This is a genomic window from Bacillus taeanensis (genome assembly GCF_003318295.1).
GTDB lineage: Bacteria > Bacillota > Bacilli > Bacillales > UBA6769 > Maribacillus > Maribacillus taeanensis.
On the sequence record NZ_QOCW01000030.1, the window covers coordinates 1 to 55,683 of the forward strand.

General features: G+C 39.5%; 71 protein-coding genes, 2 rRNA genes and 2 other annotated features (1 of these 75 only partly in view). All 73 genes read left to right on the top strand.

The window, feature by feature from the left end; genetic code table 11:
- Window positions 1-183 (top strand): 23S ribosomal RNA (locus DS031_RS20175); the annotation flags it as partial.
- A gap of 122 nt (window positions 184-305) precedes the next feature.
- Window positions 306-422, top strand: a 5S ribosomal RNA gene (gene rrf, locus DS031_RS20180).
- Between the two features lie 211 nt (window positions 423-633).
- Window positions 634-1,098 carry a CtsR family transcriptional regulator gene (locus DS031_RS20185; protein ID WP_113808004.1) on the top strand — a complete coding sequence of 155 codons (465 nt, stop codon included), beginning with the start codon at window positions 634-636 and terminating at the stop codon, window positions 1,096-1,098.
- 63 nt (window positions 1,099-1,161) lie between these two features.
- Window positions 1,162-1,695 carry a protein-arginine kinase activator protein McsA gene (gene mcsA / locus DS031_RS20190; protein ID WP_113808005.1) on the top strand — a complete coding sequence of 178 codons (534 nt, stop codon included), beginning with the start codon at window positions 1,162-1,164 and terminating at the stop codon, window positions 1,693-1,695.
- 2 nt (window positions 1,696-1,697) lie between these two features.
- On the top strand, window positions 1,698-2,762 hold the full coding sequence (mcsB, locus tag DS031_RS20195) for a protein-arginine kinase McsB (protein WP_113808006.1): 1,065 nt from the start codon (window positions 1,698-1,700) through the stop codon (window positions 2,760-2,762).
- A gap of 31 nt (window positions 2,763-2,793) precedes the next feature.
- Window positions 2,794-5,232, top strand: a complete 2,439-nt coding sequence (gene clpC / locus DS031_RS20200; RefSeq protein ID WP_113808007.1) for an ATP-dependent protease ATP-binding subunit ClpC — start codon at window positions 2,794-2,796, stop codon at window positions 5,230-5,232.
- Between the two features lie 99 nt (window positions 5,233-5,331).
- Window positions 5,332-6,708 (top strand): DNA repair protein RadA, encoded by a 1,377-nt coding sequence (radA, locus tag DS031_RS20205; RefSeq protein WP_113808008.1) that lies wholly within the window; start codon window positions 5,332-5,334, stop codon window positions 6,706-6,708.
- A 6-nt stretch (window positions 6,709-6,714) separates the two neighbouring features.
- Window positions 6,715-7,788: a DNA integrity scanning diadenylate cyclase DisA gene (gene disA, locus DS031_RS20210; protein WP_113808009.1), complete on the top strand. Its 1,074-nt coding sequence runs from the start codon at window positions 6,715-6,717 to the stop codon at window positions 7,786-7,788.
- Window positions 7,789-7,916: 128 nt separating this feature from the next.
- Window positions 7,917-9,011: a PIN/TRAM domain-containing protein gene (locus DS031_RS20215; RefSeq protein WP_113808010.1), complete on the top strand. Its 1,095-nt coding sequence runs from the start codon at window positions 7,917-7,919 to the stop codon at window positions 9,009-9,011.
- Window positions 9,012-9,106: 95 nt separating this feature from the next.
- Complete coding sequence (gene ispD / locus DS031_RS20220; protein ID WP_113808011.1) at window positions 9,107-9,796, top strand: 2-C-methyl-D-erythritol 4-phosphate cytidylyltransferase; 690 nt, start codon at window positions 9,107-9,109, stop codon at window positions 9,794-9,796.
- Window positions 9,797-9,798: 2 nt separating this feature from the next.
- Window positions 9,799-10,275 carry a 2-C-methyl-D-erythritol 2,4-cyclodiphosphate synthase gene (ispF, locus tag DS031_RS20225; protein WP_113808012.1) on the top strand — a complete coding sequence of 159 codons (477 nt, stop codon included), beginning with the start codon at window positions 9,799-9,801 and terminating at the stop codon, window positions 10,273-10,275.
- A gap of 140 nt (window positions 10,276-10,415) precedes the next feature.
- Entirely contained in the window at window positions 10,416-11,870 is a 1,455-nt protein-coding gene (gene gltX, locus DS031_RS20230; protein ID WP_113808013.1) for a glutamate--tRNA ligase, read from the top strand.
- A gap of 22 nt (window positions 11,871-11,892) precedes the next feature.
- Window positions 11,893-12,124 (top strand) — a binding site (T-box leader).
- A gap of 122 nt (window positions 12,125-12,246) precedes the next feature.
- Window positions 12,247-12,924, top strand: a complete 678-nt coding sequence (gene cysE, locus DS031_RS20235; RefSeq protein WP_113808014.1) for a serine O-acetyltransferase — start codon at window positions 12,247-12,249, stop codon at window positions 12,922-12,924.
- Window positions 12,914-14,317, top strand: a complete 1,404-nt coding sequence (gene cysS, locus DS031_RS20240; RefSeq protein WP_113808015.1) for a cysteine--tRNA ligase — start codon at window positions 12,914-12,916, stop codon at window positions 14,315-14,317. The genes cysE and cysS overlap by 11 nt, the downstream gene beginning before the upstream one ends.
- Before the next feature lie 3 nt (window positions 14,318-14,320).
- Window positions 14,321-14,740 (top strand): Mini-ribonuclease 3, encoded by a 420-nt coding sequence (locus DS031_RS20245; RefSeq protein ID WP_113808016.1) that lies wholly within the window; start codon window positions 14,321-14,323, stop codon window positions 14,738-14,740.
- Window positions 14,737-15,483: a 23S rRNA (guanosine(2251)-2'-O)-methyltransferase RlmB gene (gene rlmB, locus DS031_RS20250; RefSeq protein ID WP_113808017.1), complete on the top strand. Its 747-nt coding sequence runs from the start codon at window positions 14,737-14,739 to the stop codon at window positions 15,481-15,483. Before DS031_RS20245 ends, rlmB begins: the two co-directional genes overlap by 4 nt.
- A gap of 4 nt (window positions 15,484-15,487) precedes the next feature.
- The gene (locus DS031_RS20255) at window positions 15,488-16,000 is read left to right on the top strand and encodes an NYN domain-containing protein (RefSeq protein ID WP_113808018.1); all 513 of its coding nucleotides are present in this window, start codon (window positions 15,488-15,490) and stop codon (window positions 15,998-16,000) included.
- 66 nt (window positions 16,001-16,066) lie between these two features.
- Window positions 16,067-16,720 (top strand): RNA polymerase sporulation sigma factor SigH, encoded by a 654-nt coding sequence (gene sigH, locus DS031_RS20260; RefSeq protein WP_281269149.1) that lies wholly within the window; start codon window positions 16,067-16,069, stop codon window positions 16,718-16,720.
- A 264-nt stretch (window positions 16,721-16,984) separates the two neighbouring features.
- Window positions 16,985-17,134, top strand: coding sequence for a 50S ribosomal protein L33 (gene rpmG / locus DS031_RS20265; RefSeq protein WP_113808019.1), 150 nt, complete (start codon window positions 16,985-16,987; stop codon window positions 17,132-17,134).
- A gap of 46 nt (window positions 17,135-17,180) precedes the next feature.
- Window positions 17,181-17,375, top strand: a complete 195-nt coding sequence (gene secE, locus DS031_RS20270) for a preprotein translocase subunit SecE (protein WP_113808020.1) — start codon at window positions 17,181-17,183, stop codon at window positions 17,373-17,375.
- Window positions 17,376-17,456: 81 nt separating this feature from the next.
- Complete coding sequence (nusG, locus tag DS031_RS20275; RefSeq protein ID WP_113808021.1) at window positions 17,457-17,990, top strand: transcription termination/antitermination protein NusG; 534 nt, start codon at window positions 17,457-17,459, stop codon at window positions 17,988-17,990.
- A 161-nt stretch (window positions 17,991-18,151) separates the two neighbouring features.
- Window positions 18,152-18,577: a 50S ribosomal protein L11 gene (gene rplK, locus DS031_RS20280; RefSeq protein ID WP_142675805.1), complete on the top strand. Its 426-nt coding sequence runs from the start codon at window positions 18,152-18,154 to the stop codon at window positions 18,575-18,577.
- Between the two features lie 114 nt (window positions 18,578-18,691).
- Window positions 18,692-19,387, top strand: a complete 696-nt coding sequence (gene rplA, locus DS031_RS20285) for a 50S ribosomal protein L1 (RefSeq protein ID WP_113808023.1) — start codon at window positions 18,692-18,694, stop codon at window positions 19,385-19,387.
- Window positions 19,388-19,434: 47 nt separating this feature from the next.
- Window positions 19,435-19,603, top strand: a sequence feature (ribosomal protein L10 leader region).
- A gap of 33 nt (window positions 19,604-19,636) precedes the next feature.
- Window positions 19,637-20,137, top strand: coding sequence for a 50S ribosomal protein L10 (rplJ, locus tag DS031_RS20290; protein ID WP_113808024.1), 501 nt, complete (start codon window positions 19,637-19,639; stop codon window positions 20,135-20,137).
- Between the two features lie 82 nt (window positions 20,138-20,219).
- Window positions 20,220-20,585, top strand: a complete 366-nt coding sequence (gene rplL, locus DS031_RS20295) for a 50S ribosomal protein L7/L12 (RefSeq protein ID WP_113808025.1) — start codon at window positions 20,220-20,222, stop codon at window positions 20,583-20,585.
- 197 nt (window positions 20,586-20,782) lie between these two features.
- Window positions 20,783-21,385 (top strand): class I SAM-dependent methyltransferase, encoded by a 603-nt coding sequence (locus DS031_RS20300; RefSeq protein ID WP_113808026.1) that lies wholly within the window; start codon window positions 20,783-20,785, stop codon window positions 21,383-21,385.
- Window positions 21,386-21,695: 310 nt separating this feature from the next.
- Entirely contained in the window at window positions 21,696-25,238 is a 3,543-nt protein-coding gene (rpoB, locus tag DS031_RS20305) for a DNA-directed RNA polymerase subunit beta (protein ID WP_113808027.1), read from the top strand.
- Window positions 25,239-25,273: 35 nt separating this feature from the next.
- Window positions 25,274-28,900: a DNA-directed RNA polymerase subunit beta' gene (gene rpoC, locus DS031_RS20310; protein WP_113808028.1), complete on the top strand. Its 3,627-nt coding sequence runs from the start codon at window positions 25,274-25,276 to the stop codon at window positions 28,898-28,900.
- Between the two features lie 79 nt (window positions 28,901-28,979).
- Window positions 28,980-29,228, top strand: a complete 249-nt coding sequence (locus tag DS031_RS20315; protein ID WP_113808029.1) for a 50S ribosomal protein L7ae-like protein — start codon at window positions 28,980-28,982, stop codon at window positions 29,226-29,228.
- A gap of 113 nt (window positions 29,229-29,341) precedes the next feature.
- Window positions 29,342-29,764: a 30S ribosomal protein S12 gene (gene rpsL, locus DS031_RS20320; RefSeq protein ID WP_113808030.1), complete on the top strand. Its 423-nt coding sequence runs from the start codon at window positions 29,342-29,344 to the stop codon at window positions 29,762-29,764.
- Between the two features lie 47 nt (window positions 29,765-29,811).
- Window positions 29,812-30,282, top strand: a complete 471-nt coding sequence (rpsG, locus tag DS031_RS20325; protein WP_113808031.1) for a 30S ribosomal protein S7 — start codon at window positions 29,812-29,814, stop codon at window positions 30,280-30,282.
- A 47-nt stretch (window positions 30,283-30,329) separates the two neighbouring features.
- Window positions 30,330-32,408, top strand: coding sequence for an elongation factor G (gene fusA, locus DS031_RS20330; protein ID WP_113808032.1), 2,079 nt, complete (start codon window positions 30,330-30,332; stop codon window positions 32,406-32,408).
- A gap of 126 nt (window positions 32,409-32,534) precedes the next feature.
- Window positions 32,535-33,725: an elongation factor Tu gene (tuf, locus tag DS031_RS20335; RefSeq protein ID WP_113808033.1), complete on the top strand. Its 1,191-nt coding sequence runs from the start codon at window positions 32,535-32,537 to the stop codon at window positions 33,723-33,725.
- Window positions 33,726-34,036: 311 nt separating this feature from the next.
- Window positions 34,037-34,345 (top strand): 30S ribosomal protein S10, encoded by a 309-nt coding sequence (gene rpsJ, locus DS031_RS20340; RefSeq protein ID WP_113808034.1) that lies wholly within the window; start codon window positions 34,037-34,039, stop codon window positions 34,343-34,345.
- A 57-nt stretch (window positions 34,346-34,402) separates the two neighbouring features.
- Complete coding sequence (rplC, locus tag DS031_RS20345) at window positions 34,403-35,041, top strand: 50S ribosomal protein L3 (protein ID WP_113808035.1); 639 nt, start codon at window positions 34,403-34,405, stop codon at window positions 35,039-35,041.
- A 16-nt stretch (window positions 35,042-35,057) separates the two neighbouring features.
- The gene (rplD, locus tag DS031_RS20350; protein WP_113808036.1) at window positions 35,058-35,681 is read left to right on the top strand and encodes a 50S ribosomal protein L4; all 624 of its coding nucleotides are present in this window, start codon (window positions 35,058-35,060) and stop codon (window positions 35,679-35,681) included.
- Window positions 35,681-35,971, top strand: coding sequence for a 50S ribosomal protein L23 (gene rplW / locus DS031_RS20355; protein WP_113808037.1), 291 nt, complete (start codon window positions 35,681-35,683; stop codon window positions 35,969-35,971). The genes rplD and rplW overlap by 1 nt, the downstream gene beginning before the upstream one ends.
- A 31-nt stretch (window positions 35,972-36,002) precedes the next feature.
- Window positions 36,003-36,833 carry a 50S ribosomal protein L2 gene (rplB, locus tag DS031_RS20360; RefSeq protein ID WP_113808038.1) on the top strand — a complete coding sequence of 277 codons (831 nt, stop codon included), beginning with the start codon at window positions 36,003-36,005 and terminating at the stop codon, window positions 36,831-36,833.
- Between the two features lie 57 nt (window positions 36,834-36,890).
- Window positions 36,891-37,169 carry a 30S ribosomal protein S19 gene (rpsS, locus tag DS031_RS20365; protein WP_113808039.1) on the top strand — a complete coding sequence of 93 codons (279 nt, stop codon included), beginning with the start codon at window positions 36,891-36,893 and terminating at the stop codon, window positions 37,167-37,169.
- Between the two features lie 19 nt (window positions 37,170-37,188).
- Window positions 37,189-37,530: a 50S ribosomal protein L22 gene (rplV, locus tag DS031_RS20370; RefSeq protein WP_113808040.1), complete on the top strand. Its 342-nt coding sequence runs from the start codon at window positions 37,189-37,191 to the stop codon at window positions 37,528-37,530.
- 3 nt (window positions 37,531-37,533) lie between these two features.
- Window positions 37,534-38,193 carry a 30S ribosomal protein S3 gene (rpsC, locus tag DS031_RS20375; protein WP_113808041.1) on the top strand — a complete coding sequence of 220 codons (660 nt, stop codon included), beginning with the start codon at window positions 37,534-37,536 and terminating at the stop codon, window positions 38,191-38,193.
- A 2-nt stretch (window positions 38,194-38,195) separates the two neighbouring features.
- Window positions 38,196-38,630 (top strand): 50S ribosomal protein L16, encoded by a 435-nt coding sequence (rplP, locus tag DS031_RS20380; protein ID WP_113808042.1) that lies wholly within the window; start codon window positions 38,196-38,198, stop codon window positions 38,628-38,630.
- The gene (rpmC, locus tag DS031_RS20385; protein WP_113808043.1) at window positions 38,620-38,823 is read left to right on the top strand and encodes a 50S ribosomal protein L29; all 204 of its coding nucleotides are present in this window, start codon (window positions 38,620-38,622) and stop codon (window positions 38,821-38,823) included. Before rplP ends, rpmC begins: the two co-directional genes overlap by 11 nt.
- A gap of 20 nt (window positions 38,824-38,843) precedes the next feature.
- Window positions 38,844-39,107, top strand: coding sequence for a 30S ribosomal protein S17 (rpsQ, locus tag DS031_RS20390; RefSeq protein WP_113808044.1), 264 nt, complete (start codon window positions 38,844-38,846; stop codon window positions 39,105-39,107).
- A 42-nt stretch (window positions 39,108-39,149) separates the two neighbouring features.
- Window positions 39,150-39,518 (top strand): 50S ribosomal protein L14, encoded by a 369-nt coding sequence (rplN, locus tag DS031_RS20395; RefSeq protein WP_113808045.1) that lies wholly within the window; start codon window positions 39,150-39,152, stop codon window positions 39,516-39,518.
- A 42-nt stretch (window positions 39,519-39,560) separates the two neighbouring features.
- Window positions 39,561-39,872: a 50S ribosomal protein L24 gene (gene rplX / locus DS031_RS20400; RefSeq protein ID WP_113808046.1), complete on the top strand. Its 312-nt coding sequence runs from the start codon at window positions 39,561-39,563 to the stop codon at window positions 39,870-39,872.
- Window positions 39,873-39,898: 26 nt separating this feature from the next.
- Window positions 39,899-40,438, top strand: a complete 540-nt coding sequence (rplE, locus tag DS031_RS20405; protein WP_113808047.1) for a 50S ribosomal protein L5 — start codon at window positions 39,899-39,901, stop codon at window positions 40,436-40,438.
- Between the two features lie 28 nt (window positions 40,439-40,466).
- A complete protein-coding gene (locus DS031_RS20410) occupies window positions 40,467-40,652 on the top strand; it encodes a type Z 30S ribosomal protein S14 (protein WP_113808048.1) in 186 nt (61 codons plus the stop codon).
- Between the two features lie 29 nt (window positions 40,653-40,681).
- Window positions 40,682-41,080: a 30S ribosomal protein S8 gene (gene rpsH / locus DS031_RS20415; protein ID WP_113808049.1), complete on the top strand. Its 399-nt coding sequence runs from the start codon at window positions 40,682-40,684 to the stop codon at window positions 41,078-41,080.
- Between the two features lie 28 nt (window positions 41,081-41,108).
- Window positions 41,109-41,645, top strand: a complete 537-nt coding sequence (rplF, locus tag DS031_RS20420) for a 50S ribosomal protein L6 (RefSeq protein ID WP_113808050.1) — start codon at window positions 41,109-41,111, stop codon at window positions 41,643-41,645.
- A 32-nt stretch (window positions 41,646-41,677) separates the two neighbouring features.
- Complete coding sequence (gene rplR / locus DS031_RS20425; RefSeq protein ID WP_113808051.1) at window positions 41,678-42,040, top strand: 50S ribosomal protein L18; 363 nt, start codon at window positions 41,678-41,680, stop codon at window positions 42,038-42,040.
- Window positions 42,041-42,060: 20 nt separating this feature from the next.
- Window positions 42,061-42,561: a 30S ribosomal protein S5 gene (gene rpsE, locus DS031_RS20430; RefSeq protein ID WP_113808052.1), complete on the top strand. Its 501-nt coding sequence runs from the start codon at window positions 42,061-42,063 to the stop codon at window positions 42,559-42,561.
- A gap of 13 nt (window positions 42,562-42,574) precedes the next feature.
- The gene (gene rpmD / locus DS031_RS20435; protein WP_113808053.1) at window positions 42,575-42,763 is read left to right on the top strand and encodes a 50S ribosomal protein L30; all 189 of its coding nucleotides are present in this window, start codon (window positions 42,575-42,577) and stop codon (window positions 42,761-42,763) included.
- Between the two features lie 32 nt (window positions 42,764-42,795).
- Complete coding sequence (rplO, locus tag DS031_RS20440; protein ID WP_113808054.1) at window positions 42,796-43,236, top strand: 50S ribosomal protein L15; 441 nt, start codon at window positions 42,796-42,798, stop codon at window positions 43,234-43,236.
- Entirely contained in the window at window positions 43,236-44,525 is a 1,290-nt protein-coding gene (secY, locus tag DS031_RS20445; RefSeq protein WP_113808055.1) for a preprotein translocase subunit SecY, read from the top strand. The genes rplO and secY overlap by 1 nt, the downstream gene beginning before the upstream one ends.
- Before the next feature lie 94 nt (window positions 44,526-44,619).
- Window positions 44,620-45,273, top strand: coding sequence for an adenylate kinase (locus DS031_RS20450; protein ID WP_113808056.1), 654 nt, complete (start codon window positions 44,620-44,622; stop codon window positions 45,271-45,273).
- Entirely contained in the window at window positions 45,270-46,016 is a 747-nt protein-coding gene (gene map / locus DS031_RS20455; RefSeq protein WP_113808057.1) for a type I methionyl aminopeptidase, read from the top strand. The genes DS031_RS20450 and map overlap by 4 nt, the downstream gene beginning before the upstream one ends.
- 16 nt (window positions 46,017-46,032) lie before the next feature.
- Entirely contained in the window at window positions 46,033-46,353 is a 321-nt protein-coding gene (locus tag DS031_RS20460) for a KOW domain-containing RNA-binding protein (protein ID WP_113808058.1), read from the top strand.
- Window positions 46,346-46,564, top strand: a complete 219-nt coding sequence (gene infA / locus DS031_RS20465; RefSeq protein ID WP_113808059.1) for a translation initiation factor IF-1 — start codon at window positions 46,346-46,348, stop codon at window positions 46,562-46,564. The genes DS031_RS20460 and infA overlap by 8 nt, the downstream gene beginning before the upstream one ends.
- A gap of 37 nt (window positions 46,565-46,601) precedes the next feature.
- Entirely contained in the window at window positions 46,602-46,715 is a 114-nt protein-coding gene (rpmJ, locus tag DS031_RS20470) for a 50S ribosomal protein L36 (RefSeq protein WP_003156543.1), read from the top strand.
- Between the two features lie 19 nt (window positions 46,716-46,734).
- The gene (gene rpsM, locus DS031_RS20475; protein WP_113808060.1) at window positions 46,735-47,100 is read left to right on the top strand and encodes a 30S ribosomal protein S13; all 366 of its coding nucleotides are present in this window, start codon (window positions 46,735-46,737) and stop codon (window positions 47,098-47,100) included.
- 14 nt (window positions 47,101-47,114) lie between these two features.
- Entirely contained in the window at window positions 47,115-47,510 is a 396-nt protein-coding gene (rpsK, locus tag DS031_RS20480) for a 30S ribosomal protein S11 (RefSeq protein ID WP_113808061.1), read from the top strand.
- Between the two features lie 226 nt (window positions 47,511-47,736).
- A complete protein-coding gene (locus DS031_RS20485; RefSeq protein ID WP_113808062.1) occupies window positions 47,737-48,681 on the top strand; it encodes a DNA-directed RNA polymerase subunit alpha in 945 nt (314 codons plus the stop codon).
- Between the two features lie 37 nt (window positions 48,682-48,718).
- Window positions 48,719-49,081: a 50S ribosomal protein L17 gene (rplQ, locus tag DS031_RS20490; RefSeq protein ID WP_113808063.1), complete on the top strand. Its 363-nt coding sequence runs from the start codon at window positions 48,719-48,721 to the stop codon at window positions 49,079-49,081.
- 321 nt (window positions 49,082-49,402) lie between these two features.
- On the top strand, window positions 49,403-50,242 hold the full coding sequence (locus tag DS031_RS20495) for an energy-coupling factor ABC transporter ATP-binding protein (protein ID WP_113808064.1): 840 nt from the start codon (window positions 49,403-49,405) through the stop codon (window positions 50,240-50,242).
- Entirely contained in the window at window positions 50,218-51,096 is an 879-nt protein-coding gene (locus DS031_RS20500) for an energy-coupling factor ABC transporter ATP-binding protein (protein WP_113808065.1), read from the top strand. Before DS031_RS20495 ends, DS031_RS20500 begins: the two co-directional genes overlap by 25 nt.
- Window positions 51,093-51,890, top strand: coding sequence for an energy-coupling factor transporter transmembrane component T family protein (locus DS031_RS20505; protein WP_113808066.1), 798 nt, complete (start codon window positions 51,093-51,095; stop codon window positions 51,888-51,890). Before DS031_RS20500 ends, DS031_RS20505 begins: the two co-directional genes overlap by 4 nt.
- 14 nt (window positions 51,891-51,904) lie before the next feature.
- Window positions 51,905-52,645 (top strand): tRNA pseudouridine(38-40) synthase TruA, encoded by a 741-nt coding sequence (gene truA, locus DS031_RS20510; protein WP_113808067.1) that lies wholly within the window; start codon window positions 51,905-51,907, stop codon window positions 52,643-52,645.
- A gap of 156 nt (window positions 52,646-52,801) precedes the next feature.
- A complete protein-coding gene (gene rplM, locus DS031_RS20515) occupies window positions 52,802-53,239 on the top strand; it encodes a 50S ribosomal protein L13 (protein WP_113808068.1) in 438 nt (145 codons plus the stop codon).
- A gap of 20 nt (window positions 53,240-53,259) precedes the next feature.
- Window positions 53,260-53,652, top strand: coding sequence for a 30S ribosomal protein S9 (rpsI, locus tag DS031_RS20520; protein ID WP_113808069.1), 393 nt, complete (start codon window positions 53,260-53,262; stop codon window positions 53,650-53,652).
- Window positions 53,653-53,811: 159 nt separating this feature from the next.
- Window positions 53,812-54,249, top strand: a complete 438-nt coding sequence (locus tag DS031_RS20525; RefSeq protein WP_113808070.1) for a DUF2521 family protein — start codon at window positions 53,812-53,814, stop codon at window positions 54,247-54,249.
- A gap of 97 nt (window positions 54,250-54,346) precedes the next feature.
- On the top strand, window positions 54,347-55,063 hold the full coding sequence (gene cwlD, locus DS031_RS20530; RefSeq protein WP_113808071.1) for an N-acetylmuramoyl-L-alanine amidase CwlD: 717 nt from the start codon (window positions 54,347-54,349) through the stop codon (window positions 55,061-55,063).
- Window positions 55,064-55,143: 80 nt separating this feature from the next.
- On the top strand, window positions 55,144-55,683 hold the 5' portion of the coding sequence (locus DS031_RS20535; RefSeq protein WP_113808072.1) for an Mrp/NBP35 family ATP-binding protein. The gene runs 513 nt beyond the window's last position; the window shows 540 of its 1,053 coding nt (coding positions 1-540); it begins with the start codon at window positions 55,144-55,146; its stop codon lies off the right edge, out of view.

A 55,683-nucleotide genomic window follows, 5' to 3' on the forward strand; every position in this document is an offset into this window, starting at 1 on the left:
GGTAGCTATGTGTGGAAGGGATAAGTGCTGAAAGCATCTAAGCATGAAGCCCCCCTCAAGATGAGATTTCCCATAGCGTCAAGCTAGTAAGATCCCTCAAAGATGATGAGGTTGATAGGTCTGGGGTGGAAGCGTGGCAACACGTGGAGCTGACAGATACTAATCGATCGAGGGCTTAACCTAAAAAACATTGGAACTTCGATTAAAAGCGTCACGTCCTGTGACAACATCGAAGCTAGCACATCCTTGTGCGTCGGAAGTCGTTGTTATCTAGTTTTGAGAGAATAACTCATAAAAATCACATGTCTAGTGGCGATAGCGAAGAGGTCACACCCGTTCCCATGCCGAACACGGAAGTTAAGCTCTTCAGCGCCGATGGTAGTTGGGGGCTCTCCCCCTGTGAGAGTAGGACGCTGCTGGGCAACAAAAAACCTTCGAAGAATTTTCTTCGAAGGTTTTTTGTTTTGGTTAATTAAACTAGCAAATATCAATTAATAGTATGTTTATAGATAAGATGGCAACAATAAAAGATGTTTGTTTTATTTTTAGAGGTGCTTATAGTTGCATTCTTAACTCACCATAGTATAATAATATTAAGTCAAATATAGTCAAAGTCAGAAAGGTGGAGGGTGAATGCGAAATATATCGGATATTATTGAAGAGTATTTAAAAAAAACCTTATCCACTAGTAATCAAAATATAATTGAAATTAAACGAAATGAGATTGCTGAAAAATTTCAATGTGTACCATCACAAATTAACTATGTAATTAATACCAGGTTTACGATTGAAAAAGGGTATATTGTGGAAAGTAAAAGAGGTGGGGGGGGTTACATTAGGATTATAAAAGTTCGAACAAATAACCATGCCCATCTGCTTGATCAAATTCTTGATTTAATTGAAGCAAAAATTTCCCAGTCTACGGCAGAAAATTTTATTATTCGATTATTGGAAGAAAAAGTTATTTCCACACGTGAAGCAAAGCTTATGTTAAGTGCAGTCGATCGTACGGTTTTAAGCGTAGAACTACCATTTCGTGATCAGTTAAGAGCAAATATTTTAAAATCCATGATTTTTAGCTTAAAATATAAGTCATAATATTGTAAAAAATTATTGAATATGGTGAAAATTTCATAAAGAGAAAGTGAGGCGAGTTCTGTAATGGAGTGTCAAGAATGTCACCAGCGTCCGGCTTCACTGCATTTTACTAAAATTATTAACGGTGAAAAAACAGAAATGCACCTTTGTGAGCAGTGTGCTAAGGAAAAAGGCGATGTATTACCTGGACCAAATAGTTTTTCGATCCATAACTTATTATCAGGATTGTTAAACTTTGAACAGTCAGTCACTGAAGCCCCCCATACTGGTTTCAAGAAGTCGCAGCCTTTACACTGCAGTAAATGCAATATGACCTATCAACAATTTGCTGAAATTGGTAGATTTGGATGTTCTCATTGTTACAAAGCATTTAATCATAAATTGGATCCTGTATTAAAAAAAGTTCATGGTGGGAATACAACACATTCGGGCAAAATCCCAAAACGAGGTGGATATGATATCCAGCGACAAAAAAAAATTCGTACCTTAAGAGAACGGATGCAAACTCATATTACAAACGAAGAATTTGAAAAAGCAGCTGAAATTAGGGACCAAATTCGAATAATTGAAAATAGTGAAAGCAGCAAGGAGGAGTAGGCATGTCACTTGAACAATTTATAAGTGAAGCTATTAGCCCTTGGATGAAAGAAAAAGGTCCTGATGCAGATATTGTATTGAGTAGTCGGATTCGATTAGCAAGAAATTTAGAACAATATGTGTTTCCTATCGCTACAAACGAAGAGCAGTCTAAATCTGTAATCACAGAAGTAAAAAAAAGTATTGAAACGCTTCCAAGTGATTCAATTGACTCTTTAGAAATGATTTTAATGAACTCTCTGCAGCCAGTTGAAAAACGCGTCTTAGTTGAAAAGCATCTAATTAGTCCGCACCTAGCACGTGAATCCAAAAATGGGGCAGTGCTGTTAAGTGAAAATGAATCAATTAGCATTATGGTTAACGAAGAAGATCATCTTCGTATTCAATGTTTATTTCCAGGTTTTCAGCTTCGAGAAGCCCTTTCTTCGGCAAATCAAATTGATGATTGGTTAGAAGAAAAGATCGATTATGCATTTGAAGAAAATAGAGGATATTTAACAAGTTGTCCAACAAATGTTGGAACAGGTATGCGTGCCTCTGTGATGATGCATCTTCCCGCACTTGTTTTTACACAGCGATTAAACCGAATTATTCCAGCAATTAATCAACTTGGTCTAGTTGTTAGAGGAATTTACGGGGAAGGTAGCGAAGCATTAGGTAACCTCTTTCAAATATCTAACCAAATTACATTAGGTAAGTCAGAAACCGATATTGTTGAAGACTTACATAGTGTAGTAGTTCAATTAATTGAACAAGAAAGAGCTGCACGAAAAATGCTTTTGGAGCATTCAAAGATTCAGCTTGAAGATCGCGTTTATCGATCGTTAGGTACACTGGAAAACAGTCGGATTATTCAATCCAAAGAGTCTGCACAATGCTTATCAGATGTACGCTTGGGGATTGATTTAGAGTTAATTAAAGGCATTTCAAGCAATATATTAAATGAACTCATGATCCTTACACAGCCAGGTTTCTTACAACAGTTTGCGAAACAAGCTTTACAACCTGAAGAACGAGATATTCTTAGAGCGACTCTTATTCGTGAACGCATTAAGTTAGAACAGTAACAATACAATTTCGTTAGGAGGCTGATGAAAGATGATGTTTGGACGATTTACAGAGCGTGCGCAAAAAGTTTTAGCTTTAGCGCAAGAAGAGGCAATTCGTTTAGGGCATAACAATGTTGGAACAGAGCATATCCTTCTTGGATTAATTCGAGAAGGCGAAGGGATTGCAGCAAAAGCGTTGGTTGCATTAGGACTTAGTCCCGAAAAAGTGCAGGAAGAGGTAGAAGCACTTATTGGTAAAGGGGAAGGCCCGATTCAAACGATTCATTATACACCAAGAGCAAAGAAAGTAATTGAGCTTTCTATGGATGAAGCACGTAAGCTAGGACATTCTTATGTAGGTACAGAACACATCTTGCTTGGTTTAATCCGAGAAGGAGAAGGTGTTGCTGCCCGCGTATTAAACAATTTAGGAGTTAGCTTAAATAAAGCGAGACAACAAGTACTTCAGTTATTAGGAAGCAATGAATCCGCTTCTTCTAGTCATCAAGGTGGGAATGCCAATGCAAATACACCTACACTAGACAGTTTAGCTCGCGATTTAACGCAAGTAGCGCGCGACAGCGGTTTAGACCCTGTCATTGGAAGAAGTAAAGAAATTCAACGTGTAATTGAAGTACTAAGCCGCCGTACAAAAAATAACCCTGTATTAATTGGGGAGCCTGGGGTAGGTAAAACAGCTATTGCAGAAGGATTAGCCCAGCAAATTATTAACAATGAAGTTCCTGAAACGCTTCGTGATAAACGAGTCATGACGCTTGATATGGGTACTGTTGTGGCTGGTACAAAATACCGTGGTGAATTTGAAGATCGTCTTAAGAAAGTAATGGATGAAATTCGCCAAGCAGGCAATATTATCTTATTCATTGATGAACTTCATACATTAATTGGTGCTGGCGGAGCAGAAGGTGCCATTGATGCATCAAATATTTTAAAACCATCTCTTGCTCGCGGTGAACTTCAATGTATTGGCGCGACAACATTAGATGAGTACCGTAAATATATTGAAAAAGATGCGGCCTTAGAAAGACGTTTCCAACCAATTACGGTTGATGAACCAACACTTAACGAATCCATTCAAATTTTAAAAGGTTTACGTGACCGTTATGAAGCACACCATCGTGTCACGATTACAGATACAGCGATTGAAGAGGCAGTCAAACTGTCAGATCGTTATATTTCAGATCGTTTCTTACCAGATAAAGCAATTGACCTTATTGATGAAGCAGCATCAAAGGTACGTCTTCGTTCTTATACAGCGCCGCCAAACTTAAAAGAACTTGAGCATAAGCTGGAAGAAGTTCGAAAAGAAAAAGATGCAGCCGTTCAAAGTCAAGAGTTTGAAAAAGCTGCGTCATTGCGTGACAAAGAACAGCGTTTGCGTGAACGCCTTGAAGAAACAAAGAATGAATGGAAAGAAAAACAAGGTCAAGAAAATCAAGAGGTTACACCAGAAGATATTGCCATTGTTGTAGCAAACTGGACGGGAATTCCAGTTTCTAAGCTGGCAGAAGAAGAAACAGAGCGTCTGCTTAAAATGGAAGATATTCTTCATAACCGTGTTATTGGTCAATCTGAGGCTGTTAAGGCCATTTCCAAAGCCATTCGTCGCGCAAGAGCGGGATTAAAAGATCCAAAGCGTCCAATTGGCTCCTTTATTTTCTTAGGACCAACAGGTGTAGGTAAAACAGAACTTGCTCGCGCCGTTGCTGAAACATTATTTGGTGATGAAGATTCTGTTATTCGAATTGATATGTCTGAGTATATGGAAAAACATGCAACATCTCGTTTAGTTGGTTCACCTCCAGGGTATGTTGGATATGAGGAGGGCGGTCAATTAACTGAAAAAGTTCGCCGCAAACCTTATTCCGTTATTTTATTAGATGAAATTGAAAAAGCACACCCAGAAGTATTTAATATTTTACTTCAAGTGCTTGAAGATGGGCGCTTAACTGATTCAAAAGGCAGAACCGTAGATTTTCGTAATACAGTTATTATTATGACTTCAAATGTTGGCGCAAGCACATTAAAGCGTAATAAACATCTTGGCTTTACTGTTCAAGGTGGAGAGCAAGATTATAAAGACATGAAAGGGAAAGTAATGGACGAATTAAAACGTGCATTCCGCCCAGAATTCTTAAACCGTATTGATGAAACAATTGTGTTCCATTCCTTAGAAAAAGAACACTTAAAAGAGATTGTTACATTAATGACAGAACAGCTTCAAAAACGTCTTCGTGAACAGGGCATTGACTTTGACTTAACAGAAGCAGCAAAAGGTAAAATTGCTGAGGATGGTTATGATCCAGACTATGGTGCACGCCCTCTAAGACGAGCAATTCAACGTCATATCGAAGACCGCTTATCTGAAGAACTATTGCGAGCAAACATTCAAAAAGGACAAAGAGTTATTATTGATGTAAAAGACGGAGATTATATTGTAGAAACATTAGAAGAAGCTAAAAATTAACGGTAAAGAAACCGGGGGGCGGTCTGTGCGTCTTCCGGTTTGCTTTTTAAAAAAATATGGATCTTCTAAAATAAGCAGTAGGGAAAGAAAGGAAGAAAGATGGCTAAGAAAAAGACTAAGTTTATGTGTCAAGAATGCGGGTATGAATCAGCAAAATGGATGGGGAAATGTCCAGGCTGTCATCAGTGGAATTCAATGGTTGAAGAATTTGTAGTCCCTTCTAATCACAGAGCAAGAGGATTTGTTACATCCGCAAATACAGGGCATAAAAAGCCCGAACCTCTTCATACAATAAAGGGAGAGGCAGAAGCACGTATTAGTACAAATATTGGCGAACTTAATCGCGTGTTAGGCGGAGGGGTTGTGCCAGGTTCACTTGTACTAGTTGGTGGCGATCCGGGTATTGGGAAATCAACAATGCTTCTGCAAGCCTCAGCACGGCTTGCTGAGCAAGGGCAAACCGTCTTATATGTCTCTGGTGAAGAATCTGTTAAGCAAACAAAAATGCGTTCAGACAGGCTAAATATTTTTACAGAGAAGCTGTATGTATTAGCAGAAACTGATTTAGACTATATTGAAAGTGCAATTGATGAAATTAATCCCGCTTTAGTTGTCATTGATTCTATTCAAACCGTCTTTCAGTCCACTGTGACATCAGCACCAGGAAGCGTCTCACAAGTAAGAGAGTGTACGTCACACTTAATGCGAATTGCAAAAACAAAAGGGGTAGCTGTGTTTATAGTAGGACATGTTACAAAAGAAGGAGCGATTGCAGGACCAAGAATGCTTGAGCATATGGTTGATGCTGTTTTATATTTTGAAGGAGAGCGTCATCATGCTTATCGTCTGCTTCGTGCAGTGAAAAATCGTTTTGGTTCAACAAATGAACTTGGTGTATTTGAGATGAAAGAAGTGGGATTAGAAGAAGTGACAAATCCTTCGGAAATCTTTTTAGAAGAGCGCTCACAAGGAGCTGCAGGATCGACTGTTGTTGCTTCTATGGAAGGGACAAGAACAATGCTTGTTGAAATTCAAGCCCTTATTTCACCAACAAGTTTTGGAAATCCGCGCAGGATGGCAACAGGTGTTGATCATAATCGTGTTTCCCTTCTGATGGCCGTATTGGAGAAAAGAGTCGGTTTACTGCTGCAAAATCAAGATGCTTATTTAAATGTGGCAGGAGGAGTCAAGCTTGATGAACCGGCTGTGGACCTTGCTGTTGCTGTAAGTATCGCCTCAAGTTTTCGCGATAAAATTACAAGGCCAACTGATGTTATCATTGGTGAAATCGGGTTAACAGGGGAAGTAAGAAGGGTTTCACGAATTGAACAGCGTATTCATGAAGCTGCTAAGTTAGGCTTTGAACGGGCAATTATTCCTCAAAAAAATATTGGGGGATGGACATTTCCAGCTGGAATTCAAATAATAGGCGTCTCAACAGTAGCAGAAGCACTAGAACATGCATTAGGAGGGTAGAGCGAGATGAACAAGGACAAGAAGTCGGCGATCATTAATGAAATACTTCAATTCGTTGCACCAGGTACTCCTATTAGGCAGGGGATTGATAATATTTTGCGCGCAAAAACAGGAGGGCTTATTGTTGTAGGTTATAATGATAAAGTAAAGGGTCTTGTTGATGGCGGATTTTCTATTGATTGTAAGTTCACGCCAGCACATTTATATGAACTTGCAAAGATGGATGGAGCTATTATTTTAAATGAAGGTGGTACGCGTATTTTATATGCCAATACCCAATTAATTCCCGATACCTCTATTCCTTCGATTGAGACAGGAATTCGTCACAGAACGGCAGAACGAGTGGCGAAACAAACAGGAAATTTAGTTGTCTCCATTTCCCAGCGCCGCAACGTTATTACACTTTATCAAGGAAATATTCGTTATTCCTTAAAGGAAATTGGGGTTATTTTAACAAAAGCAAATCAGGCAATTCAAACGCTTGAAAAGTATAAGGTAGTCTTAGATCAAGGGATTACAAATTTAGGAGCATTAGAATTCGAGGAATTAGTTACCTTTCAAGAGGTATCCCAAGTGATACACCGCATAGAATTAGTATTAAGAATAAAAAATGAGATTTTAAATTACGTAAACGAGCTTGGCACAGAAGGCCGTCTAATTAGTATGCAGATGGAAGAGCTTGTAACGAACATTGAAGACGAAGCAATTTTGTTAATACGTGATTATATGAATAATACTGGGGTAGAGCCGCTTGAAGTATTAAAACAATTAAACAAACTTTCCAATGATGAGTTGTTAGAAGAGCATAATATTGTAAAAATCCTTGGCTATCCAGCAGTAAATAATCGTCAGGAGGAAACGATTGTTCCTAGAGGATATCGTATTTTGCATAAAATACCGCGTCTTCCTTCGTTGATTATTGAAAATTTAGTAAAGGAGTTTAACAGTTTAAATGAGATTCTTAAAGCTTCTATTCAAGAATTGGATGATGTAGAAGGAATTGGAGAGGTAAGAGCTCGAAATATTAAAGGTGGTTTAACGCGTATTCAAGAACAGCTTTTTATTGATCGTCATATTTAAGTAATTGTTTTCAAAAGTATTGGAAACAATTTGTAAAATAAATGTTGTAACATTATGTAAAACATACAGAAAAGAGGTTTCAAATCTCGAAATATGTTTATAATGATAAAAGGGAGGTGAAGTACCAAATGTTAAAAAGGTTTGTCCAAATGTTTTTTATTTTTATTGGAGGTGCACTAGGCTGGCTTTATATTCCTGTCCTAGTTGAAGTGTTAAATATCGGGAATATACCTGGAATTACAAATGCTTATGTAGGTGCAGTGATTGGAGCTATTATTTTATTTTTATCAACATTTTGGTTAACTGATTATATTGTTGGATTGCTTCGATGGACTGAAGAGGCGATTGTAAAACTACCTGTAACAGATTTATTATTTGGTACAATGGGATTAGTATTTGGACTTATTGTTGCATTTTTAATCAATGTGTCCCTTAGTGAATTAAATATTCCTGTTGTAAGTGATGTACTTCCAGTCTTTTTAACTATTTTAATTGGCTATTTTGGTTACCAAGTTGGTTTTAAAAAGCGTGATGAGTTAGTCAACTTTTTCTCAATGAATCGTTCGAAAGATAAAAAGAAAGAGATGGAAGAAGCAGACTCAGAAGCAGAACTCTTAAAGCTTAAAATTCTAGATACAAGTGTCATTATTGATGGGAGAATTGCAGATATTTGTCAAACAGGTTTTTTGGAAGGGACACTTGTTATCCCGCAATTTGTACTAGAAGAGCTTCAGCATATTGCCGATTCATCAGATGTGTTAAAGCGTAACCGGGGACGCCGCGGCTTAGATATTTTAAATAAAATCCAGAAAGAATTGGCTGTGAATGTAGAAATCTATGAAGGTGACTTTGAAGAAATTCATGAAGTAGACAGTAAGCTTGTGAAACTTGCAAAGCTCTTATCAGGAGCAGTTGTTACTAATGATTTTAACTTAAATAAAGTATGTGAACTGCAAAATGTAGCAGTCTTAAATATTAATGATTTAGCAAATGCCGTAAAACCTGTTGTTCTTCCCGGTGAAGAATTAAATGTCCAAGTCATTAAGGATGGTAAAGAACATAATCAAGGCGTTGGTTACCTTGATGATGGTACGATGATTGTTGTAGAAGAAGGTCGTAATTATATTGGTAAAACAATTGATGTGGTTGTGACAAGTGTACTACAAACTTCGGCAGGGCGAATGATTTTTGCTAAACCAAAATTGCTTGAAAAAGCGTTATAATAAAAAAGTGTAAGTACCCCTCTTAGTATAATTAATAACTTTGCAGGGGCTTTCATACATAGAGAAATTGATGATAAAGATGGTGGGGGAGTGTTTTGAAATACCAAGTCGTTATACCTGCAGCAGGACAAGGAAAGCGAATGAACGCAGGCAGGAATAAACAATTTATTGAGTTAAGTGGTAAACCTGTAATTGTACATACATTATCTGTTTTTGAAGATGATCAATATTGTGAGAAAATAATTATTGCAGCAAATAAAAATGAAATTGATAAGTTAGAAGAGCTTGTATCACTTTATAAGTTTTCGAAAGTAGCAGCAATTATTCCGGGTGGCTCAGAACGTCAGCATAGCGTATATGAAGGCTTAAAAGCTATTGAGGATGAAGGCATTGTGCTTGTGCATGATGGGGCGAGACCGTTTATTACCGTGGAAATAATTCATCAACTTGTGAAAAAAGCTGAAGAACATGGGTCAGCAATTGTCGCTGTTCCTGTAAAAGATACCATTAAAAAAGTGGAAGAAAATAAAGTGAATGAGACGATAGATCGATCAAGCTTGTGGGCTGTGCAAACACCGCAAGCTTTTGATCTGCCGCTTATTAAGAACGCTCATGAACAAGCTGAAAAAAGTGGTTATATAGGAACTGATGATGCCAGTCTTGTAGAGCGGCTGGGCAAGTCTGTTTTTATTGTGAACGGTAGTTATGAAAATATTAAGCTTACAACACCAGATGATTTAATTATAGCGAATGCCATTTTAGCAAAGCAAAAAGGGGAAACGTGAGAATGAGAATAGGCCAAGGATTTGACGTACATAAGTTAACAGAAGGAAGACCGCTTATAATCGGCGGTATTGAAATTCCCTATGAAAAGGGGCTGCTTGGACATTCCGATGCAGACGTATTGCTTCATGCAATTAGTGATGCTGTTTTAGGAGCGGTTGGAAAAGGTGATATTGGTAAACACTTTCCTGATACAGATCCAGCATTTAAAGATGCAGATTCTAAAAAGCTTTTATCGCATGTTTGGCAGTTAGTAAAAGAGCAAGGCTATCAGTTAGGAAATGTTGATTGTACGATTATTGCCGAGCAGCCTAAAATGGCACCTTATATTGAGAAGATGCGTGAAACAATTGCTGAGCTGTTAGAAGCAGAATTTTTTCAAGTGAATGTAAAAGCAACTACGTCCGAAAAGCTTGGTTTTACAGGACGCGGAGAGGGCATTGCTTCACAAGCGGTTGTGCTTTTGCAAAAAAAAGATTAAGAATGTAGGGGAAAGCAAACACTACTAAGAAAAACTTGACCACTGCTTAGGTTTTGGTGATAAAATAAAAGCAGCAAAAATGGTGTTTTGAAGTTAAACAATAAGGAAGAATGAACTAAAGATTGGAAGGTGTAAGATTCATGGCAAAAAAGGTACGCGTTCGGTTTGCGCCAAGCCCAACTGGACATTTACATATTGGTGGTGCTCGTTCTGCACTATTTAACTTTTTATTTGCCCGCAATCAAGGCGGGGATTTTATTTTAAGAATTGAAGATACAGATCAAGCTCGAAATGTGGAGACAGCAACAGAAAAGCTCCATGCGAGCCTTGGTTGGTTAGGTATAACTTGGGATGAAGGGATGGATAAAGACGGCGGTTTTGGTCCTTATCGTTCCATGGATCGTCTTGATATTTATAATAAATACGTAGAACAGCTTCTAGAAGAAGGAAAAGCTTACTATTGTTATATGACGGAAGAAGAATTAGAAAAAGAACGTGAAGAGCAAATTGCCCGCAGTGAAATGCCAAAATACAGCGGTGCACACCGCAACTTAACAGAAGAAGAACGAAAAAGTTTTGAAGTAGAAGGCAGGGAGCCGGTTGTACGCTTCCGTGTTCCCGAAGGACAAAACATTGTCATTGAGGACAGCGTGCGTGGAACGGTTACATTTGAATCTGACGGCATCGGTGATTTTGTTATCCGCCGCAGAAACGGCATCCCGATGTATAACTTTGCTGTAACAGTGGATGATCACTTAATGGAAATTAGTCATGTCATCCGCGGCGAAGAGCATTTATCCAATACGCCGAGACAAGTTCTTCTTTATGAAGCACTTGGGTGGGAAGCACCAACATTTGCTCATGTGGCCCTTATTTTAAATGCAGATCGTCAAAAGATGAGCAAGCGTGATGAGTCCATTATTCAATTTGTAGAGCAGTATAAAGAACTAGGTTATCTGCCAGAAGCGCTTGTAAACTTCCTTTCTTTATTAGGGTGGTCACCTGAAGGAGAAGAAGAAATTTTCTCAATGGAAGAGCTTATTAACCAATTCGGCTTAGAGCGTGTATCAAAAGCACCAGCGGTTTTTGATACACAAAAGCTTGAGTGGATGAATAATCAATATATTAAAAAGGCAGATCTTGATACGGTAGTGAACCTTGCCCTTCCTCATCTTGTGAAAGCAGGTCGTTTATCAGAAGAAATGTCAGACAGTGAGAACAATTGGGCGCGTCAATTAATTGCTCTTTATCAAGAGCAGTTATCATATGGTGCTGAAATTGTTGAATTAACTGAGTTATTCTTTAAAACAGACATCTCCTATGATGAAGAAGCAAAAGCAGTTTTAGGAGAAGAGCAGGTACAAGAAGTATTAACAGTATTTCTAGCAAAAGTAAAAGAAATGAATGAATTAACAGCAGACGATATTAAAGCGGCGATTAAAGCTGTTCAAAAGGAAACGGGACATAAAGGCAAGAAACTGTTTATGCCAATTCGTGTCGCAACAACAGGGCAAACACATGGTCCAGAACTTCCAGTAGCAATTGCGCTGCTTGGAAAAGAAATTGTCGAGGCGCGTTTAGCTCAACTTGTTTAATGAATACATGGCATTTAAATAAGTGAAAGCATCGATAAGGAGAAGTAAAAATGATTGTTTTCTTTCCAGAGAGTAACCACCATCTGGCTGAAAGTGGTTTAAGGAAACACATTTTGAAATGCCCCTTAGAGTCTTTTATCGAAAAAGGTTTTAGTAGATAAAAGCGGATACCCTCCGTTACCAGGTTGAAAGGGGATTGTATGGATTCATATACAATCTAACAGAGTGGAACCGCGGTGAAAAACGTCTCTGTGCTAACAGCACAGAGACGTTTTTTTTATTAATCAACACGTATAAAGGCGCGGTTTATTATATAGAAAAGCAGGAATAGACAGCTGTAAGAAGGACTGTGGGTGCATACGGAAGGAGGGAATTTATGTTTAAAGGATTAAAAACAATGCGTGAAGATATTGAAGTAGTTTTTGATCAAGATCCCGCTGCAAGAAGTTACTTAGAAGTTATTTTAACTTATTCTGGTCTTCATGCCATTTGGTCACATCGTATTGCCCATTGGCTTTGGAAAAAGAAATTTTTCTTTCTTGCACGTATTATTTCACAAATAAGCCGCTTTTTTACCGGCGTTGAAATTCATCCTGGTGCAAAGATAGGTCAGCGTTTTTTTATTGACCATGGCATGGGCGTCGTTATTGGTGAAACATGTGAAATTGGCAATAATGTTACTATTTATCAAGGGGTAACACTTGGCGGGACAGGAAAGGAAAAGGGAAAGCGTCATCCAACATTAGAAGATAATACTCTTGTTGCAACAGGTGCAAAAGTACTAGGGTCGATTACAATTGGCAAAAATTCAAAAGTTGGTGGAGGGTCTGTCGTGCTGCAGGATGTTCCGCCAAATTCCACAGTGGTTGGAATTCCGGGGCGTGTTGTCATCCAAGATGGTGTAAAAGTAAGCCGAGATCTTGATCATCGAAACTTACCAGACCCGGTTGCAGATCGATTCTTGAAAATGGAAGAGAAAATTCAACAGTTAGAAGAACAGCTCCAAGCTGTAAGAAAAGAAAATAGACAAGGAAGTGAATACCATGGCCGTTAAAGTTTATAATACGTTGACGCGAAAGAAAGAAACGTTTGAGCCGCTTGAAGCGGGGAAAGTAAAAATGTATGTGTGCGGACCGACCGTTTATAATTTTATTCATATTGGAAATGCAAGACCTCCTATTGTATTTGATACGGTTCGCCGCTATTTAACATACAGAGGATATGATGTAACGTTTGTATCAAATTTTACAGATGTGGATGATAAAATTATTCGCGCTGCCAATCAGCTCGGCGAAGATGTTTCAGTTCTAGCAGAGCGCTTTATTGAAGCCTATCATCAAGATACGTGTGCATTAGGGGTAGATAAAGCCGATATTCATCCGCGTGTCACAGAAAATATGGCTGAAATTATTCAGTTCATTGAGCAGCTCATTGAAAAAGATTATGCCTATGAATCAGAAGGTGATGTGTACTTTAAAACACGTGCTTTTGAAGGATATGGCAAGCTTTCGCATCAGCCAATTGATGAACTTCGCTCTGGTGCTCGTATTGAAGTTGGCGAGAAAAAACAAGATCCGCTTGACTTTGTACTATGGAAAGCTGCAAAAGAAGGCGAGATTTATTGGGAAAGTCCATGGGGAAATGGCAGACCTGGGTGGCATATTGAATGTTCAGCAATGGCAAAAAAATATTTAGGTGACACCATTGATATTCATGCAGGTGGGCAGGATTTATCATTTCCGCATCATGAAAATGAAATTGCCCAGTCGGAAGCTTTAACTGGAAAATCTTTTGCAAACTATTGGCTTCATAACGGTTATATTAAAATTAACAATGAAAAAATGTCTAAATCAATTGGCAATGTTGTACTAGTACATGAGCTAATTAAGCAGCATGACCCTGAAGTTGTTCGCTTCTTTATGCTGTCAGTGCATTACCGCAATCCGATTAACTTTAGTGATGAACTGCTGCAGAGTGCAAAAAATGGCTTAGATAGAATGAGAGAAACGGTCGATAATTTAAAGCATCGTCTTGAACAATCGGCAGATCTTGCGACATACGAAGCGGAATGGCAGGATAAATTAGCAAAATTTAAAGAACGTTTTATTGCTGAGATGGATGATGATTTTAATACAGCTAATGCAATTTCGATTTTATTTGAATTAACTAGAGAGGCAAATCGCTATAACCAAGAAGCGAATTCCTCTAAACAAATATTAAAAGAGTTTCTTGCGCTATTTGAAGAGTTTTCTGGTGTGCTTGGGCTTTCTCTTATTCCAAAGCATGAGCTGCTTGATGAAGAAATTGATGCGCTTATTGAAGAACGCAATGAAGCAAGAAAAGCACGAAACTTTGCACGTGCAGATGAAATTCGCGATCTGTTAAAAGAACGCGATATTATTCTTGAAGATACGCCTCAAGGAGTGCGTTGGAAAAGGAAGTCTTAAGCTATGATAAAACAAGGTGACGTAAAACAGCTTAATGGGCTTGCGCTTGCTTATATGGGGGATGCGGTTATTGACCTCCATGTGCGAGCGCACTTAATTGAAGGAGGTTATGTAAAGCCAAATCGCCTTCATAACCATGCTACAAAATATGTATCAGCAAAAGCGCAAGCATATGTCATTTTTGAGCTGCTTGAAGAAAAGTTTTTAACGGAAGAGGAACATGCTGTTGTAATGAGAGGAAGAAATGCGAAATCTGGGACAATTCCTAAAAATACAGATGTACAAACCTATCGTTACAGTACGGCATTTGAAGCGCTCATTGGCTATCATCATTTGCTTGAAAACCATGATCGTGTAAAGGAAATTATTTTACGCATGTTTTATTTAATTGAACATCGAAATGAAAGAAGTGAGTTAAAATGAGCAAGGAAATGATTGTTGGACGAAATCCTGTATTAGAGGCTCTTCGTTCTGGGAGAGAAATTAATAAAATTTGGATTAATGAAGGATCGCGCGGAGGTCAAATTAGTCAAGTTATACAGCTTGCAAAAGAAAACAATGTCATTGTGCAGCAAGCTCCAAAAAAGAAGCTTGATCAGCTTGCTGACTCGGATAATCATCAAGGAGTCGTCGCTTCTGTTGCCGCCTATCGCTATGCAGAAATGGAAGAGTTATTTGAAAGTGCAGAAGCAAAAGGTGAAGCGCCATTTTTTCTTATTTTAGATGAAATTGAAGATCCTCATAATCTAGGCTCTATTTTACGTACAGCAGATGCGGTAGGAGCACATGGAGTTATTATTCCAAAACGGCGTGCTGTAGGGCTGACGGCAACTGTTGCAAAAGCTTCGACCGGGGCCATTGAATATGTACCTGTTGTGCGTGTGACAAATCTAGCACAGACGATGGATGAGCTTAAAGAACGTGGTTTATGGTTTGTCGGTTCGGATGCAGCTGGGAAACAAGACTACCGGCAGGCAGATTTTGAGATGCCGATTGGTTTAGTTATCGGAAGTGAAGGCAAGGGAATGGGACGTCTTATTAAGAAAAAGTGTGATTTTCTCATCCGTTTACCGATGGCTGGAAAGGTCACTTCTTTAAATGCGTCTGTGGCGGCAAGCTTACTCATGTATGAAGTTTATCGAAAACGTAACCCTTTAGGGAGTTAGTGTAATGGATGTACTGCTTGTTGACGGCTATAATATAATTGGTGCTTGGCCGGAATTGCAGCGTTTAAAAAAAGAAGACCTTGCGAGTGCCCGTGATTTGCTTATTGAAAAAATGGCAGAGTATCAAGCATATACAGGGTATAAAGTAATGGTTATTTTTGATGCCCACATGGTTCCAGGAATACAGGCGACATATAAAGATTATCGTGTCGAAGTGATCTACACAAAGGAAAACGAAACAGCTGATGAACTTATTGAACGATTAGCTATTGAACTAAAAGGTGTGCGTACACAAATTCATGTTGCAACATCTGATTATGCCCAGCAGTGGGCAATTTTTGGACAAGGAGCGTTAAGGAAATCCGCTCGTGAATTGCTGGAAGAAGTAAAGAAAGTTCAAAAAGATATCAGTGGAAAAGTTTCAGAATCAAACCAAAAAAAACGGGCTTCTAAAATTCCTTTATCAGAAGAAGTGGCGAAAATTTTTGAAAATTGGCGCAGAGGCAAAGGTGAATAGTTGACGCTTACAAAATTTGTACTGTATAATATTTCTATATTGAGCGTTCGGGTCGGGGGGATCGTATTGAGCACAGTTGACCTCAAACAGGGCATAAATCGTCATTTTGTTGAGATGGAAGATGAAAGGCTAGTTGAGCGTGTTCATGAAGGAGACAGCGATGCATTAGAGTATTTAATTAATAAGTACAAAAATTTTGTGCGTGCCAAAGCTAGATCTTATTTTTTAATAGGAGCCGATCGAGAAGATATTGTTCAAGAAGGAATGATTGGCTTATATAAGGCAATTCGCGATTTTAAAGGGGACAAACTCTCTTCTTTTAAAGCATTTGCGGAACTATGCATTACACGGCAAATGATTACGGCTATTAAAACAGCTACAAGGCAGAAACATATTCCGCTGAATTCTTACGTATCACTGGATAAACCTATTTATGATGAAGAATCAGACCGGACGCTGATGGATGTTATTTGCGGACCACGCGTGACAGATCCTGAACAGTTAATCATTAATCAAGAAGAATTTGATGATATTGAATTGAAAATGTCAGAGATTTTAAGCGATTTAGAAAGAAAAGTATTAATGCTCTATTTAGATGGACAATCTTATCAAGAGATTTCAGCCGATTTAAATCGTCATGTGAAGTCTATTGATAACGCCCTGCAGCGTGTTAAAAGAAAACTAGAGCGTTACTTAGAGCTGAGAGAAATTAGCTTGTAATAAAAACAGGGAAATGTACTCCCTGTTTTTTTCTGCATAAAAGAAGGATAACGTAATAGTGTACAAGAAGATAGTGTAACGATGCTGTAAACGTCCATTCTCAAACTAAAAGTTAACAAAGCTCATATCCCTAACTATTTTTGTATCTTTACTGACGGATCGTTTTTTCGCTTTATTGACATTGTAAAATGGGCTGTGATAAAGTTTAAAAGTAATATGCGCAAAATGTCTGTTGATACAGCATTTACGATGGAAGGTGTCACAATGCGGAATAAAGTGATTTTAGCGTGCAATGTATGCAAAAGTCGTAACTACTCAATAAATAAAAATAAACAAGTGCATCCTGAACGGATTGAGGTCAAGAAATTTTGTAAGCATTGTAATGCACATAACATCCACCGCGAAACAAAATAGACTTTAAGTACCTTTTCTATAAGAGGTAGACGGATCTGGAGGTTGCATGGAGAGTATGAGTAAAAATCCTGGAAAGTTCTTAAGTGATGTAACAACTGAATTAAAACGAGTGAGTTGGCCAACAAAAAAGCAGTTGGTTCGCTATACATTAACAGTCATTGCAACGGTAGCTTTTGTGGCAATCTTTTTTGCGGTTGTCGACTTAGGTATTACGGCATTGCTTGATTTAATCTTAGGATAATAGTTTGAAATCATGGAAATTGGTCTATGATGATAAAGTATTATCCTTAGGGGAGGGAAGGACAGAGCTGTCCTAATGACAATGGAAAAAAGATGGTACGTTGTTCATACTTACTCAGGGTATGAAAATAAGGTGAAAGCCAATCTTGAAAAACGTGTAGAATCTATGGGCATGACTGATAAAATTTTTAGAGTCATCGTTCCAATGGAAGAAGAAACAGAAATTAAAAATGGTAAAAAGAAAACGGCACTGCGTAAAGTGTTCCCTGGTTATGTGTTAACAGAAATGATCATGACTGATGATTCATGGTATGTTGTGCGAAATACACCAGGTGTAACAGGATTCGTCGGTTCAGCTGGCGCTGGTTCAAAACCAACTCCACTTTTACCAGAGGAAGTCGAGTCTATTTTGAAACAAATGGGCATGGACGAGCCGAGAGCGGAAATTGATTTTGAAATAAGTGAAAATGTTAAAGTAACAGAGGGGCCGTTTGCTGACTTTGTTGGAAAAATTGAAGAAATCGATTTGGACAAACAAAAAGTAAAAGTGCATGTAAATATGTTTGGACGAGAAACCCCTGTAGAATTAGACTTTACGCAAATCGAAAAGATTTAGTGGAAAAATACTTGAAATCCATTTGAGATAATGGTAAAATTTCAATGTTTCATGATGTCACGCACATGAGATACATTTAAAGATATGCTGAATGTATATATTTTTGGTGGGAGGGCACAAATGCCCAAATACCACATCACGGACTTAAGGAGGTGTGTCACGTGGCTAAAAAAGTAATCAAAATGGTAAAATTGCAAATTCCTGCTGGTAAAGCCAACCCGGCACCACCAGTTGGACCAGCGTTAGGTCAAGCGGGTGTAAATATCATGGGATTCTGTAAAGAGTTCAACGCTCGTACTGCTGATCAAGCTGGTATGATTATCCCAGTTGAAATCACGGTATTTGAAGACCGTTCATTTACATTTATCACTAAAACTCCACCTGCTGCAGTATTACTTAAAAAAGCAGCTGGTATCGAGTCTGGTTCTGGTGAACCAAACCGCAACAAAGTAGCAACTGTAAAACGCGATAAAGTTCGCGAAATTGCAGAAACAAAAATGCCTGACTTAAATGCAGCTAGCGTTGAAGCTGCGATGCGCATGGTTGAAGGAACTGCGCGCAGCATGGGTATCATTATCGAAGATTAATTCGATGCTTGAATTGAAGGTTGCGAATGGAGAAATCCATCCTGTGTAGACAGGGATCGCAACCTTTCTTAGTGGGAGGTAAATCCGCTAAACCACATAAGGGAGGAAATAAAATTGGCTAAAAAAGGTAAGAAGTATCAAGAAGCAGTAAAATTAGTTGACCGTACAAAGTTCTATGACGCAAACGAAGCAATTGAGGTTGTGAAAAAAGCTTCAACTGCAAATTTTGATGAAACTGTAGAAGTTGCAGTTCGTTTAGGAGTAGACCCTCGTAAAAACGACCAACAAGTTCGTGGCGCGGTAGTACTTCCACACGGAACTGGTAAATCAAAAACAGTTTTAGTATTTGCAAAAGGCGAAAAAGCAAAAGAAGCAGAAGCAGCTGGCGCAGAGTTTGTTGGAGATCAAGATTACATCAACAAAATCAACCAAGGTTGGTTTGAATTTGACGCAATCGTTGCTACTCCAGACATGATGGCTGAAGTAGGTAAGCTCGGTCGTGTATTAGGACCTAAAGGTTTAATGCCAAACCCTAAAACAGGTACTGTTACATTTGACGTAGAAAAAGCGGTTAAAGAAATTAAAGCAGGTAAAGTTGAATACCGTGTTGATAAAGCGGGTAACGTACACGCGCCAATCGGTAAGGTTTCTTTTGAAGATGAGAAACTAGTTGAAAACCTTCAAACAGTTATTGAAACACTTATTAAGGTGAAACCTGCTACTGCAAAAGGAACATACCTTAAAAACATCGCGGTTGCTTCAACAATGGGCCCTGGTGTAAAAGTTAATACAACTAACTATACAAAATAATAGTTGACTTTCTATTTTTGATATAATATACTGTGTAATGTTGAGTTTAACAAAAACAGTTCATACCGTAGACAGTAGGGGCAGAAATGCTTAATTTCCTACCGAGGTAGTGTAAATAACCCGAGCGTTCTAGATTGAATTCTAGAAATGATCTATCGTGGATTTTACCGCCTTTATGTCTGCGGAAGCAGGCATAAAGGCTTTTAATTTGTTTTACGGTATGGTCAAAGAAATATAGGAGGTGTAGGGATGAGCGCAATTATCGAACAAAAGAAACAAGTTGTAACAGAAATCGCAGAAAAACTTCGTGAAAGCAAATCGACAGTTCTTGTTGATTATCGTGGATTAGATGTTGCGGAAGTAACTGAGTTACGTAAGCAGCTTCGTGAAGCGGGCGTTGAGTTCAAAGTGTACAAAAACACAATGACTCGTCGTGCAACTGCTGAAACAGGTTTTAGTGATCTTGATGCACAGCTTACAGGACCAACGGCGATCGCGTTTAGTACAGATGACGTTGTTGCGCCAGCAAAAATTTTAAACAACTTCGCGAAAGATCACGAAGCATTAGAAATTAAAGCTGGTATTATCGAAGGCAACGTAGTTGGCGTTGACCAAATTAAGGAACTTGCAACATTACCTTCTCGTGAAGGACTTCTTTCTATGGTGCTTAGCGTACTTCAAGCGCCAATTCGCAACTTTGCGTTGGCTACAAAAGCTGTTGCTGAGCAAAAAGAAGAGCAGGGTGCATAATACCCTTTGTTGTTACGGAAGAAAACAACCGTGTTTTGTTTTATAAATACTACTAAAAAGAATGCATAAGGAGGATTTACTCATGAGTAAAGAGCAAATCATTGAATCGTTAAAAGAAATGACAGTTTTAGAACTTAACGAATTAGTAAAAGCAATCGAAGAAGAATTTGGTGTAACTGCAGCTGCTCCTGTAGCAGTAGCTGGCGGTGCTGCAGCTGATGGTGGCGCGGCAGAGCAAACTGAATTCGATGTAATTCTTACAAGCGCTGGCGCTGGTAAAATCAAAGTTATCAAAGTTGTACGTGAAGCACTAGGTCTTGGCTTAAAAGAAGCTAAAGAATTAGTAGATGGCGCTCCAAGCCCAGTTAAAGAAGGCGTTTCTAAAGAAGAAGCTGAAGAGCTTAAAGCTAAGCTTGAAGAAGTAGGCGCTTCTGTAGAAGTTAAGTAATTAATTTCTTTTAGATAAAAAGCTCGCTCCTATGCGAGCTTTTTTATTTTCTTATTTATACTTCTATTTTTAAAAAATAAAAGTATAAATTTTTTCTTGAATGTGTAGGCTTGATAAAAGGCTTGTCTTTTCTCATTGTACTGCTTTTTTGTTATAGTAAGAATAGAGTAGTGGAAAGAAAGGGGGCAGTAAAGAATATGAGTGAGCATTATTATTCCGAAAAACCAACCGTAAAAAGCAATCCGAAAACATGGTCTTACATGTTGAAGAATCATGAATTGCGTTTCACATCTGATCATGGTGTGTTTTCAAAAGATACGATAGACTTTGGAACACGCTTGCTTATTGAAACCTTTAAGTTCCCTGAAACAGAAGGTGACATTTTAGATGTAGGCTGTGGGTATGGTCCTGTAGGCATTAGTTTAGCGAAAACGGAACCGAGTCGTAAAGTTAAAATGGTTGATGTAAATGAAAGAGCGATTGAACTTTCAAAACAAAATGCCAAAGCAAATCATGTGACAAATGTAGAAGTTTTACAAAGTAACTTATTTGAAAATGTTTCAAAAACGGGTTATGCTGCCATTCTTTCAAATCCGCCAATTCGAACGGGAAAGAAACTAGTTCATACACTTTTTGAAGAAGCTCATCGTTTTCTTGTGTCAAATGGTGAGTTATGGATTGTTATTCAAAAAAAGCAGGGAGCACCTTCTGCGAAAGAAAAATTGGAATCTCTTTTTGATGAAGTGGAGATTGTTGAAAAGTCAAAAGGTTATTTTATTATTCGAGCAAAAAAATGTTGACTCAAAAATTGCGATATGGTAGTATTATAAAATGCCAATGAATCAACTTTCTGATCGGACAAGCGGAAAGCATAATAATGACTAACATTCAACAAGATTTGCTTGCAGCATATCATCTATATGTTGGGTGGTCATTTGCATGTATAAAAATGTTCCGATCTGGAAAAACTAATATAATCGAGAGTGGATAAGGGAAATTATGGATAAAGGACCCTTTTTCTTTTTTGTCTAGCAAAATATTTTTTTGATTTTTAAGCTAGACATTGTCTTTTGATTAATTCTAAAATGCTGGATTTGAGGGGTGAATCAGTTGACAGGTCAACTTGTTCAGTATGGACGCCACCGCCAAAGAAGAAGCTATGCGCGAATCAATGAAGTATTAGAATTACCAAACCTCATTGAAATTCAAACAGCTTCTTATCAATGGTTTCTTGATGAGGGTTTACGTGAGATGTTTCAAGACATTTCACCTATCGAAGATTTTACTGGAAATTTAGTTCTTGAGTTTATTGATTATAGCTTAGGAGAGCCGAAATATCCGGTAGAAGAATCGAAGGAGCGCGATGTTACATATTCTGCGCCGTTACGAGTAAAAGTACGATTAATTAACAAAGAAACAGGCGAAGTGAAAGAGCAAGAAGTTTTTATGGGAGATTTCCCGCTCATGACAGAAACGGGTACGTTTGTAATCAATGGTGCCGAGCGCGTTATTGTTTCACAGCTTGTTCGTTCGCCGAGCGTTTATTATAGTAAAAAAATCGACAAAAATGGTAAAAAAGGGTTTACAGCAACAGTTATACCAAACCGTGGTGCATGGTTAGAGTTTGAAACCGATGCAAAAGATGTTGTATATGTACGTATTGATCGTACAAGAAAAATACCTATTACAGTTTTATTACGTGCTTTAGGGTTTGGCTCTGATCAAGAAATCATCGATTTACTAGGAGAAGATGAGTTTTTAAAGAATACGTTGGAAAAGGATAACACGGATGGTACGGATAAAGCGCTTCTAGAAATTTATGAACGCCTGCGTCCTGGTGAACCACCAACGGTTGATAATGCGAAAAGTTTGCTTGATTCGCGTTTCTTTGATCCGAAACGCTATGACCTTGCAAATGTAGGCCGCTATAAAATCAACAAAAAACTTCATATTAAAAATCGTCTCTTTAACCAACGATTAGCAGAGAAGTTAATTGATCCTGAAACGGGTGAAGTGCTTGCTAATGAGGGAGATCTTTTAGATCGTCGTTTATTAGATCGTATCTTACCAGCGCTAGAGAGCAATGTCGGCTATCGTGAAGTAACACCGCATGGCGGAGTAGTGGAAGACGAAGATATTCGTTTGCAATCTATTAAGATTTACGCGCCAGATGATCCGAACAATGAGCGTGTTATTAATGTAATTGGAAACGGCAACGTAGAACGTTCAGTTAAAAATATTACACCGGGCGATATTATTGCGGCGATTAACTATTTCTTTAACTTGCTCCATGAAGTTGGAAATACGGATGATATTGACCATCTAGGAAATCGCCGTCTTCGTTCTGTTGGTGAACTTTTACAAAATCAATTCCGTATTGGTTTATCGCGTATGGAGCGCGTTGTGCGTGAACGTATGTCTATCCAAGATCCAAATGCGATTACACCACAGGCGCTTATTAATATTCGTCCTGTTATTGCTTCAATTAAAGAGTTCTTTGGAAGTTCTCAGCTTTCACAATTTATGGACCAAACAAATCCGCTTGCAGAATTAACACATAAACGTCGTTTATCTGCATTAGGACCAGGTGGTTTAACACGTGAACGTGCTGGATTTGAAGTGCGTGACGTTCACTATTCTCACTATGGCCGTATGTGTCCGATTGAAACACCTGAGGGACCAAATATCGGGTTAATTAACTCGCTTTCAAGTTATGCAAAAGTAAACGAGTACGGCTTTATTGAAACGCCGTATCGTCGTGTTGATCCTGAAACAGGAAAAGTGACAACTCGAATTGATTATTTAACAGCTGATGAAGAAGATCATTATATAGTGGCACAGGCAAATGCGAAACTTGCAGATGATGGTTCATTTATTGATGATGAAATTGTTGCACGTTTCCGTGGCGAGAATACAATTGTAAAGCGTGAGCGTCTTGATTATATGGACGTATCTCCTAAACAAGTAGTTTCTGCTGCAACAGCATGTATTCCATTCTTAGAAAACGATGACTCAAACCGTGCCTTAATGGGAGCGAACATGCAGCGTCAAGCTGTTCCGTTATTAGTTCCTGAGTCTCCAATTGTCGGAACGGGTATGGAGCACGTATCTGCGAAAGACTCTGGTGCCGCTGTTATTTGTAAACACCCTGGTATCGTAGAACGCGTTAGTGCCGCTGAAGTATGGGTACGTCGTGTTCATGAAGTGGATGGTCAAGAAGTAAAAGGTGAACTTGATAAATATAAATTATTAAAATTTATTCGCTCTAACCAAGGAACATGCTACAACCAACGTCCGATTGTAAGCACACATGACCGCGTTGTAAAAGGTGAGATTCTTGCTGATGGTCCTTCAATGGAAATAGGCGAATTAGCATTAGGACGTAATGTTCTTGTAGCCTTTATGACTTGGGACGGTTATAACTATGAAGATGCCGTTATTATGAGTGAGCGTCTTGTAAAAGATGATGTGTATACGTCTGTTCATATTGAAGAATATGAATCAGAAGCTCGTGATACGAAATTAGGACCAGAAGAAATTACACGCGACATTCCAAACGTTGGGGAAGATGCATTAAAAAATCTTGATGATCGCGGTATTATTCGTGTTGGTGCTGAAGTAAAAGACGGAGATATTCTTGTTGGAAAAGTAACGCCAAAAGGTGTAACTGAATTAACGGCAGAAGAGCGTCTCTTACATGCAATTTTCGGAGAAAAAGCACGTGAAGTACGTGATACATCTCTTCGTGTGCCGCACGGTGGAGATGGAATTGTACATGATGTAAAAGTATTTAACCGTGAAGACGGTGACGAATTACCGCCGGGTGTGAACCAGCTTGTTCGTGCATACATTGTACAAAAACGTAAAATTCACGAAGGCGATAAAATGGCAGGACGTCACGGAAACAAAGGTGTTATCTCACGTATTCTTCCAGAAGAAGATATGCCTTATTTACCAGATGGCACGCCTGTTGATATCATGTTAAACCCATTAGGTGTACCATCTCGTATGAACATTGGTCAGGTATTGGAGTTACATCTTGGGATGGCTGCGCGTCAATTGAACATTCATGTTGCGACACCAGTATTTGACGGTGCACGTGAAGATGATGTGTGGGAAACATTAGAAGAAGCAGGAATGTCACGTGACGGTAAAACGGTTCTTTATGATGGTCGTACAGGTGAACCATTTGATAATCGTGTTTCTGTTGGTGTCATGTACATGATTAAACTTGCACACATGGTTGATGATAAACTGCATGCACGCTCAACCGGACCTTACTCTCTTGTTACGCAGCAGCCGCTCGGTGGTAAAGCCCAGTTTGGTGGTCAGCGTTTTGGAGAAATGGAAGTATGGGCACTTGAAGCATATGGAGCAGCATATACACTTCAAGAAATTCTTACTGTTAAGTCAGATGATGTGGTTGGACGCGTAAAAACTTATGAGGCAATTGTTAAAGGTGAAAATGTACCACAACCTGGTGTTCCTGAATCATTCAAAGTATTAATTAAGGAACTGCAAAGCCTTGGTATGGACGTTAAAATTCTTTCAGGTGATGAGCAAGAAATCGAAATGAAAGAACTTGATGATGAAGATGAGCAAGTGAACGAAAAATTAAACCTAAACGTTGAGTCCGATCCAGTTACTAAGTAAGGATAAAACCGGTAATTTAAAGGGAGGTAGGCCCCTTGATAGACGTAAATAACTTTGAATATATGAAAATCGGTCTTGCTTCACCCGATAAAATTCGTTCTTGGTCACGCGGTGAAGTAAAAAAACCAGAAACAATTAATTATCGTACGTTAAAACCAGAAAAAGATGGCCTTTTCTGTGAGCGTATTTTCGGTCCAACAAAAGACTGGGAATGTCATTGTGGGAAATATAAACGTGTTCGTTACAAAGGCGTTGTTTGTGATCGCTGTGGTGTCGAAGTAACACGTGCTAAGGTTCGTCGTGAGCGCATGGGGCATATTGAACTCGCTGCCCCTGTCTCACATATTTGGTATTTTAAAGGTATCCCTAGCCGTATGGGTCTCGTTTTGGATATGTCCCCAAGAGCCCTTGAAGAAGTTATTTATTTTGCTTCCTACGTTGTAACGGATACAGGTGATACACCGCTTGAGAAAAAACAGCTGTTATCTGAAAAAGAGTTTCGTACGTATCGTGAAAAGTATGGTCAATCTTTCTCGGCACAAATGGGTGCTGAAGCAATAAAGAAAATCTTATCAGATATTGATCTTGATAAAGAAGTAGAAGTTTTAAAAGAAGAAGTGAAAACAGCACAAGGACAGCGTCGTACACGTGCTGTAAAACGTCTTGAAGTATTGGAAGCTTTCCGTAATTCTGGAAATGATCCATCATGGATGATCTTAGATGTACTTCCGGTTATTCCACCTGAGCTTCGTCCAATGGTCCAGCTTGATGGTGGTCGTTTTGCAACATCGGATTTAAACGACTTATATCGCCGTGTTATTAACCGTAACAATCGATTAAAGCGTTTATTAGATTTAGGTGCGCCTAGCATTATCGTCCAAAATGAAAAGCGTATGCTTCAAGAAGCGGTAGATGCTCTAATTGATAACGGTCGTCGTGGCCGTCCGGTTACAGGTCCTGGTAATCGTCCGTTGAAGTCTCTTTCACACATGTTGAAAGGAAAGCAAGGGCGTTTCCGTCAAAATCTACTAGGTAAGCGTGTAGACTACTCTGGTCGTTCTGTAATCGTCGTTGGTCCAAACTTAAAAATGTATCAATGTGGATTACCGAAAGAAATGGCACTTGAGCTGTTTAAGCCGTTCGTTATGAAAGAACTCGTTTCAAAAGGGCTTGCACATAATATTAAAAGTGCAAAGCGTAAAGTGGAGAAATTGCATCCAGAAGTTTGGGACGTTCTTGAAGAAGTAATCAGAGAGCACCCGGTTCTTCTTAACCGTGCACCAACACTTCACAGACTTGGAATCCAAGCATTTGAACCGACACTCGTAGAAGGTCGCGCGATCCGTCTTCATCCACTTGTATGTACAGCATACAATGCGGACTTTGATGGAGACCAAATGGCTGTACACGTTCCATTATCTGCAGAAGCACAAGCAGAAGCACGTCTATTAATGCTTGCGGCACAAAACATCTTAAATCCGAAAGATGGTAAGCCGGTTGTTACACCTTCACAGGATATGGTATTAGGTAACTACTATCTAACAATGGAGCGCAGTGGTGCTGTTGGTGAAGGTTCCATCTTTAAAGATACAAACGAGGCGCTAATTGCTTATCAAAACGGTTATGTACATCTTCATACTCGTATTGCGATTCAAGCAAGTTCGCTTCAAAAAACATCGTTTACAGAAGAGCAAAATAAAATGCTTCTTCTTACAACCGTTGGTAAGCTGATCTTTAATGAAATCTTACCACCGTCATTCCCTTACATTAATGAGCCGACAATGACGAATCTTCAAGAGAAAACTCCTGAAAAGTATTTCGTGCCAGCTCATGTAAATGTAAAAGAAGAATTTGCAAATCGTGAGGAGATTTCTCCGTTTAAAAAAGGAATTCTTGGTAAAATCATTGCGGAAGTGTTTAAACGTTTCAAAATTACAGAAACATCAAAAATGCTTGACCGCATGAAAAACCTTGGATTTAGATATTCTACAAAAGCTGGTATTACAGTAGGAGTAGCAGACGTTGTAGTATTACCTGATAAACAGGAAATTCTTGACGAAGCAGATGAAAAAGTAGCAAAAGTAATGAAGCAGTTCCGCCGTGGTTTAATTACAGATGAAGAGCGTTATGACCGCATTATCTCTATTTGGAGCTCAGCAAAAGATGTGATTCAAGAGAAGCTGATGAAATCCCTTGATATTCGCAACCCAATCTTTATGATGAGTGACTCTGGAGCCCGTGGTAATGCTTCAAACTTTACGCAGCTTGCAGGTATGCGTGGATTAATGGCTAACCCGTCTGGCCGTATTATTGAGCTTCCGATTAAATCAAGTTTCCGTGAAGGATTAACAGTACTCGAATACTTTATCTCGACCCACGGTGCTCGTAAAGGTCTAGCGGATACAGCTCTTAAAACAGCTGACTCTGGTTACTTAACACGCCGTCTTGTAGACGTTGCGCAGGATGTTATTGTTCGCGACGATGATTGTGGAACAGATAGAGGTCTTCCAATTCGTGCGATTCGCGACAACAACAATGAAATCATCGAAAACTTGTACGATCGTATGGTAGGTCGTTATGCGTTTAGAACGGTTAAACATCCTGAAACAAATGAAGTCATTGTAAAGAAAAACGAATTAATCACAGAAGATATTGCCCAGTACATTTATGATCTTGAAATCGAAGAAATTTCAATTCGTTCTGTGTTTACGTGCAGCACAAGTCATGGTGTATGTAAAAAATGTTATGGCCGCAACTTAGCAACAGGTTCAAGCGTTGAAGTTGGAGAAGCAGTTGGAATTATTGCTGCCCAATCAATCGGGGAACCGGGTACACAGCTTACGATGCGTACATTCCACACAGGTGGGGTAGCAGGAGACGATATTACACAAGGTCTTCCACGTATTCAGGAGCTGTTTGAGGCTCGTAATCCGAAAGGTCAAGCGGTTATCTCTGAACTTGATGGTACAGTAATTGATATTTCAGAAGTAAAAGAAAAACGTGAAATTGTTGTTCAAGGCAATATTGAAACACGCAATTATCCAGTACCGTATGGAGCTCGTATTAAAGCTAAAATTGGCGATGTTGTAAAAGCAGGTCAAGAGCTTACAGAAGGTTCAATCGATCCGAAAGAGCTTATGCTTATTACTGGTATGGAAGGTGTTCAATCTTACCTGCTGAAAGAAGTACAAAAAGTATATCGTATGCAGGGTGTAGAAATTGGCGACAAGCACGTTGAAGTAATGGTTCGTCAAATGATGAGAAAAATCCGTGTCATTGACGCAGGACATACCGATGTATTACCAGGTTCCTTAATGGATATCCATCAGTTTACTGATGTCAATAAGGAGGCACTTGCTAAAGGTGGGCAACCAGCAACAGGACGCCCTGTATTACTCGGTATTACAAAAGCGTCACTTGAAACAGAATCTTTCTTATCTGCAGCTTCATTCCAAGAAACAACGCGTGTGTTAACAGATGCCGCTATTAAAGGGAAACGTGATGAACTTCTTGGATTAAAGGAAAATGTAATTATTGGTAAATTAGTTCCTGCTGGTACAGGAATGAATAGATATCGTAATGTCGGGGTCACTTCCGGAGCTGAAAACACTGAAGAATTAAGTGTTGACGCAGAGTTAAACGATCTTATTAAACAAGATTAAGCAGAGTGTTGACAAAGGGCGCATGGGGTGATATTATTACGAAGTGCGCCCGAAACCCTGTGCTTTGGAGGATATGCGAATGTCTTATGAAAAAGTGACACAGGCTAAAGATTTTATCGTTGGGACAAAACAAACGCTAAAAGCGCTGCAAAATAATGAAGTTGCTGAAATTGTGATTGCGAGTGATGCCGATCAGCGCATTACAAATAAAGTAATCACATTAGCAAAAGAACAGCAAATCCCTATTTCGATTGTTGATTCTATGAAAAAGCTTGGAAAAGCTTGTGGAATTGAAGTAGGAGCTGCTGCTGTAGCGATAAAAGGATAAGAAGTTTTTGCGAAAGTACAATGTACGAATTGCAAGACTTTCTTTTATCACTTTTTATGAACCACCTGGATGTGTGGGTTTATAATAAACAGAAAAGAAGGGAGGAAAAACGAATGCCTACTATTAACCAATTAGTGCGTAAAGGTCGTGTTTCTAAAGTAAAGAAATCTGACTCTCCTGCACTTAACAAAGGATATAACAGCTTCCAAAAAGCTTTCACAAACGTATCTTCTCCACAAAAACGTGGCGTATGTACGCGTGTTGGTACGATGACACCAAAGAAGCCGAACTCAGCGCTTCGTAAATATGCTCGTGTACGTTTAACAAACGGAATCGAGGTTACTGCGTACATTCCTGGAATTGGTCACAACCTTCAAGAGCACAGTGTTGTACTAATTCGCGGTGGTCGTGTAAAAGACTTACCAGGGGTACGTTATCACATTGTTCGTGGTGCGCTTGATACTGCTGGTGTTAATGACCGCAAACAAGGCCGTTCTAAATACGGTACTAAGCGTCCTAAAGAAGCTAAAAAGTAAGAATGAACTTAAAATAATATATTAATGATATGAAAGGGGGGAATCCGATGCCACGTAAAGGACCTGTTGAGCGTCGTGATGTATTACCTGATCCAATTTACAATTCAAAGCTTGTTACTCGTTTAATTAACCGTATCATGGTTGATGGAAAACGTGGGGTAGCGCAAACAATTCTTTATAACGCTTTTGAACTTGTACAAAAACGTACAAACCAAGAGCCTATGGAAGTGTTTGAGCAAGCATTAAAAAACGTTATGCCTGTACTTGAAGTTAAAGCGCGTCGTGTTGGTGGTGCAAACTATCAAGTTCCTGTAGAAGTTCGCCCAGAGCGCCGTACTACACTAGGACTTCGTTGGTTAGTAAACTATTCACGTCTTCGCGGCGAAAAAACAATGGAAGAGCGTCTTGCATATGAAATTATCGATGCTTCAAATAACACTGGTGCAGCTGTTAAGAAGCGTGAAGATGTTCATAAAATGGCTGAAGCTAACAAAGCATTCGCTCATTACCGTTGGTAAGCTAATTAATCAAATATTAATTCCCACTAAAGGAAGGAGAAATACTGATGGCAAGAGAGTTCTCCTTAAAGAATACGCGTAATATCGGAATCATGGCACACATCGATGCTGGTAAAACGACAACTACTGAGCGTATCTTGTTCTATACTGGCCGTATCCATAAAATTGGTGAAACACATGAAGGTGCTTCTCAAATGGACTGGATGGAGCAAGAGCAAGAACGCGGTATTACGATCACTTCCGCTGCGACAACTGCACAGTGGAAAGGTCACCGTGTTAACATCATCGATACGCCAGGACACGTAGACTTCACAGTTGAAGTTGAACGTTCGTTACGTGTATTAGACGGAGCAGTAGCGGTACTTGATGCACAATCTGGTGTAGAACCGCAAACTGAGACAGTTTGGCGTCAAGCAACAACTTATGGAGTTCCACGTGTTGTATTTGTTAATAAAATGGATAAAACAGGTGCGGATTTCATTTACTCATTAGGTACAATGCATGATCGCTTACAAGCAAATGCGCATGCGATTCAATTACCAATTGGTGCTGAAGATGATTTTGAAGGTATCATTGACTTAGTAGAGATGAAAGCTTATATCTACGAAGATGACCTTGGAACTCGTACAGCAGCTAGCGAAATTCCAGATGCTTATAAAGAGCAAGCTGAAGAATATCGTACAAAGCTAGTTGAAGCAGTAGCAGAGCTTGATGAAGAGTTAATGATGAAGTACCTTGAGGGTGAAGAGTTAACAATTGATGAAATCAAAGCAGCAATCCGTAAAGGAACATGTAACGTTGAATTCTTCCCTGTTCTTTGTGGTTCAGCATTTAAGAACAAAGGTGTTCAATTAGTTCTTGACGCTGTTCTTGATTACTTACCTGCACCAGTTGATGTACCAGCTATTAAAGGTATTATTCCTGATAGCGAAGAGGAAGTAACACGTGAATCTAGTGATGATGCTCCATTCTCAGCATTAGCATTTAAAGTTATGACTGATCCTTATGTTGGTAAGCTAACATTCTTCCGTGTATACTCTGGTACACTTGATTCTGGTTCTTATGTACAAAACTCAACAAAAGGTAAGCGTGAGCGTGTTGGTCGTATCCTACAAATGCACGCGAACTCTCGTGAAGAGATTTCAACTGTATACGCTGGAGACATTGCTGCAGCGGTAGGTTTAAAAGATACATCAACAGGTGACACACTTTGTGATGACAAAAATCTTGTTATCCTTGAATCTATGGAATTCCCAGAGCCAGTTATCTCTGTTGCGATTGAGCCTAAAACAAAATCTGACCAAGATAAAATGGGTCAAGCACTTGCGAAACTTGCTGAAGAAGATCCAACATTCCGTACTGAAACAAACGAAGAAACTGGTCAAACAATTATCTCTGGTATGGGTGAACTTCACCTTGATATCATTGTTGACCGTATGAAGCGTGAGTTTAAAGTAGAAGCTAATGTTGGTGCTCCACAAGTATCATACCGTGAGACAATCCGCAGTGCTGCAAAAGTTGAAGGTAAATTCGTACGTCAATCTGGTGGACGTGGACAATATGGACACGTTGTTATTGAGTTCGAACCAAACGAAGAAGGCGCTGGTTTTGAATTTGAAAACAAAATCGTCGGTGGTGTTGTTCCTCGTGAATACATCCCAGCTGTTCAACAAGGTCTAGAAGAATCATTGCAAAATGGTATGCTTGCTGGCTATCCACTTGTTGATGTAAAAGCACGTCTTGTTTTTGGTTCATATCATGACGTTGACTCAAATGAAATGGCGTTTAAAATTGCCGCTTCAATGGCACTTAAAAATGCAAAATCTTCTACAAACCCAGTTTTACTTGAGCCAATGATGAAAGTCGAAGTTGTAATTCCTGAGGAATACATGGGCGACATCATGGGTGACATTACGAGCCGTCGTGGTCGTGTAGAAGGTATGGAAGCTCGCGGTAACGCACAAGTTGTTAAAGCGTTTGTTCCACTTTCTGAAATGTTTGGTTATGCAACATCTTTACGTTCCCGTACACAAGGCCGTGGAACTTATACAATGCACTTCGATCACTACGAAGAAGTTCCTAAGTCAATTGGTGAAGAGATTATTAAAAAATCAGCAGGTCAATAAATATTACCTGTTGTGTCAATAAATGTTTTATTGTAATCTAAGATAGGCGAGACAATAAGCTCGTCTCTCTTAGTACAATAGTAAAAAAAAATACTTAATACTTGCTTTTAAAGGAGGAAATTACTCATGTCAAAAGAAAAATTCGACCGTTCGAAGCCCCATGTTAACATTGGTACTATCGGACACGTTGACCATGGTAAAACTACATTAACAGCTGCAATCACTACTGTTCTTCATAAGAAATCTGGTTCAGGTACTGCGATGGCTTATGACCAAATCGATGGTGCTCCAGAAGAGCGTGAGCGTGGTATCACAATCTCTACTGCACACGTAGAGTACGAAACTGATAACCGTCACTATGCACACGTTGACTGCCCAGGTCACGCTGACTATGTTAAAAACATGATCACTGGTGCTGCACAAATGGACGGCGGTATCTTAGTAGTATCTGCTGCTGACGGCCCAATGCCACAAACTCGTGAGCACATCCTTCTTTCTCGTCAAGTAGGTGTACCTCAACTAGTTGTATTCTTAAACAAATGTGACATGGTTGATGACGAAGAGTTACTTGAATTAGTAGAAATGGAAGTTCGTGACCTTCTTTCTGAATACGACTTCCCTGGTGACGATGTACCAGTAATCAAAGGTTCTGCTCTTAAAGCTCTTGAAGGCGAAGCTGAGTGGGAAGAAAAAATCTATGAGCTTATGGCTGCTGTAGATGAGTACATCCCAACTCCAGAACGTGACACTGACAAAGACTTCATGATGCCAGTTGAGGATGTATTCTCAATCACTGGTCGTGGTACAGTTGCTACTGGACGTGTTGAGCGTGGAGTAGTTAAAGTTGGGGACGTAATTGAGATTCTTGGTCTTACTGAAGAGCCAAAATCTACAACTGTTACTGGTGTAGAAATGTTCCGTAAGCTTCTTGACTATGCTGAAGCTGGTGACAACATCGGTGCATTACTTCGTGGTGTTTCACGTGACGAAATCCAACGTGGACAAGTACTTGTTAAACCAGGTACTGTAAAAGCACACACTAAGTTCAAAGCTGAAGTTTACGTTCTTTCTAAAGAAGAGGGTGGACGTCACACTCCATTCTTCTCTAACTACCGTCCTCAGTTCTACTTCCGTACAACTGACGTAACTGGAACAATCGCTCTTCCAGAAGGCGTTGAGATGGTAATGCCTGGCGACAACATCGAAATGACTGTAGATCTTATCGCACCAATCGCAATCGAAGATGGTACTAAGTTCTCTATCCGTGAAGGCGGACGTACAGTTGGCGCTGGTGTAGTAGCTAGCATCATCGAATAGTTTATAGTTTGATGATTAAAGCACCTGGTTAAACCAGGTGCTTTTCTATATTATGTATAGAAAATTTTAGAAATTATTAAAACCACTTGCATTTCTACTACAAACTCATTATAATAGGAAAAGTGTGATCGACTTAAATTTCCGCTTGCAAACAATCTCAGTTGTTTGGTATAATAGTGAATGTTGGTCGTTTACAGCGATGATGTGGAAGGTTGCAGACACGCCCGGCCCCTTTGCCATGGCGGGTAAGTCAGGAAATTTCCACGGAGAACTGTCTATTTTGAAAAATGGGCGATAAAGGAGGGGAAATAATGGCAAAGCAAAAAATTCGTATTCGTTTAAAAGCTTATGATCACAGAATTCTTGATCAATCTGCAGAAAAGATTGTGGACACAGCGAAACGTGCTGGAGCAAAAGTTTCAGGACCGATTCCGCTACCAACTGAAAAAGCAGTTTACACAATTCTTCGTGCGGTTCACAAGTACAAAGATTCTCGTGAGCAGTTCGAGATGCGTACACATAAGCGTTTAATTGATATTGTTGAGCCAACACCACAAACGGTTGATTCATTAATGCGTTTAGATCTACCGTCTGGTGTCGACATTGAAATCAAACTGTAAACCATTAAAATAGAAAGTTCTTTCATAGAATTTATAATAATTTAGGAGGTGTGACTTATGGCCAAAGGAATCTTAGGTAAAAAAATCGGCATGACACAAATTTTCGTTGAAGGCGGAGAATTATTACCTGTAACAGTTATTGAAGCTGCACCAAACGTTGTACTTCAAAAGAAAACTGTTGAAACTGACGGATACAATGCAATCCAAGTAGGTTTTGATGATAAAAAGGAATCTCGTACAAACAAACCTGAAAAAGGTCATGCAGCAAAAGCAAATGCGAACCCTAAGCGCTACGTAAAAGAATTCCGTCTTGAAGATGCAGCGGAATATGAAGTTGGTCAAGAAGTCAAAGTTGATATCTTTAGCGAAGGTGACATCATTGACGTAACAGGAATTTCTAAAGGTAAAGGATTCCAAGGTTCAATCAAACGTCATAACCAGTCTCGTGGACCTATGTCTCACGGTTCTCGTTATCACCGTCGTCCTGGTTCAATGGGTGCTGTTGATCCAATGCGCGTATTTAAAGGTAAAGCATTACCTGGGCGTATGGGTGGCGAGCGCATTACTGTACAAAACTTAGAAGTTGTTAAAGTTGATACAGAGCGCAACCTATTATTAGTAAAAGGTAACGTACCTGGAGCGAAGAAAAGCTACGTTACAATCCAAAGTGCTGTAAAAGCAGCTGAAGCTAAGTAAGAAAGGAGGATAAATCGTGCCTAAAGTAGGATTATTCAACCAAAGCGGTTCACAAGTCGGCGATATCGAATTAAATGACGCTGTATTTGGAATTGAACCAAACCAAAATGTTGTTCATGACGCTGTTGTAATGCAGCAAGCTTCATTACGTCAAGGTACACACGCTGTAAAAAATCGTTCTGCGGTTGCCGGCGGCGGACGTAAGCCATGGCGTCAAAAAGGAACTGGACGTGCGCGTCAAGGTTCTATTCGTTCCCCTCAATGGGTAGGTGGTGGAGTTGTATTTGGTCCAACACCAAGAAGCTACAGCTACAAACTTCCAAAGAAAGTACGTCGTTTAGCGGTTAAATCTGTACTTTCTGCGAAGGTGCAAGAGAACGAACTAGTAGTTTTAGACGCATTAACTCTTAATGCTCCTAAAACAAAAGAAATCGTTGCTATTCTTTCTAACCTTTCAGCAGACAGCAAAGCATTAATCGTTACTGGCGATTATAACGAAGCAGTTGCAATGTCTGCACGAAATATCCCTGGTGTTACTGTTGTTACAGCTGATGGTGTAAATGTACTTGACTTAGTTAAACATGATAAGCTAGTAATGACAAAAGACGCAGTGGAAAAGGTAGAGGAGGTGCTAGCGTAATGAAAGACGCACGCGATATTATCAAGCGCCCGGTTATCACGGAAGCTTCAACTGATGTAATGGTAGACAAAAAGTATACGTTCGAAGTTGATCCTCGTGCTAACAAGACTCAAATTAAACTTGCAGTAGAAGAAATTTTTGATGTGAAAGTAGCTAACGTAAACACGATGAACTACAAAGGGAAGTTCAAGCGTTTTGGACGTCATTCAGGCTACACTGCACGTCGTAAAAAAGCAGTTGTTCAATTAACACCAGAAAGCAAAGAATTAGACTTTTTTGAAGGTGTTTAATATTACTAAATAGCGAAGGAGGGAAATAACAATGGCTATCAAAAAGTATAAGCCGATAACAAACGGTCGTCGTGGTATGTCTGTATCTGATTTCGCTGAAATCACAACAGATCAACCCGAAAAGTCGCTGTTAGCTCCTTTAAAGAAAAATGCTGGTCGTAACAACCAAGGTCGCTTAACAGTACGTCATCAAGGCGGCGGCCACAAGCGTAAATATCGTATTATCGATTTTAAACGTAACAAAGATGGAATACCAGGACGCGTTGCTACAATTGAGTATGATCCAAACCGTTCTGCAAACATCGCACTTATCAACTATGTTGATGGTGAAAAACGTTACATCCTAGCAGCAAAAGGATTAACAGTAGGTACTGAAATTATGTCAGGCCCTGAAGCAGACATTAAAGTAGGTAATGCATTACCACTTGCAAACATTCCAGTGGGTTCTACAATCCACAACATCGAATTACAACCTGGTAGAGGTGGACAATTAGTTCGTTCTGCTGGTGCTAGCGCACAATTACTAGGTAAAGAAGGTAAATATGTACTTGTACGTTTAACTTCTGGTGAAGTTCGTTTAATTCTTGCGGAGTGCCGTGCAACAATCGGTCAAGTAGGTAACTTAGAGCACGAACTTATCAATATTGGTAAAGCTGGTCGTTCTCGTTGGTTAGGTAAACGCCCTACAGTTCGTGGTTCTGTAATGAACCCTAACGATCACCCACACGGTGGTGGTGAAGGTCGCGCGCCAATCGGACGTAAGTCTCCAATGACTCCTTGGGGTAAACCAACACTTGGTTACAAAACACGTAAGAAAAACAAACCATCTGACAAGTATATTGTACGTCGTCGTAAAAAATAACGCGGTTGAGCTACGGTTCAATAGAACCGTAGGGCAATCACGAAGGGAGGTTACCTTATGGGTCGCAGCTTGAAAAAAGGACCTTTTGTAGATGATCATTTAATGAAAAAGGTAGAGGCACTAAACGAAACTGATGCTAAGAAAGTAATTAAATCTTGGTCTCGTCGTTCAACAATTTTTCCGCAGTTTATCGGGCATACTATTGCAGTATACGATGGCCGCAAACATGTGCCGGTTTATATTACTGAAGACATGGTTGGTCACAAATTAGGTGAATTTGCTCCAACACGCACATATAAAGGTCATGCTTCAGATGACAAGAAAACAAGACGTTAATTGAGAGGAGGTACACTCGATGCAAGCTAAAGCTGTTGCTAAATCTGTACGTATTGCTCCTCGTAAAGCTCGCTTAGTCGTAGATCTAATTCGGGGAAAGCAAGTTGGTGAAGCAGTTGCCATTCTTCGTCACACACCGAAGGCAGCTTCTCCAGTTGTAGAGAAATTATTAAATTCTGCGATCGCCAATGCAGAACATAACTATGAAATGGATCCAAATAGCCTTATTATCACTCAAGCGTTTGTTAACGAAGGGGCAACTCTTAAACGTTTCCGTCCACGTGCAATGGGACGTGCAAGCCGTATTAACAAGCGTACGAGCCACATTACAATCGTAGTATCAGAAAAGAAGGAGGGATAACGCGTGGGTCAAAAAGTCAATCCGGTAGGACTTCGTATTGGTGTCATTCGTGACTGGGAGTCTAAGTGGTATGCTGATAAAGATTATGCTGATCTTCTTCACGAAGATATTAAAATTCGTGAATATGTTGAAAAGCGTTTAAAAGACGCTGCGGTTTCAGCTGTTGAAATTGAGCGTGCAGCAAACCGTGTAAATATTACAATTAAAACTGCTAAGCCTGGTATGGTAATTGGTAAAGGCGGTTCTGAAGTTGAAGCACTTCGTAAAGCACTTAACGCGTTAACAGGCAAACGAGTACACGTAAACATCTTTGAGGTAAAAACACCTGATGTTGACGCTCGTCTTGTTGCTGAAAATATTGCTCGTCAATTAGAAAATCGCGTTGCATTCCGTCGTGCGATGAAACAAACAATCCAACGTGCAATGCGTGCTGGGGCAAAAGGTATTAAAACAGAAGTATCTGGTCGTTTAAATGGTGCAGATATTGCCCGTTCTGAGTCATATAGTGAAGGAACTGTTCCACTTCATACTCTTCGTGCAGATATCGATTATGGTACTGCAGAAGCTGACACAACTTACGGTAAATTAGGTGTGAAAGTCTGGATTTATCGTGGAGAAGTCCTTCCAACGAAAGGAACGAACAAAGAGGAAGGAGGAAAATAATCATGTTAATGCCTAAACGTGTAAAACACCGTAAAGAACATCGTGGAAAAATGCGCGGTCGTGCAAAAGGCGGTACAGAAGTAGCATTCGGTGAATTCGGTCTTCAAGCGTTAGAAGCGTCTTGGATTACAAACCGTCAAATCGAAGCTGCGCGTATTGCGATGACTCGTTATATGAAACGTGGCGGTAAAGTTTGGATTAAAATTTTCCCATCAAAACCATACACTGCAAAACCTCTTGAAGTACGTATGGGTTCCGGTAAAGGTGCTCCTGAAGGCTGGGTAGCAGTTGTAAAGCCCGGTAAAATTATGTTTGAAGTGGCTGGTGTATCTGAAGAGGTAGCTCGTGAAGCACTACGTCTAGCTTCTCACAAGCTTCCTGTTAAAACTAAGTTTGTAAAACGCGAGGAAGTGGGTGGTGACACAAATGAAAACTAATGATATTCGTAATCTAACCACTGCTGAAATCGAACAAAAAGCAAAAGGTTTAAAAGAAGAGCTTTTCAACCTACGCTTTCAATTAGCTACAGGTCAATTAGAAAACCCAGCCCGCATTCGTGAAGTCCGTAAAGCAATTGCACGTTCTAAGACTGTATTACGTGAAAGAGAGCTCGGTATTAACAACGGATAATCTGAGGGGAGGTTTAATGAATGAGTGAACGTAACAACCGTAAAGTCTACGTAGGCCGTGTTGTTTCTGACAAGATGGATAAAACGATCAGTGTTCTTGTTGAAACATATAAAAACGACAGCCTATATGGCAAACGCGTAAAGTATTCTAAAAAGTTTAAAGCGCATGATGAAAACAACACTGCTAAAGTCGGCGATATCGTAAAAATTATGGAAACTCGCCCTCTTTCTAAGGACAAACGCTTCCGTTTAGTTGAAGTCGTTGAAGAAGCAGTTATTATCTAATGAATCGGATCATGATTTTCAATCCGAAAGGAGGTCCTTTGAATGATTCAACAAGAATCCCGTTTAAAAGTTGCAGATAACTCTGGTGCTCGTGAAGTACTTTGTATTAAAGTATTAGGTGGTTCTGGTCGTAAAACAGCTAACATCGGTGACGTTATCGTTTGTACTGTGAAACAAGCAACACCAGGCGGCGTTGTTAAGAAGGGTGACGTTGTTAAAGCTGTTATTGTTCGTTCTAAGTCAGGTGCACGTCGTCCAGACGGCTCATACATCAGCTTTGATGAAAATGCAGCTGTTATCATCCGTGATGATAAGAGTCCGCGTGGAACACGTATCTTCGGCCCAGTTGCACGTGAACTTCGTGAAAAACAGTTTATGAAGATCGTTTCTCTAGCTCCAGAAGTATTATAATTGTCAAATTATGAAGCCTTGTAAGGAGGTGCGAAGAACGTTATGCACGTTAAAAAAGGTGATAAAGTACAAGTAATCTCAGGTAAAGATAAAGGAAAACAAGGTGTTATCCTTCAAGCATTACCGAAAAAAGACCGTGTTATTGTTGAAGGTGTGAACATTGTGAAAAAACATGCGAAACCTTCACAACTAAATCCACAGGGCGGCATTATTGAAATGGAAGCAGCTATTCATGTTTCAAACGTTATGCCGCTTGATCCAAAAACTGGTGAGCCGACACGCGTTGGTTATAAAGTTGAGGATGGTAAAAAAGTTCGTATTGCGAAAAAGTCCGGTGAAGCTTTAGATAAGTAATCTCGCTGTGAAAGGAGGTCAATCCATTGAATCGTTTACAAGAAAAATATCAAAAAGAAATTACTCCTGCTTTAGTAGAAAAGTTTAACTATTCTTCTGTAATGCAGGTTCCAAAGATCGAAAAGATTGTAATCAATATGGGAATCGGTGATGCAGTACAAAACCCTAAAGCGTTAGATAACGCTGTGGAAGAGTTAACTGCAATTGCTGGTCAAAAACCACTTATTACAAAGGCGAAAAAATCAATCGCTGGTTTCAAACTTCGTGAAGGTATGCCAATCGGTGCGAAAGTTACTCTTCGCGGAGAGCGTATGTATCAGTTCTTAGATAAACTAATTGCAGTTTCATTACCACGTGTACGTGACTTCCGTGGTATTTCTAAGAAAGCATTTGATGGACGTGGAAACTATACATTAGGTGTTAAAGAGCAATTAATCTTCCCTGAAATTGATTACGATAAAGTAAACAGAGTTCGCGGTATGGATATCGTTGTTGTAACAACTGCGAATACAGATGAAGAAGCACGTGAATTGTTAACTCAAATCGGAATGCCGTTTCAAAAGTAATCAGACTTGATCCAAGGGAGGGAAAAGTGTGGCAAAGAAATCGATGATCGCCAAACAACGTCGTCCAAAAAAATTCGATGTTCAAGAGTACACGCGTTGTGAACGCTGCGGACGTCCACATTCAGTTATCCGTAAATTTAAATTATGCCGTATTTGTTTCCGTGAACTCGCATATAAAGGTCAAATTCCTGGCGTGAAAAAAGCTAGTTGGTAAACCCGAGTTAGGGAAGGAGGTAATTAGTAATGGTCATGACAGATCCAATTGCAGATATGCTTACAAGAATTCGTAACGCGAATACTGTTCGCCATGAGAAACTTGAGGTTCCAGCATCTAAAATCAAACGTGAAGTTGCTGAAATCCTTAAGCGCGAAGGTTTTGTACGCGATGTAGAATTCGTTGAAGATAGCAAGCAAGGTATTATTCGCATTTTCTTAAAGTATGGATCAAATAACGAACGCGTTATTACTGGTCTAAAACGTATTAGTAAACCTGGTTTACGTGTATACGCGAAAGCAAACGAAGTACCACGTGTACTTGGTGGGTTAGGAATCGCAGTTGTTTCAACTTCAAATGGTGTAATGACAGATAAAGAAGCTCGTCAACAACAAGTCGGCGGCGAAGTATTAGCATACATCTGGTAATATAACGATCGGAATGGAGGTGTAAGGAATGTCTCGTGTAGGTTTAAAACCAGTTGAGATCCCAAGTGGAGTAACAATTACTCTTAATGAAAACACTGTTACAGTGAAAGGTCCTAAAGGCGAATTAACTCGTTCTTTTGATCCGGAGATCACAATTAAAGTAGAAGACAATCAAGTGCTTGTTGAACGTCCAAGTGACAACAAAAATCACCGTGCCCTGCATGGTACAACTCGCAGCTTGTTAAATAACATGGTAGAAGGTGTAACGAACGGCTTTGAAAGAGCTCTTGAGCTTATCGGGGTAGGTTATCGTGCGACTAAGTCTGGTAACAAACTTGTAATAAGCGCTGGTTACTCTCACCCTGTTGAGATTGTTCCTGAACAAGGTATTGATATCGAAGTACCTTCTAATACAAAAATTATTGTAAAAGGTATCGATAAAGAGCGTGTTGGAGCAGTTGCTGCAAACATTCGCGCTGTACGTAAACCTGAACCTTATAAAGGTAAAGGTATTCGCTACGAAGGTGAGTATGTTCGTCGTAAAGAAGGTAAAACTGGTAAATAACGCGTAAAGCGAACGGAAAGGAGTGGCAATGGATGATTACGAAAGCTGATAAAAACAAAGCTCGTAAAAAAAGACATGCGCGTGTGCGCCGCAATCTTTTCGGTACTGCTGAGCGTCCTCGTTTAAATGTGTTCCGTTCTTCTAAGCACATCTATGCGCAGCTAATCGATGACATTAACGGTGTTACATTAGCTGCAGCATCTACGGCAGACAAGGATTTAAACGTTGAGAACGGCGGTAACGTTGAAGCAGCTGTAAAAGTTGGCGAATCAATTGCTAAACGTGCGGTTGAAAAAGGCTATGAAGCAGTAGTATTTGACCGTGGCGGTTACTTATATCATGGTCGTGTAAAAGCATTAGCAGACGCAGCTCGTGAAGCTGGTCTTAAATTCTAAGATACAAAGGAGGGAAACTAATGCGTCATATTGACCCAAACAAACTCGAACTTGAAGAACGCGTTGTTACGGTCAACCGTGTAGCAAAAGTAGTTAAAGGTGGACGTCGCTTCCGCTTTGCTGCAGTGGTTGTAGTTGGAGATAAAAATGGCCACGTTGGTTTTGGTACGGGTAAAGCTCAAGAAGTTCCTGAAGCAATCCGTAAAGCTGTAGAAGATGCAAAGAAAAATTTAATTACAGTACCGCTTGTAAACACAACAATTCCTCACCTAATCACTGGTCGATTTGGTGCAGGTAAAGTGTTACTTAAGCCTGCGGTTGAAGGTACTGGAGTTATCGCTGGTGGACCTGTACGTGCGGTATTAGAATTAGCAGGTGTTGGCGATATCTTATCAAAATCATTAGGTTCAAATAACCCGATCAACATGGTTCGTGCTACAATTGAAGGTCTTAAAGATCTTAAACGTGCTGAAGATGTTGCAAAACTACGTGGCAAATCAGTTGAAGAATTGCTAGGATAAGGAGGGAATTGATATGGCTAAGAAATTAGAGATCACCCTCTCACGTAGTGTTATTGGTCGTCCACAAGATCAACGCGTGACGGTAAAGACACTTGGGTTAAAGAAAACTAACCAAACAGTCGTTCATAATGATAATGCTGCTATTCGCGGTATGATCAACAAGGTAGCTCACCTTGTAACTGTAAAAGAAATCGAAGCATAATAGATAAATTTTAATTATAAGGAGGTGCCCCTATGAAACTTCATGATTTAAAACCAGCAGAAGGTTCTCGTAAAACACGTAATCGTGTGGGTCGTGGAACAGGTTCTGGAAATGGTAAAACATCTGGTAAAGGTCATAAAGGTCAAAACGCTCGTTCTGGCGGCGGTGTACGCCCTGGATTCGAAGGTGGACAAATGCCTCTATATCGTCGTTTACCTAAACGCGGCTTTACAAACATTAACCGCAAAGAGTATGCGATCGTAAATGTAGAGACATTAAACCGTTTTGAAGATGGTACAGAGATCACTCCTGAACTTTTACTAGAAAACAAAGTCGTAAGCAAGCTTAATGATGGCGTTAAAGTTCTAGGAAATGGTAAACTTGAAAAGAAGTTAACTGTTAAAGCTCATAAGTTTTCTGCTTCTGCTCAAGAAGCTATTGAAGCGGCAGGCGGAAATGTAGAGGTGATCTAATGTTCCGTGCATTCTCCAATATTTGGCGAGTGAGTGATTTGCGAAGCAAGATTATCTTCACTCTCTTAATGCTTGTTGTATTCAGGCTTGGGACATTTATTCCAGTGCCTGGTGTCAATCGACAAGTATTGCAGTTCGAGAATGAAATGAGTTTGTTTGGTGTACTCAACACGTTTGGTGGTGGTGCACTTCAAAACTTCTCGATTTTTGCAATGGGAATTATGCCGTATATCACCGCATCCATTATCGTGCAGCTTTTGCAGATGGATGTGGTACCAAAGTTTGCTGAATGGGCGAAGCAAGGTGAAGTTGGGCGTCGTAAACTAGCACAATTTACAAGGTATGGTACAATTGTGCTTGGATTTATTCAGGCGATTGGATTATCGATCGGATTCAACAACTTGTTTCCAGGACTTATTCCGAACCCAAACATTTTCTCTTACTTCTTAATTGCGCTTGTTCTGACTGCTGGAACGGCATTTTTAATGTGGCTTGGTGAGCAAATTACAGCACATGGTGTTGGAAACGGGATTTCAATTTTAATCTTTGCTGGGATTGTTGCTGCCATTCCAAGTGGCGTAAACCAAGTATATTTACAAAAGTTTACGAATGCAGAAGATACATTATTCTTAAGCATTGTTACTGTCCTTATATTGTTGGTTGCAGTATTAGCAATAGTGATTGGTGTCATTTTTGTTCAGCAAGCACTTCGTAAAATTCCTATTCAGTATGCAAAGCGAGTAGTGAATCAGAAGGCAGTTGGCGGACAATCGACACACTTACCATTAAAAGTAAATGCTGCCGGCGTTATTCCAGTCATCTTTGCGATATCACTAATCATTACTCCGCCAACGATTGCAGGATTTTTTGGAAGCAATGATGTTACAAATTGGATCCAAAAAATCTTTGATTATCGGGAACCTATTGGAATGGTAATATATGCAGCACTAATCATTGCTTTTACGTATTTCTATACGTTCATTCAAGTGAATCCAGAACAAATGGCAGAAAACTTGAAGAAGCAAGGCGGCTATATTCCGGGTATTCGTCCAGGGAAAAATACGCAAGTATATATTACTCGTATTTTATACCGTCTGACGTTTGTCGGTTCAATTTTCTTAGCAGTTGTATCTGTCATTCCAATCTTCTTCACCACACTTGCCAACCTGCCTCCGTCTGTACAAATTGGCGGAACAAGTTTGCTGATCGTAGTTGGAGTGGCACTTGATACAATGAAACAAATTGAAAGCCAATTGATCAAGCGCCATTATAAAGGTTTTATTAAATAAGGGTAATTTTCGTTAAATTATTACTAATTTAACAATAGGGGAGAGTGGTCTTCCCTTTACCCTAAAAGGCGAGTTTGACCTATGGAGGGATTTGATGGATCTAGTATTAATGGGACTACCGGGTGCAGGTAAAGGAACCCAAGCAGAAAAGATTGTTGAAAAATATGGTATCCCTCATATCTCGACTGGAGATATGTTCCGTGCAGCAATTAAAGGTGAAACACCACTTGGAAAGAAAGCAAAAGAATATATTGATGCGGGAAATTTAGTTCCGGATGAAGTAACGATTGGTATCGTTCGCGAGCGTTTGGGTAAAGATGATTGTAAGGAAGGTTTTTTACTTGATGGTTTTCCACGTACAGTGGCACAAGCTGAAGAACTTGAAAACATCTTATCTGAAATGAATCGAACAATTGATTATGTAATCAATATTAATGTCGATCGTAACAAATTAATGGAACGTTTAACAGGTCGCCGAGTATGCCGTAATTGCGGTGCCACTTATCATGTAGTCTTTAATCCTCCAAAAGAGGAAGGCGTTTGTGATAAATGCGGCGGGGAACTTTATCAACGTGAAGATGATAATGAAAAAACCGTTGGCACTCGTTTAGAAGTGAATATTAAGCAGCAGCAGCCGCTTCTTGATTTCTACGAGGAAAAAGGTTACCTGCAAAACATTTCTGGTGATCAAGACATCAATGATGTCTTTAAAGACATTGACCGACTTCTTGGAGGTCTTACTAAATGATAATTTGTAAAACACCGCGTGAGATTGAAATCATGCGCGAGGCAGGTCGAATTGTTGCGCTAACTCACCAAGAGCTGCAAAAACATATTAAACCTGGTATTACAACACTAGAACTAGACAAAATTGCTGAACAGTTTATCCGATCAAAAGATGCGATTCCTTCTTTTAAAGGTTATAATGGTTTTACCGGAAGCATTTGTGCATCAGTTAATGAAGAACTCGTGCATGGGATTCCTGGTGATCGTGTTTTAAAAGAAGGCGATATTATCAGCATTGATATCGGTGCAAAATATAATGGCTATCATGGTGACTCAGCTTGGACATATCCTGTAGGTAAGATTTCGGATGAAGATCAGCGCTTGCTTGATGTAACAGAAGAATCATTATATCTTGGGATAAAAGAAGTAAAACCAGGTGAACGTTTGTCAAATATTTCACATGCGATTCAAGTCTTTGCAGAAGCAGAAGGGTTTTCGATTGTGCGTGAATATGTTGGGCATGGAGTTGGTCAAGAACTTCATGAAGATCCGCAAATTCCTCACTTCGGACCTCCTGGAAAAGGACCAAGATTAAAGCCAGGCATGGTCCTTGCAATTGAACCAATGGTAAATGCAGGATCGCGCTATGTAAGAACACTGGCAGACAATTGGACTGTGGTTACAACCGATAGTAAACGCTGCGCTCATTTTGAGCACACCGTAGCGATTACAGAAGACGGTTATGAAATTTTAACGAAACCCTAAGTGAAGGTGATGGTTCGTGAGTGACTCTGAATCAACTCCCCAAATAGGTCAAATCGTGCGTGTTCTTCGTGGGCGTGAAGTTGATCAGTACAGCATTATTGTTGGTCTTATTGATGAACGCTTTGTTCTTATCGCAGATGGCGATAAACGAAAGTTTGATCGTGCCAAGAAGAAAAATATTCATCATTTAGAGTTGATTAATTATATCTCTCCAGAGGTGAAAAACAGCATGGAAGAGACTACTCGCGTTACAAATGGGAAGTTGCGCTTTGCACTAACAAAATTTCTAAATGACTCAGTCATTGATCGAAAGAAGGGAGAGCAAATCGATGGCTAAGGAAGACGTAATTGAAATGGAAGGTACTGTCATTGAGCCTTTGCCAAATGCCATGTTTCGAGTAGAACTTGAAAATGGTCATAAAATCCTTGCTCATGTTTCTGGGAAGATTCGCATGCACTATATTCGGATTTTACCTGGTGACAAGGTGACGGTTGAATTATCTCCATACGACTTATCACGTGGACGTATCACGTATCGTTATAAATAATCGATTTAACTCCGTACACTCAAGGAGGGTTAAAATAATGAAAGTTAGACCATCTGTTAAACCTATTTGCGAAAAATGTAAAGTTATTCGTCGTAAAGGTAAAGTAATGGTAATTTGCGAAAATCCAAAACATAAACAAAAACAAGGTTAATTAATAAGGAGGTGCTGGCATGGCTCGTATTGCAGGTGTAGATATTCCTCGTGACAAGCGTATCGTTGTATCATTAACATATGTTTATGGTATCGGTCAAACTCGTGCGAAGGAAGTTCTTGCGGCAGCAAACGTTTCTGAAAATACGCGTGTACGCGATTTAACAGAAGAAGAACTTGGTCGTATTCGTGAAGTTGTTAATGGATATAAAGTTGAAGGTGACCTTCGTCGTGAAATATCTCTTAACATCAAACGTCTAATTGAAATCGGATCTTATCGTGGAATCCGCCACCGTCGTGGTTTACCAGTTCGTGGACAAAATACGAAAAACAACTCTCGTACTCGTAAAGGTCCTCGTCGTACTGTAGCGAACAAGAAAAAGTAAGGGAGGTTCATTAAATGGCAAAGCAACGTAAAACGAATACACGTAAACGTCGTGTCAAAAAGAATATTGAAGCTGGTATTGCACATATCCGTTCAACATTCAACAACACAATCGTTACGATTACAGATACTCATGGTAATGCAGTTTCATGGGCTACTTCTGGTCACTTAGGTTTTAAAGGTTCTCGTAAGTCTACTCCATTTGCGGCACAAATGGCTGCTGAAACAGCTGGTAAAACAGCAATGGAGCACGGTATGAAAACAATCGAAGTTTCTGTAAAAGGCCCTGGTGCTGGACGTGAAGCTGCGATTCGTTCTCTTCAAGCTGTAGGTCTTGAAGTAACAGCAATTCGTGACGTTACACCAGTTCCTCATAATGGTTGCCGTCCGCCAAAACGTCGTCGCGTTTAATCGGGTGTTTAAATAATATAATAAATAGGCATTGAGACTAAGCTTAAAATTTAATGTTCGGGGATAGTATAGTTTAGTCAAACATGTCTATAATGATTATGTATAAAATGTTCTTGTTGTTGCGAATCCTATAAGGTTATGCACTGTCAGGAACCGCCTAATGAGAAATTTCGGTTAGACAATGTCGTCTAACCGAGGTTTGACGTTTTGAAGGAGGGTTTGTTGAATGATCGAGATCGAAAAACCAAAAATTGAAGCGGTTGAAATCAGCGATGATGCAACATACGGGAAATTTGTCGTAGAACCATTAGAGCGTGGATATGGCACTACGTTAGGGAACTCCTTACGTCGTATTCTGTTATCCTCTCTACCTGGTGCTGCTGTCACTACTGTACACATCGACCATGTTTTGCATGAGTTTTCAACCATTGATGGCGTTGTAGAAGATGTAACAACAATCATTTTGAATTTAAAAAAGCTGGCGATGAAGATCTATTCTGATGAAGAAAAAACATTAGAAATTGATGTTCAAGGTGAAGGCAAAGTTACGGCTGCTGATATTACCCATGACAGTGATGTTGAGGTTTTAAATCCTGATCTTCATATTGCGACGTTAGCTGCTGATGCACATCTTCGTATGAAGTTAACAGCAAAGCGTGGTAGAGGGTATGTTCCAGCTGAAGGAAATAAGCATGAAGATTTACCAATCGGGGTTATCCCAATTGATTCCATTTATACACCTGTTTCCCGTGTTAATTATCAAGTTGAAAATACTCGTGTCGGACAAGTAACAAACTATGATAAACTAACCCTCGATGTGTGGACAGATGGAAGTATTCGCCCTGAAGAGGCTGTTTCCTTAGGAGCAAAAATTGTAACAGAGCATTTAAATATTTTTGTCGGTTTAACTGATCAAGCACAAAAAGCAGAGATTATGGTTGAGAAAGAAGAAGACCAAAAAGAGAAAGTGCTTGAAATGACGATTGAAGAGCTTGATCTTTCAGTGCGTTCTTATAATTGCTTAAAACGTGCCGGTATTAATACCGTTCAAGAGCTTGCTCAAAAATCTGAAGAAGATATGATGAAAGTTCGTAATCTTGGCCGCAAATCTCTTGAAGAAGTTCAAGAGAAGCTTGAGGAACTTGGTTTAGGTTTACGAGACGAAGAATAGTCTTCAATAGAAAAACAGTAAAAAGGAGGGACCTCACATGGCATACAGAAAATTAGGTCGTACATCTTCACAACGTAAAGCGATGTTACGTGACTTAACAACAGACTTAATTATTAACGAGCGTATCGAAACAACAGAAGCGCGCGCAAAAGAATTACGTAAGTTTGTTGATAAAATGATTACACTTGGTAAACGTGGTGATCTTCACGCACGTCGTCAAGCTGCAGCATTTGTACGTAATGAAGTTGCAAACGAAGAAACTGGTGAAGATGCACTTCAAAAGCTATTCAGCGACATTTCAACACGTTATGCAGACCGTCAAGGCGGATACACACGTATCCATAAACTTGGTCCACGTCGTGGAGACGGTGCACCAATGGCGATTATTGAATTAGTTTAATTCAGACGCTAAAGTTAAATAAATAGTCCTGAAAGAGTACCTTTCGGGGAGGTTGCTTTTCAGGAAGGTTTAAAAAGGGTGGACAGGATCGAAGCTATCACGATAATTGCTGATTCTGTGCCCTTTTTTTATACACACTAATTTTTTTATCGAGCTTCAGGCGCTATCGGCTCAAATATATAGTCGATAGGCGGGCGTCTTATGCTTTTTAAACAGGCTTGGCGTCTGCCAAGTTTTCTTTGTGTTTCAAAAAAGCAGTGTATATAAACCGTTAGCCGTATGATAAAAGGGACTTAGGTGAAGTGAGGGAGTGAACCGGCGTTGAAAAAACTTGTTACAATTGAAGATCTCCACTTCCGTTATCAAGAGGATGCTGATTGGAGTTTAAAAGGCGTTAACCTCTCCATTTATAAAGGAGAATGGCTTGCGATTGTCGGCCATAATGGTTCTGGAAAATCAACGCTTGCTAAGCACTTGAATGGCTTATTAATACCCCAAAAAGGCACAGTTGCTGTGGAGGGTTTTTATACGAACAATAGCGATGATATATGGGAGATCCGCCGCCGTATTGGTATGGTATTCCAAAACCCTGATAATCAGTTTGTTGGAACATCGGTAAGGGATGATGTGGCTTTTGGTTTAGAAAATATAGGAGTGCCTCGTGAAGAAATGATTGAACGAATCACGGCGAGTATTGAAAAAGTAAAGATGACAGCATTTCTTGATCAAGAGCCGCACCATCTTTCGGGTGGACAAAAACAGCGGGTAGCAATTGCAGGGATTATTGCTTTAAAACCGTCGCTTATTGTATTAGATGAGGCTGCTTCTATGCTTGATCCGATGGGAAGACAGGAAGTGATAGAAGTGGTACGCCAACTCAATCGAACAGAAAATATTACTGTTATCTCTATTACCCATGATTTAGAAGAAGCTGCTGAAGCTGATCGAATGATCGTTATGAATAAAGGAAAGCTGTTGATGGAAGGAACACCAAGAGAAGTATTTCGACAAGGGGAAAAGCTGCAGGAGATCGGTTTAGATTTGCCCTTTTCAATTAAATTAAAAAACAGTCTTAAAAAAAGAGGCATTCAATTAGAAGAGGAGCATTTAACCCAAGAGGAATTAGTGGAGGCATTATGGACATTAAAATCTCAAACTTAGAACATCGTTATATGCCAAATACACCTTTTGAAAGAATGGCGCTTCAAGATATTAACCTAAGTATTCCTTCAGGCACCTTTCTAGCTCTCATTGGGCATACTGGTTCAGGGAAGTCAACATTAATTCAGCATATTAATGGACTTCTAAAACCAACCCAAGGTTCCATAACCATTGGGGAAACAATGATTACTGCTAAGAAAAAAGCAAAAGCACTCAAAGAGCTCCGAAGACGTGTAGGAATTGTTTTTCAATACCCTGAACATCAGCTTTTTGATGAAACTGTGGAAAAAGATATTTGTTTTGGTCCCATGAATTTTGGCGTGAGTGAAGGTGCAGCAAAAAAGCGAGCGAAAGAAGTGGCGGAAATTGTAGGACTTCCCACAGAGGTTCTTCAAAAATCACCATTTGACTTAAGCGGCGGACAAATGCGCCGTGTCGCGATTGCTGGTGTGCTTGCTATGGACCCTCAAGTGCTTATTCTAGATGAGCCAACAGCGGGATTAGATCCCCGGGGCCGGGTTGAAATCATGGAACTGTTTTCAAAGCTTCATAAAGAAAAAGGTTTAACAACGATTCTCGTTACTCATAGTATGGAAGATGCGGCGAGATATGCGGATAAAATTGTGGTTATGGAAAAAGGGACTGTTCATATGGAGGGAAATCCGGAAGAAGTTTTTGCTGAACCAGAAAGCATTCGTTCTCTCGGATTAGATGTACCTGAAACAGTTGAATTTTCCCTTAAGATTGAACGGAAATTTGGTGTAAAGGTATCAAAAAACGTTTATACAATGGAAGCACTTGCTGATGAAATTGCATCACTTCTGAAAAAAGAGAAAGAGGGGATAAAAGGATGATTCAAAACGTCATCATTGGTCAGTATGTACCTGGAACATCCCCTGTCCACCGCTTAGATCCACGAGCAAAACTGATCGCCGTCTTTTTATTTGTTCTCATTGTGTTTCTAGCAAATAGTTGGCTTTCTTATGGGATATTGGGTAGTTTTACACTGTTTTCTATTCTTTTAAGTCAAGTACCGCTGCGTTTTCTACTCAATGGTTTAAAGCCAATTTTCATTATTATTTTATTTACCTTTATTCTTCATCTTATCATGACAAAAGAGGGACCGGTCGTGTATGAGAGCAGCTTCTTTACCATTTATGAAGAGGGACTTGTGCAGGGGGCATTCATTTCATTTCGGTTATTATTTTTAATTTTATTCACATCTCTCTTAACATTAACAACAACACCGATTGATATTACAGATGGGCTTGAAAGTTTGCTTTCACCTTTTAAAAGGTTTGGACTTCCTGTACATGAATTTGCGCTCATGATGTCTATATCTCTTCGCTTTATTCCGACATTGTTAGAAGAAACAGAAAAAATTATGAAGGCCCAATCTGCTAGAGGGGTTGCATTTACAGGTGGCCCTTTAAAGGACCGGGCCAAGGCGATTTTGCCGCTTCTTGTTCCCTTATTTATAAGTGCTTTTAAGCGTGCAGAAGACCTAGCGCTAGCAATGGAAGCAAGAGGATATAAAGGCGGAGAAGGAAGGACAAAACTGCGGCTTTTACAGTGGGGAATGAAAGATAGTTTTCTTATCTTTTTCATTGTTGTTCTTACTGTTCTGCTTGTTTTATTCCGGGGATAAAGGAGAGTTCTTTTATGAGACGTCTTAAAGCGCTGATTTCTTACGATGGAACGAATTTTTCAGGCTATCAAGTTCAGCCTAATGCAAGAACCATTCAATGCGAAGTGGAAGCTGTATTGCAAAAAATGCATAAAGGGGAAGTAATCCGTATACATGCTTCAGGGCGAACGGATGCTGGTGTTCATGCTGTAGGGCAAGTGATTCATTTTGATTCCCCGCTTGTGATTGATGAAAAAGCATGGAAAAAAGCATTAAATGCGCTGCTTCCAGATGATATTCGGATACTTGATATTTCATATGTCTCAAGTGATTTTCATGCTCGATTTTCAGCTGTTAAAAAAGAATATCGCTATCGTGTCTTAAAGACAGCCGATCATGATGTGTTTAGAAGAAATTATGTTTTTCATATGTCCCATCCTTTGAACATAGAAGCAGTGCAGAAGGCGCTCGCTTTCTTAGAAGGGACCCATGATTTTTCAGCTTTTTGTGCTGCCAATACTGAAGTTATTGATAAAATACGAACGATTTATAAAGCAGAGATTGTTGAAGATAAAGATGAACTTGTCTTTCGCTTTATTGGCAGCGGCTTTTTATATAATATGGTGCGTATTCTTGTTGGTACGCTGCTGGAGGTTGGGCAAGGAAAGCGAAAGCCTGAAGAAATGAAGGCAGTCATTGAAAGTAAGTCGCGTGCTGAAGCAGGAAAAACAGCACCAGGACAAGGGCTTGTACTATGGAAAGTTTTTTATGAATAAATTTATTGAAATCAGCCCAAAACGCTTGACATAAACTATCAGCTGTTATATTATATTCTTTGGTATTTCTAAATCCACAGCCCCGGATCTAGAGATCAATGATACTGAAATAACGATTAAAAATTATAGAAGATTAGCTAATTAGGAGGGACAATCATGCGTACAACATATATGGCGAAAGCAAACGAAGTTGAACGTAAATGGTATGTTGTAGATGCGTCAGGACAAACACTTGGTCGTTTAGCGAGTGAAGTTGCTGCCATCTTACGTGGTAAACATAAACCAACATTTACTCCACACGTAGATACTGGAGATAATGTAATCATTATTAATGCAGAAGAAATTCAATTAACAGGTAATAAAATCAATGACAAAATGTACTACCGTCACTCTGGTCATCCAGGTGGTTTAAAATCTAGAACGGCTCTAGAAATGCGTACAACTCGTCCAGAGCAAATGCTTGAGCTTGCTGTTAAAGGTATGCTTCCAAAGAACAAGCTAGGACGTCAAATGATTAAAAAGCTTCACGTTTATCGTGGAAGCGAACATACACATCAAGCACAAAAACCAGAAGTTTACGAACTTCGCGGTTAATTTTAAAGGAGGTTATTACTTTGGCACAAGTACAATACTACGGTACTGGACGTCGTAAGCATTCAGTAGCACGTGTACGTTTAGTTCCAGGAGACGGTCGTATCGTTGTAAACGGTCGTGAATTAGATGAGTATTTCGGTTTAGAAACATTAAAGCTTATCGTTAAGCAGCCGCTTGCTGCAACAGAAACAGAAGGAACATATGATGTTCTTGTTAATGTTGATGGTGGTGGATATACAGGACAAGCAGGTGCGATCCGTCATGGTGTTTCACGTGCGCTTCTTCAAGCAGATCCTGAATACCGCGCTACATTAAAAGCTGCTGGATTCTTAACACGTGACGCTCGTATGAAAGAACGTAAGAAATACGGTCTTAAAGGCGCTCGTCGTGCACCTCAGTTTTCAAAACGTTAATTCGTTTTATACAAAAACCTTGGTTCCATTGCGAACCAAGGTTTTTTATTTATTAATTTTCTCTATTTCCCTTTAAAAATTTACCAATCTCTTGTTTGTATGAGCCACAGCCCCGTGTTAGAGACTAATATAAACAAAAGAAAGAGGAGATTGGCAAAGATGAAAGTGATTACAAATTTTTATGAAAAAAAACGTAAAAAACGAATGCAGTTCGAGCGTAATATGCTAAAGCAGTTATCCCTCTCAAAGATCAACAAAGATGTGCAGCTTACGTTTATGCCCTTTTTAAATTCTTCTTTATTAATGCAGGAAGATCTTGAGAATATTTGTGTCGATTTAGCAATTGAAGCTTATTTAATCGGTGCTGAGTTCAGTAAGTTTGGCTATTATGGAGAAGAAAGAGAAGTGGTAAGAAGGCGTTCAACTAATGAAGAGAACATTCTTATCTCTACCTTGTTTGATTATTGGCGTTTTTGGAATGCGAACAATACCCCAATGGAGGACTCGATTTGGATTGCGTGTGAGTCCTTTATATCCAAATGGTGGTCTGAAGGTTTTGAACTAGGGCAAAAGCGTCGTCGTCTTCGTCTTCAGTAACAAGTGAAGTTGCAATCTAAAGAATATCTTTTTTCATATTTAAATTCCTTGTCCCATATATATTCATTAAGATGACGGGTATGGAGGGGACAAGGAAATGAAGAAGCATCTAAAAGCTTTCTTTTTTTTAATTGGTATTGCCCTATTTTTAATTATCGTTAAATATCAGTTTTTAAGCGATCATTCTTGGTCTACGTGGAGTTTACCTTTAACAGGAAAAGTAATTGTAATTGATGCAGGGCATGGAGGGCCGGATGGAGGGGCTGTCGGAAAAGGAGATATTATTGAAAAAGATATTGCGTTAGATATTTCCTTAAAGCTGCGTCATTACCTAGAAGAATCAGGAGCCCTTGTTGTGATGACAAGGGAAAAAGATACAGATTTAGCTGATGCTGATACGAAAGGTTATCGAAAACGAAAAGCTGAAGATTTGCGAAAACGAGTAGAAATGATTAATGAAGAAGATGTTGATTTGTTTATTAGTATTCATCTAAATGCTGTTCCTTCTCCAAAATGGAGTGGGGCCCAAACGTTCTATAACCCTTCTAATGAAGAAAGTGAAACAGTGTCACGGTTTATTCAAGATGAAATTAGGCGTAATTTAGAAAATACAGCACGTCTAGCTAAAAAAATGGACAGTGTTTATCTGTTACGAAATGTAAAAACAGCCGGTGCGCTCGTGGAAGTAGGTTTTTTATCCCATCCAACTGAAAAAGAGTTATTAAACACAAAAAATTATCAAAATAAAATCGCGGCATCGATTTATCAAGGGATTTTACGTCACTATACAGATGAAGAACCCCCTCAATCTTAAAAAAGTCATTGTTTTATAAAGAACAGGCATTCATATGGTATACTTGACTTGTAACCGAATACAGTAAAGGTGGTGTCCAAATGATAACAGAAAACAAGGTATTAGATTTATTAAAACATATTCAAGATCCTGTTCTACATAAAAGTATTATCGATACAGGTGGCCTTAAAGAACTGAAGGTAAAAGAAAATTATGTGAGTATCAAATTAGCGTTAGCACAAACAGGTACACCTGAACAAATGCAGCTGCAGCAGGAAGTTGTTTCAGTGTTAAAAGAAGCAGGAGCAGAGTCAGTAGGGCTGCGTTTTGAGCAGTTAATGGAAACAGAAATTGAAAAACATCAAGGTAAAGCAAAGAAAGAAGAAAGTCCATCTCTGCTTTCTCCAAACAGCAAAACAATGTTTATTGCTGTAGCAAGCGGAAAAGGGGGCGTAGGAAAGTCAACAGTTTCTGTTAACTTGGCGACAGCACTAGCGCGTTTAGGAAAAAAAGTGGGCCTTATTGATGCAGATATTTATGGTTTTAGCGTTCCGGATATGATGGGTATTGAAGAACGCCCTAAAGTGGTAGATGAAAAAATTATTCCTGTTGAGCGCTTTGGTGTAAAAGTAATTTCAATG

What these genes read in the sequence shown, in the direction of transcription:
- DS031_RS20185 (WP_113808004.1), top strand. Translation starts at nt 634, where the DNA reads ATGCGAAATATATCGGATATTATTGAAGAGTATTTAAAAAAAACCTTA.
- mcsA (WP_113808005.1), top strand. Translation starts at nt 1,162, where the DNA reads ATGGAGTGTCAAGAATGTCACCAGCGTCCGGCTTCACTGCATTTTACT.
- mcsB (WP_113808006.1), top strand. Translation starts at nt 1,698, where the DNA reads ATGTCACTTGAACAATTTATAAGTGAAGCTATTAGCCCTTGGATGAAA.
- clpC (WP_113808007.1), top strand. Translation starts at nt 2,794, where the DNA reads ATGATGTTTGGACGATTTACAGAGCGTGCGCAAAAAGTTTTAGCTTTA.
- radA (WP_113808008.1), top strand. Translation starts at nt 5,332, where the DNA reads ATGGCTAAGAAAAAGACTAAGTTTATGTGTCAAGAATGCGGGTATGAA.
- disA (WP_113808009.1), top strand. Translation starts at nt 6,715, where the DNA reads ATGAACAAGGACAAGAAGTCGGCGATCATTAATGAAATACTTCAATTC.
- DS031_RS20215 (WP_113808010.1), top strand. Translation starts at nt 7,917, where the DNA reads ATGTTAAAAAGGTTTGTCCAAATGTTTTTTATTTTTATTGGAGGTGCA.
- ispF (WP_113808012.1), top strand. Translation starts at nt 9,799, where the DNA reads ATGAGAATAGGCCAAGGATTTGACGTACATAAGTTAACAGAAGGAAGA.
- gltX (WP_113808013.1), top strand. Translation starts at nt 10,416, where the DNA reads ATGGCAAAAAAGGTACGCGTTCGGTTTGCGCCAAGCCCAACTGGACAT.
- cysE (WP_113808014.1), top strand. Translation starts at nt 12,247, where the DNA reads ATGTTTAAAGGATTAAAAACAATGCGTGAAGATATTGAAGTAGTTTTT.
- cysS (WP_113808015.1), top strand. Translation starts at nt 12,914, where the DNA reads ATGGCCGTTAAAGTTTATAATACGTTGACGCGAAAGAAAGAAACGTTT.
- DS031_RS20245 (WP_113808016.1), top strand. Translation starts at nt 14,321, where the DNA reads ATGATAAAACAAGGTGACGTAAAACAGCTTAATGGGCTTGCGCTTGCT.
- rlmB (WP_113808017.1), top strand. Translation starts at nt 14,737, where the DNA reads ATGAGCAAGGAAATGATTGTTGGACGAAATCCTGTATTAGAGGCTCTT.
- DS031_RS20255 (WP_113808018.1), top strand. Translation starts at nt 15,488, where the DNA reads ATGGATGTACTGCTTGTTGACGGCTATAATATAATTGGTGCTTGGCCG.
- rpmG (WP_113808019.1), top strand. Translation starts at nt 16,985, where the DNA reads ATGCGGAATAAAGTGATTTTAGCGTGCAATGTATGCAAAAGTCGTAAC.
- secE (WP_113808020.1), top strand. Translation starts at nt 17,181, where the DNA reads ATGGAGAGTATGAGTAAAAATCCTGGAAAGTTCTTAAGTGATGTAACA.
- nusG (WP_113808021.1), top strand. Translation starts at nt 17,457, where the DNA reads ATGGAAAAAAGATGGTACGTTGTTCATACTTACTCAGGGTATGAAAAT.
- rplJ (WP_113808024.1), top strand. Translation starts at nt 19,637, where the DNA reads ATGAGCGCAATTATCGAACAAAAGAAACAAGTTGTAACAGAAATCGCA.
- rplL (WP_113808025.1), top strand. Translation starts at nt 20,220, where the DNA reads ATGAGTAAAGAGCAAATCATTGAATCGTTAAAAGAAATGACAGTTTTA.
- DS031_RS20300 (WP_113808026.1), top strand. Translation starts at nt 20,783, where the DNA reads ATGAGTGAGCATTATTATTCCGAAAAACCAACCGTAAAAAGCAATCCG.
- DS031_RS20315 (WP_113808029.1), top strand. Translation starts at nt 28,980, where the DNA reads ATGTCTTATGAAAAAGTGACACAGGCTAAAGATTTTATCGTTGGGACA.
- rpsL (WP_113808030.1), top strand. Translation starts at nt 29,342, where the DNA reads ATGCCTACTATTAACCAATTAGTGCGTAAAGGTCGTGTTTCTAAAGTA.
- rpsG (WP_113808031.1), top strand. Translation starts at nt 29,812, where the DNA reads ATGCCACGTAAAGGACCTGTTGAGCGTCGTGATGTATTACCTGATCCA.
- fusA (WP_113808032.1), top strand. Translation starts at nt 30,330, where the DNA reads ATGGCAAGAGAGTTCTCCTTAAAGAATACGCGTAATATCGGAATCATG.
- tuf (WP_113808033.1), top strand. Translation starts at nt 32,535, where the DNA reads ATGTCAAAAGAAAAATTCGACCGTTCGAAGCCCCATGTTAACATTGGT.
- rpsJ (WP_113808034.1), top strand. Translation starts at nt 34,037, where the DNA reads ATGGCAAAGCAAAAAATTCGTATTCGTTTAAAAGCTTATGATCACAGA.
- rplC (WP_113808035.1), top strand. Translation starts at nt 34,403, where the DNA reads ATGGCCAAAGGAATCTTAGGTAAAAAAATCGGCATGACACAAATTTTC.
- rplW (WP_113808037.1), top strand. Translation starts at nt 35,681, where the DNA reads ATGAAAGACGCACGCGATATTATCAAGCGCCCGGTTATCACGGAAGCT.
- rplB (WP_113808038.1), top strand. Translation starts at nt 36,003, where the DNA reads ATGGCTATCAAAAAGTATAAGCCGATAACAAACGGTCGTCGTGGTATG.
- rpsS (WP_113808039.1), top strand. Translation starts at nt 36,891, where the DNA reads ATGGGTCGCAGCTTGAAAAAAGGACCTTTTGTAGATGATCATTTAATG.
- rplV (WP_113808040.1), top strand. Translation starts at nt 37,189, where the DNA reads ATGCAAGCTAAAGCTGTTGCTAAATCTGTACGTATTGCTCCTCGTAAA.
- rplP (WP_113808042.1), top strand. Translation starts at nt 38,196, where the DNA reads ATGTTAATGCCTAAACGTGTAAAACACCGTAAAGAACATCGTGGAAAA.
- rpmC (WP_113808043.1), top strand. Translation starts at nt 38,620, where the DNA reads ATGAAAACTAATGATATTCGTAATCTAACCACTGCTGAAATCGAACAA.
- rpsQ (WP_113808044.1), top strand. Translation starts at nt 38,844, where the DNA reads ATGAGTGAACGTAACAACCGTAAAGTCTACGTAGGCCGTGTTGTTTCT.
- rplN (WP_113808045.1), top strand. Translation starts at nt 39,150, where the DNA reads ATGATTCAACAAGAATCCCGTTTAAAAGTTGCAGATAACTCTGGTGCT.
- rplX (WP_113808046.1), top strand. Translation starts at nt 39,561, where the DNA reads ATGCACGTTAAAAAAGGTGATAAAGTACAAGTAATCTCAGGTAAAGAT.
- rpsH (WP_113808049.1), top strand. Translation starts at nt 40,682, where the DNA reads ATGGTCATGACAGATCCAATTGCAGATATGCTTACAAGAATTCGTAAC.
- rplF (WP_113808050.1), top strand. Translation starts at nt 41,109, where the DNA reads ATGTCTCGTGTAGGTTTAAAACCAGTTGAGATCCCAAGTGGAGTAACA.
- rplR (WP_113808051.1), top strand. Translation starts at nt 41,678, where the DNA reads ATGATTACGAAAGCTGATAAAAACAAAGCTCGTAAAAAAAGACATGCG.
- rpsE (WP_113808052.1), top strand. Translation starts at nt 42,061, where the DNA reads ATGCGTCATATTGACCCAAACAAACTCGAACTTGAAGAACGCGTTGTT.
- rpmD (WP_113808053.1), top strand. Translation starts at nt 42,575, where the DNA reads ATGGCTAAGAAATTAGAGATCACCCTCTCACGTAGTGTTATTGGTCGT.
- rplO (WP_113808054.1), top strand. Translation starts at nt 42,796, where the DNA reads ATGAAACTTCATGATTTAAAACCAGCAGAAGGTTCTCGTAAAACACGT.
- secY (WP_113808055.1), top strand. Translation starts at nt 43,236, where the DNA reads ATGTTCCGTGCATTCTCCAATATTTGGCGAGTGAGTGATTTGCGAAGC.
- DS031_RS20450 (WP_113808056.1), top strand. Translation starts at nt 44,620, where the DNA reads ATGGATCTAGTATTAATGGGACTACCGGGTGCAGGTAAAGGAACCCAA.
- map (WP_113808057.1), top strand. Translation starts at nt 45,270, where the DNA reads ATGATAATTTGTAAAACACCGCGTGAGATTGAAATCATGCGCGAGGCA.
- infA (WP_113808059.1), top strand. Translation starts at nt 46,346, where the DNA reads ATGGCTAAGGAAGACGTAATTGAAATGGAAGGTACTGTCATTGAGCCT.
- rpmJ (WP_003156543.1), top strand. Translation starts at nt 46,602, where the DNA reads ATGAAAGTTAGACCATCTGTTAAACCTATTTGCGAAAAATGTAAAGTT.
- rpsM (WP_113808060.1), top strand. Translation starts at nt 46,735, where the DNA reads ATGGCTCGTATTGCAGGTGTAGATATTCCTCGTGACAAGCGTATCGTT.
- rpsK (WP_113808061.1), top strand. Translation starts at nt 47,115, where the DNA reads ATGGCAAAGCAACGTAAAACGAATACACGTAAACGTCGTGTCAAAAAG.
- DS031_RS20485 (WP_113808062.1), top strand. Translation starts at nt 47,737, where the DNA reads ATGATCGAGATCGAAAAACCAAAAATTGAAGCGGTTGAAATCAGCGAT.
- rplQ (WP_113808063.1), top strand. Translation starts at nt 48,719, where the DNA reads ATGGCATACAGAAAATTAGGTCGTACATCTTCACAACGTAAAGCGATG.
- DS031_RS20500 (WP_113808065.1), top strand. Translation starts at nt 50,218, where the DNA reads ATGGACATTAAAATCTCAAACTTAGAACATCGTTATATGCCAAATACA.
- DS031_RS20505 (WP_113808066.1), top strand. Translation starts at nt 51,093, where the DNA reads ATGATTCAAAACGTCATCATTGGTCAGTATGTACCTGGAACATCCCCT.
- truA (WP_113808067.1), top strand. Translation starts at nt 51,905, where the DNA reads ATGAGACGTCTTAAAGCGCTGATTTCTTACGATGGAACGAATTTTTCA.
- rplM (WP_113808068.1), top strand. Translation starts at nt 52,802, where the DNA reads ATGCGTACAACATATATGGCGAAAGCAAACGAAGTTGAACGTAAATGG.
- DS031_RS20525 (WP_113808070.1), top strand. Translation starts at nt 53,812, where the DNA reads ATGAAAGTGATTACAAATTTTTATGAAAAAAAACGTAAAAAACGAATG.
- cwlD (WP_113808071.1), top strand. Translation starts at nt 54,347, where the DNA reads ATGAAGAAGCATCTAAAAGCTTTCTTTTTTTTAATTGGTATTGCCCTA.